This window comes from Polaribacter staleyi (assembly GCF_038024045.1).
In the GTDB taxonomy this organism is placed as follows: Bacteria; Bacteroidota; Bacteroidia; order Flavobacteriales; family Flavobacteriaceae; genus Polaribacter; species Polaribacter butkevichii.
In genome coordinates this window covers 2,768,233-2,825,903 of record NZ_CP150665.1, presented here as the reverse complement: position 1 = coordinate 2,825,903, position 57,671 = coordinate 2,768,233, and the positions used below count along the sequence as shown (strand labels likewise).

Below are 57,671 nucleotides of genomic sequence, written 5' to 3'. Positions count from 1 at the left end.
AAACCATAGCTGCATAAGTTCTTCTTTTTTTATCTTTTATATGAGAAAATAATTTAAGATCTTCTTCTTTTGCTTCTAAAGGTGTGTGTGGTGCATTGTAAGCTAAATACAAGAAAAAAGGATCTTTAGTTTTGCCAGCATCTGTAATAAAACGAACCGCTTCTCTAGAAAAAGCATCGGTTAAATATGCTGTTTCTTTTATTTGCTTTCCATTATGTTCTAATGGGTGCAAATAATCCCAAATTAATTTATTTCCATTTGCTTTTTGCTTTTTATAAGCTGCTCTATATTGCTCAGGAAAGTAGTTATGACCGCCTCCTAAAAAGCCAAAGAAATCATCGAAACCTCTAACATTTGGATGAAATTCTGGATTAGAACCTAAATGCCATTTACCAATAGCGCCTGTATTATAACCAGCATCATCTAATACTTTACTTATAAAAGTTTCTTCTAAAGAAATTCCTTTTTTTATCGTTTCACCACTATTTGGAGGCAAATTAAATTGCGCACCAATTTCATGAGGATACATCCCTGTCATTAAAGCCGCTCTACTTGGTCCACAAAATGGATGCGCAACATAAGCCGCAGTAAAAATAGTTCCGTTTTTGGCTAGCAAATCTAGATTTGGTGTAGGAATGTCTTTAGAACCATTAAAACCTACATCTGAATATCCTAAATCATCACAAAGAATTACCAAAATATTTGGTTTTGCAGGTGTTTTAATAATCTTTACTACCTTTTTTGAACCTTTATTAGCGTTCCTTTTATCTTTTGTACTTGTACAACTTGTTATAAATAAAGAAAATAAGCAAACAACAATTGTGTAAATTGCCGTTAACATTTTTGTTTTTTTCATTGTTTTGTCTTTTTGATTCTAAGAGAATATGAAACATTTTCTGAATGAAAAAAGTTGTTTTCTTTACACAAAGAAAACAACCTTAAATCCAGTTAATAAATTGTAATAAACTTATTTAACATCTTTTAATCCGTTTCTCATTTTTCCACAGCACTTTACTCATTAATTATTGTACCTTTTTCTAAAATTAAAACGATGCATTTTACGTTTTAATGATTAATTTTTTAATTTCTCTCTTTGTATTTTTAAAAACGAGCTTAGTTCTTTGTAATTTTTACCCGTTAATTTAATAAGGCTATTATGAAATTCAGAAGCTAATTTTTTAGAGATTTCTTTTCCTTCTTCTTTAGAAATTTCTCCTGATTTTCTTTTATTTTGTAAATCCGAATAAGCCAAAACCATTTTTGTTCTAAAGTCTACTAGTTTTTCTTTTTGACTATCGTCTAATTTGAATTCCTTAACAGCATCATCTACAAATTGATTGATCTTTTCTTTTTGCCATTTGTTTTGTCCAAATGAAACTATTGCTACAAAAGCAAATACTAATGTTAAAATGATTTTTTTCATAATTGTTAAATTTTAATTTGTTTTTATGTGAATCGTTTCTTTCTTTTTCTAAATTATTTTTTTTGCCAAATTCTTACGTATTCTATTTCATAATCTACAATTCCATCTTCTTTTTCTCCTTCGGGACTATTTAACTCTAAGTCTTCTTTACTATCTGGCACACCATGCCAAGGAAACGTTTCTTGATCTAACCAAATAGATATTGGTCCGTCCATAACCCATCCATTAGGATAGTTTTTAGCTTTTGCATACGCATCTACTTGTTCTTTTGTAGCGCCTGTTTTATAAATACCATCTACATATAATTTCAAGCCGTTTTCATCCCATTCAATTCCATATACATGAAAATCGTCTGCCACTCTAAAACCATAATCTAAATGCTCTGTATATACACTTTTCCCTTTCCCTTCTTTAGACCAATCGTGTATAGACCACCAAAGCTCTCTATCTTTTCCGTTAGCTTCTTTTTGTGGTTGCCTATGGTCTCCAAATTGTTCAAAAATATCTAACTCGGTACCACTACCAATTGCCCAAAAAGCACTTGTTATTTCTGCATCTGCAGCTTTACTTTTAATTTCCATATAGCCATACTTAAAAAACTTACGACCAACAAAACAAGCAGTTGTTAGGTTCTCAAATTTTGCAACTTGTCCTTCTTTTTTACCCCAAGGTTTTTGTTTATCATCAGAAAAAGGAAAATCTGGCTCCCAACGTGTTTCTAATATTAGTTTACCATCTTCTAAACGGTAATTTCTACCAGAAAACTGAGACGGTGCACGTCCTTTCCAAACCTTTTTGTTTGGTAAATCTGGATGTTTGTAAAATGGTTTTCCGTCTTTAAACTTTCCAACAATGTACCATTTGTCTTCATCAATTTTATCAGCATCAAACTCATCACTAACATCTGTTCTTAATTTCCAATTCCCTGTATTTTCTTTATCTGAAAAAGGGTAAACAGCTGTATTATCTTTAGCTGACACCGCATTTGAAGTGTTTTTTTGATTACCACAAGACAGTAACAACAAAACAGTTAATGATAATAATAATGCTTTAAAATTTTTGAATAATGTAATATTCATACAAATACTTATTTAAAATTAATTAACTTGTTTAAACCTTAGTAACAAATCTAATTACAAAGTGAGGTTATTAGATTCATAAAACTTACCCTCTTATAATTGTAATTTACCCTTAAACTAACCGTTCTTTTAATTATTTATCTAAAAAATTATAAAAGGATTCTCTAAAGTTAAATTAGGTACATAAAAAATCCCTCTAGAAGAGGGACTTTTTAATAGTAGAAACGATATTTATACATATGATTTTTACACCTCTATAATTTTAATTAAATCTAAAGGATGTTCTAAAATGTGTTTTGCACCAGCACTAATAAGGCTTTCTTTATCTCTAAAACCCCAAGAAACACCAACAGGAAGCATATTGGCATTTTTAGCTACCAATATATCTACATCAGTATCTCCAACAAAAATGGTTTCTTCTGGATTTACTTTTATATGCTCACATATTTCTAAAGCTACTTTCGGGTTCGGTTTCTTATCTACTTCTTCCTTTAATCCTAAAATAGGATTAATGTGGTTTGGAAATAAAAATGACACTATTTTTTTTGTTAAAGTATCTTCTTTATTAGAAAGTACACTTACCTTAATATCTTTTGCTTTTAATTGTGCTAATAAATCAAAAACACCTTCGTAAGCTTTTGTTTTATGTGTGCAACATTCAGAATAAACCTGCATCATATCTTTAAGACACACCGCAACTTCTTCTTTGCTTGGATTCGCATCAGGAAGCGCTTTAACAACCAAACTTTTAACACCGCTACCTACAAATGTTTTATAGGTTTCATAATCGTATGTAGGATATTTGCGTTTTTCGAGTACAATATTCATTGCATCTGCAATATCTTTTATAGAATTTACGAGCGTACCATCTAAATCAAAAATAACAGCTTTATACTTCATTTTTTTTTGATAAAATTACTAATAATAGCTGATTCTGAATTAGAAATTCATAAAAAATTATTCATTTTTGAATATAAAAAAACCCCTCAAAAAGAGGTCTTTAAAATAGTAATAGCTATAATTCTAACGATTCATGTTCAGTTTAGAAAACTTAAATTTTAAGCTGTTCTTTTCTAAAATCATTAGGTGTTTTACCCGTAATTTTTTTAAAAGTTCTAATAAAATAAGACATGTTTTCCATACCTACCTTTTCTGCAACATCTTTTAACGGATCAACAGTTGTTAAAAGCAATAATTGTGCTCTTTGTACACGTTTAGACTGGATATATTTTATAGGTCTCATGCCAAAATTCTGATAAAAACTTCTAGAAAAATGGTCCTTATTAAGGTTACAATATGCCGCTAAATCTTCTACGGTTAACTTTTCATGTAAATTTTCAGATATATAAATAATTGCTTTTTCAATATTACTTTTTGTAAAAATTTTATCTTTATTGATAGAGTTTTTAATAAATTTAGAGAATAAAACAGACAAAATACCTTGAGTTTCTAAATACCTACTTGTTGTTAATACCTCATTTTTATTTTTAAATTTAAAAAGAGTTGGCTTATTGTCATAAATTTTAGGATCGTTATTTACAAGTGTTCTACCAGGATTTATTTCTAACAATCTTTTAAAATATGTGAGTTCTTTATCTGTAGCTTTTATTTCATATATAAATTTTTTAAAACTATAAATAGATAACCCATTGGCAACCTCTTCTAAAAAACTTATATAATATTGCTCATGATAAAAATTGCATTGATACCTACTGTATGTATGACTCGGTATTAAATACATGTGATTCGGTTTTAAATAAAACACTTTATTGTTATGATACACTTTAGCATCACCAGAGGTAATGTAATACATTCTAGAAAACGGACTAATAACATTGTCAAAATCCCATTTATGATCTAATTGATCAAACCCAACATTTAATAAGCTTAGTTTTAGAAATTGTAGATAGTCTTGCATGATGTGAAAATTAAAAAATAATTAAACGTTTTAAATGCTTAAATGCTCTTTTCTATACTTACTTGGCGATTCATTTGTATGTACTTTAAAAGTTTTAGAAAAGTGAGAAACATCTTTAAAACCAACTTCATTTGCTATTTTTTTTAAAGAATAATAAGTCGTTAAAAGAAGTAATTGAGCTCTCTCTATCCTTTTTTGTTGAATATATTTATGAGGTCTAATTTCAAATTTTTCCTTAAATGCTCTAGAAAAGTAATCTGTGTTTAAAGAACAATAAGAAGCTAATTTTTCTACACTAATATTTGCATGCAAATTTTGAGCTATATAAATAATAACCTTATTTAAATCCCCTTCAATAGATTTCTGTTTATGAGGATGATTGCTATTTTTTATAAATCTAGAAAGTAAAATAGAAATAATACCCTTTGTTTCTATATAATAATTAGTTATTAAATTTTTATCTTTTCCATGTATCCTCTTCATATAAGAACGGTTTACAAATGTTTTTGGATTGTTATCCTTAATAACCATATTCGGATTAATTTCTACCAAACGCTTAAAATAATCCAAATCAAATTCATTTGCCTCTACCTCGTAAATAAAATTTTTAAAATTATATATAGATAAACCATACTTTATTTCATCAAAAAAGCTAACATAATATTGTTCATGATAAATTTCGCATTGATATCTATTGTAAATATAACTTGGTATTAAATACATGTGACCTGGCTTCAAATAAAATGTCTGATTTGTATGATGAATTACAGCACTTCCTTTTGTCACAAATATCATCCTACTAAAAGGACTAATTACATTTTCATAATGCCAATTATTATCTAATTTAGCATAACCCGCATGTAATAAGTTAATTTTTAAATAATTTAATACACTATTCATACTTCAATACTAATATAAAAAACATATAACTCTTTAGATAAAACTAATTATTCTTGTTCAAAAATACACAAAATGTCGGAAATAGACATTTTAAAGTCTGATTAGAATAAATATTTATTAGAACTTACGTTTAATTTTGTGACCAATTAATTATTATATTTTATGATTAAAGGCACGAGATTATACACCCTATTATTTGGGGTGCTTTTCATTTTTTCATGTGGTGGACCAGATTTACCCAAAACAGTTTATGCTGAATATCAAAAACTACCTAAAAAAGTAGATTTTAATCAGCATGTAAAACCAATTCTTTCTGATAAATGCTTTCTGTGTCATGGACCAGATAAAGGCAATATTAAAGGAGGTTTACAACTACATACTGCAGAAGTTGCATATGCAGAATTATCTGAAAGCCCAGGTAAATTTGCAATAAAACCTAAAAACCTAGACAAAAGCGAGTTTTTCCATCGTATTATAACCGATGATGAAAACTTAATCATGCCAGAACCAAGCTCTCACCTTACGTTAAGTGACTACGAAAAAGCAGTTCTTATTAAATGGATAGAGGATGGTGCAGAATACAAAGATCATTGGGCATTTTTAAAACCAGAAAAACAAGAAGTACCACAAGTTAAGCAAACCAATTTTGTCTCTAATCCTATTGACAACTTTGTTGTTAAACAACTAGAGAATTTAAACTTATCTCCTTCTAAAAAAGCTGATAAAGAAATCTTATTACGTCGTGCTTCTTTTGATTTAACTGGCTTACCGCCATCCATAGAAGAACTAGATGCTTTTGTTAAAGATACCTCTAAAAATGCGTTTGAAAAACAAATAGACCGCCTTTTGGCTTCTCCTCATTATGGAGAATATATGACTTTAGACTGGATGGATCTTGCGCGTTACGCAGACACACATGGGTATAGTAATGACAGATACAGAGACACATCTCCTTGGAGAGATTGGGTTATTAAGGCGTTTAATAATAATATGCCTTATGACAAATTTATTACTTGGCAACTAGCGGGAGACATGTTTAAAAACGCCACAAAAGAGCAAAAATTAGCAACAACATTTAACCGCCTACACCCACAAAACTTAGAGGGAGGTATTATTGATGAAGAGTTTAGATCTGAATATGTTGCCGATAGAACTGCAACTGTAAGTCAGGGTTTATTAGGATTATCGTTTGCTTGTGCAAAATGCCATGACCATAAATACGACCCTATTTCTCAAAAAAACTACTTCGAAATGTATAGTTTTTTTAACAACATAGATGAAACAGGTTTAATTCCATGGGATTTAGCAACACCAGTTCCTGCAATGATGCTTCCCACTGAAGAACAAGAAAAAGTACTTGCTTATTTAGAAACCTTAGTAAATGATTCTGAAGATAAAGTAAAAATCACCACTAATAAAGAAAATAGTAATGCAGAAAAATGGATTGCTAATAATCAATTTAAAAAAATTAAATCAAAAGACAACCCAGCAGAATTAATTGCAGCATTTAATTTTGAAAATGAAAAACTGATTAATATTGCTGGTGGTAATAAAAATAACAAAATCAGAATGCGTCAGCAATTTGTTGATAACGAAAAAGTAATCCTTAAAAAAGGCGCACACGGAAAAGGACTTTTCTTAAATGGAGATACTTGGTTAGATTTAGATAAAATTGGTGTTTTTCAAAGAAGTCAACCTTTTAGTATTGGCATACAGGTATTCATTCCTAAGGAATTAGAAACAGGTGTTATTTTTCATAAAATGAACAGCCCAGAATTACATAGTTTTAGAGGCTACCATTTAAAAATAAAAAACAATAAAATTGAAGCTTTACTAGCACATGTGTATCCTGACAATGCCATTGTTATTGAATCAACTAAAGAAATACCAAAAGAAAAATGGGTGCAATTAACTATGACTTACGATGGTTCTAGTAAAGCAAATGGGGTGTCTATTTATATGGATGGAGAAAAACTACAAACAAAAACGAAGTTTGATAATTTATATAAAGACATCGTTTTTCATGGCCTTAGGCTGTATGGCGCTAAAAGTCCACGTTTAGAACCTGGTTTAAGAATTGGAGCTGTTTGGAGAGGAAAAGGTATTAAAGATGCGACTATTGATGATTTATTAGTTTTCGAGAAAGAGTTAACAGAAATTGAAGTGATGCAAATTGCCAATTCTGATCGCTTAGAAAAACTAAAACAAAAAAATTATGCTGAGTTATCTGATTCTGAAATAGAAAAACTTAAAAAATACTACCTGGCTACAAACTCTAAAGCATACAAAACTGCTATAAAAAAATTAGAAAAAGACAGATTAGTTTTAGCAGATAGTATTGACCCTATTAAACAGATTATGGTCATGAAAGAAAGCAAACAAAATAGACAAACTTATATTTTAGGTAGAGGAAACTACGATAACCCAACAGATAGTGTTTTTCCAAATACTCCTGATAAAATATTTCCGATGACCGAAGGCACACCTAAAAACAGACTTGGACTAGCCAAATGGATAACGGATAAAAACAACCCTTTAACAGCAAGAGTTGCTGTAAATAGGTATTGGCAAAATATTTTTGGTCGCGGATTGGTAAAAACATCTGAAGACTTTGGTAATCAAGGCGAATTGCCTAGTCATCCTGCATTACTAGATTGGTTAGCTATTCAGTTTATTGAATCTGGTTGGGATGTGAAAGCTTTACACAAAACCATCATGATGTCTAGTATTTATCAACAAACCTCTGTAATTAGCGAAGAGCTATTATCTGTAGATGGCGAAAACAAGTGGTTAGCAAGAGGGCCTTCTAATAGATTATCAGGAGAAATGTTAAGAGACAATGTTTTAGCCGCTTCTGGTTTATTAAATGAAACAATTGGTGGAGAAAGTGTAAAACCTTATCAACCAAAAGGATTATGGAAAGTAAATGGAGATACTTATGTTCAGGATGGAGAAGAAGGGTTATACAGAAGAAGTATGTATACTATTTGGAAACGTACAGTACCCAACCCAACAATTTCAATTTTTGATGCGCCTACAAGAGATTTATGTACCACACGTAGACAAAAAACAAATACTCCGCTTCAAGCTTTGGTTATTTTAAACGATCCAACTTATATTGAAGCTTCTAGAGTTTTAGGAAAACAAATTACAGAGGCTAAAGATGTAAAAACAGGAATTTCTAATACGTTTAAAAAATTAACTGGACGTAAAATTACTGATCAAGAATTAGAATTATTGATTGCATTACAAAAAGAAGAATTTAAAAAGTTTGAAAGCAATCCTAATAAGGCTAAAGGATGGCTTCAAACAGGTGCTTTTAAACTCTCTAAAACAGATAATAAAGCCCTAATTGCTGCAAATGCCGTAGTAGCTAGTACTATTATGAATGCAGATGCAAGTATTACTAAAAGATAAATAAAGTAACTCTAAATAAAGAAAAGACATTATGTGTAACGATCATCACAATAAATTAACATCTAACAATAGAGATTTACAAAAACTTGAAAGACAAATTGACCGAAGACATTTTTTAAAAAAAACGTCTTTAGGTTTAGGAGCTATCGCTTTAGGTAGTTTATTAGGTGCAGAAAAAATGTTTGGAGGTATCGGTCAAAAAAGTACCGAAGATTTAATTCTAGACAGTTATAATAAAAATAGGCTTGGTTTACCACACCATTTACCAAAAGCAAAACGTATTATTTACTTATTTCAAAGTGGAGGACCATCTCAAATGGACTTGTTTGATCACAAACCGAAATTAGTAGACATGTTTGGTAAAGAATTGCCAGAATCTATTATTGGCGGACAACGTTTAACAGGAATGAGTGGAAGTCAAAGTACTTTACCAATAGCTCCATCTACATTTAATTTTAAACAATACGGTGAGTCTAAAGCCTGGGTAAGTGATGCTATGCCTTATTTATCTGAAGTTGTTGATGATTTATGTTTTATGAAAGGGATGCAAACCGATCAAATTAATCATACGCCAGCTATTACGTTTATGCAAACAGGAAATCAATTACCTGGTAGACCATCAATTGGCTCTTGGTTAAGCTATGGTTTAGGATCTGATAATGAAAACCTACCTACTTTTATTACGCTAGTTTCTAAAAACGGAAAAGGGCAACCTCTTAAATCTAGTTTATGGGGAAATGGGTTTTTACCTACAGAACATCAAGGTGTACAATTTAGATCGGGTAAAGACCCGGTATTGTATTTAAGTGATCCTGAAAATTATGATGGAAAAGATAGAAGACACATGTTAGATTATCTTGGTGGTTTAAATGATATTCAAAAAGATGCGTACGGAGACCCAGAAATTCAAGCAAGAATGTCTCAATACGAAATGGCGTTTAAAATGCAAACTTCTGTACCAGAAGTAGCAGATTTATCTGATGAGCCAGAACATATTTTCGATTTGTATGGTAAAGATAGTAAAGACCCAGGTACTTATGCAGCCAACTGTTTAATGGCTAGAAAGCTATTAGAAAAAGGTGTAAAATTTGTACAATTATATCACCAAGGTTGGGACCAACATAATAATTGTCCTGGCGGATTAAAAAATCAATGTAAAAAAACAGATCAAGCAACCGCAGCTTTAATAAAAGATTTAAAACAACGTGGTATGCTAGATGACACACTTGTTATTTGGGGTGGAGAATTTGGAAGAACAGTATACTCACAGGGTCAATTAACAAAGAAAAATCACGGTAGAGATCATCACCCAAAAGCATTTACAATGTGGATGGCCGGAGCAGGTGTTAAACCAGGTTTTTCTTATGGAGAAACAGACGATTTTAGTTACAATGTAATTAAAGACCCAGTACATGTACATGATTTTCATGCTACATTAATGCATTTAGTTGGTGTAGATCACGAGCGTTTAACCTTTAAACACCAAGGTCGTCGCTATAGACTAACAGATGTTCATGGTCATGTTGTAAAAGACCTTTTAACTTAAAAACACTTAGCATGTCTACAAGAAGAAATTTTATAAAAAAAGCAGGGGTAGCTGGTGCTGCCTTAGCAACTATGCCTTCATTTGGTTTTCATATCATGAAAAAATCAAAAGAAAAAGATGTAATTCTAGGGCATGGAGATTATCAATATAAATTAATTAGAGATTGGGCTAAAATGAGCTCTATTGAAACCCCTTTATTAAACTGTCATGAAATGCAAATGGACAGTAAGGGTAGATTAGTGATGATTGGAGATCACCCAAAAAACAATGTCATCATTTTTGATAAATCTGGTAACGTGATAGATTCTTGGGGAACGGCATATCCTGGTGGTCACGGTTTAACCATATCAGACGAAGGCGGAGAGGAATTTTTGTTTTTGGCAGATTCTGGCTGGTTTTTAAACAAACAAGGTGGTTGGACAAAACACAACGGTCGTATTACCAAAACAACAATGGATGGTCGTGTTGTTTTTGACATAGGACACCCAATTACTATAGGTATTTATAAGCCTGGAGAATCATTTTGTCCTACAGAAACAGCAGTTGGTCCTAATGGAGATATTTATGTAGCTGATGGATACGGAATGAGTAGAATTATTCAATATGATTATAACGGACGCTATATAAGACATTGGGGAGGAAGTGATAATCCTGATAAAAACTATCAAATAATGAGTGCTCATGGAGTTGCTATCGATTACCGAGAAAAAGGCAACCCAATGGTGGTAGTTACCTCTAGAAACCAAGCTTCTTTTAAATGGTTTACGCTTGATGGTAAATATATAAAAACATTGCACTTGCCAAATATGCAAGTTTGTAGACCTGTGTTTGACGACACTAATTTGTATGCTGGTGTTTGTTGGTCTCAACCAGAAGTAGGCAAAACAGATTGGACACAACCTACAGGTTTTGTGACCATTTTAGAAGGCGATAAAGTGGTTTCTAATCCTGGAGCAACTGCACCTATTTATATGAATGGAGAGCTTCAGAAATCGTATCAATTACCAGACAGACCTATTTCTCATGGTCATGATGTTTGTGTTGATAATGATAAAAATTTATACATCTGTCAATGGAGAGCAGACAAAACTCCTCCATTAAAATTAGAACGCGTTTAAAAAAAAAAGAGTAAAAATATATGGAAAACAGTGTTCCAGATTTTGTGTTGTTTATTGGTAGGTTTCACCCATTATTGGTGCATTTACCTATTGGTTTTTTAGTTTTTGCTTTTCTTTTAGAGCTATACAGTCGTTGGCAAAAAGATACTTCTTTAACCAAAGCAATACCGCTTGCTTTATTAGTAAGTGGTGTAAGTGCATTATTTGCATCGATACTGGGATATATGCTTTCTCTAAGTGGAGATTATGAAGAAAGTATGGTAGACAGCCATTTATGGTTTGGAGTAGCTACTACTGTTTTTACTTTTTTAGCATGGTTAATTCGTATTGAAAAAATTAAAGTCCCAAAACTTCCTAAAGTTAAAACAAACATTGCTGCATTAACGCTATTGGTTGTTTTAATAAGTATTACAGGACATTATGGAGGAAACTTAACTCATGGTAGCGACTATTTAGTAAAATATATTCCTTTTGGAGAGAAAGAAAAACAAAAAGAATTAGCTAAAGTTACAAAAATTGAAGATGCTTTGGTTTTTGATCATTTGGTGAATCCTATACTAGAAAATAAGTGTGCTAGCTGTCATAATGAAAGTAAGAAAAAAGGTGGATTATCTTTACAAGATTCTTTATCTATTATGAAAGGTGGTAAAAACGGAACTATTTTAACCATTGGAGATGCCTCTGCATCAGAAATGATAAAAAGAGTTTTATTAAATCCTGATCATGATGATTTTATGCCTCCAAAAGGTAAAACTCCTTTAACAGAAGAAGAAACAGCCATCTTAACGTATTGGATTAATAATGCAGATGCTAATTTTAAATCGACAATAGGAGCCATAGAAACACCTGAAAACATTTTAGGGTTTGCTTCTAGTTATTTAGGATTATCTGGTCACGGAAGCTCCTCTAAAGTAACTTTACCCGTTGCTACTAAAATTGATGATGCCATTTTGCAAGATTTAATTAATGAAGGTTTTAGAATTTCTGAATTGGTATTTGATTCAAATATCTACGAAGTAGGATTACCAGCAAAAACAGTGACAAAAAACAATGCAAAAGATATCAATACTAAACTTGAAAAATTATTAAAAATAAAAGATAATGTGCTTTGGCTTTATTTAGAGGACAATCAAATTACCGATATCCATTTAAAACATCTTGTTCCGTTTAAAAACTTACAAAAGTTAAAACTAAATAATAACCCAATTACAGATAATGGCATCTCTAAAATTGTAAGTCTTAAGAATATTGAAAGTATCAATCTTTACAATACCAACATTACAAAAGCAAGTTTAGCTTCTTTTGATAAAATGAAAAGTCTTAAAAACGTGTACGTTTGGAAAACAGATATCGCCCCAGAAGACAAAGATTCATTAACTAAAGAATCTAAAAATAAACTGAATTTTGTTTTTGGACTTTAAATATTTTGCTAAATATTAACCGACATAAAATAATTGCCCTTTTTATAATTACGCTTTTTTGTTTAAGTTGTAATCATAAAAAAAAAGGAAATGTAATAGATAGTAATGCTTACATTCCACTACCAAAAACTGTTTTATCTCCAAAAGAGAACCCAACATCACCAGAAAAAACAGCTCTAGGTAAATTACTTTTTTACGATCCCATTTTATCAGGAAATAGAGATGTAGCATGCGCTAGTTGTCATCATCCAGAATTTGGTTATGCAGAATTTGTAGATATTTCTATTGGTGTAAACGGAGAAGGACTTGGTAATAATAGAAGGTTTAAAAAACCGAACGACATTCCTTTTGTTAAAAGAAATGCACATACTATTTTAAATACTGCTTTTAACGGAATAAATGCAGCAGGAAACTATTCCCCAGAAAAAGCACCAATGTTTTGGGATCTAAGAGTACAAAGTTTAGAAGACCAAGCCTTGGCTCCCATAAAGTCTTTTGAGGAAATGAGAGGGCATTCTATTGCAGAAAAGGACATATTAGACTCCGTTGTTAACCGACTACAAAACATACCCGAATATGTTGCTTATTTTAAAAAAGCATTCGGAACATCAAATGCTATTTCTAGCACGAACCTAGCAAAAGCAATTGCCGCTTTTGAAAGAACTTTAGTAACCAATAATTCTAGGTTTGATCAATACATAGCTGGTGATTCTACTGCCTTATCCTTATCTGAAAAAGAAGGTTTTAAACTTTTTAAAAAGGCAAAATGTACTAGTTGTCACTTAGGACCAATGTTTTCTGATTTTAAAGTGCATACTTTAGGAGTTCCTGATAATGAAAAACTACCAGTTTCTGATGATGGCTTTGAAAAAAAGTATGGTTTTAGAACACCAACCTTACGAAATTTAAGATACACTGCACCTTATATGCATACCGGTAAGTTTAAAAATTTGCAAGAGGTTTTAGAATTTTACGAAGATATTTCTTCAGGAGTTGCTAAAAACCAACATGTTTCTTACCAACAAATAGACCCACTTATTAAAAAAGTAAACATTAAAGTAATAGATATGAAACCTATTATCTACTTTTTTAATAGTCTAAATGATGAACATTTTGATAAAACAGTTCCTGAAAAAGTACCTAGCAAACTACCCGTTGGTGGCAATATTTATAGTCATTAAAATACCTCCATTTTAAAATGGAGATATCTTAAACGCAAAAGCATGCTTTCCTATTTTTTTACTTGGAAGTTGAATGGTTAATCCTTTTTCATTTCTTACAAAACTCAGATCTTTATTATCGCCTAATAACTGTATCGATTTTATCTTTTTAGGAAATAATCCATTATCTTTTACCAAAGAATTAATCGTAAATTCTTTTCCTGCTGGCCAATCTAAAGCAATAGCATATAAAATATCTCCTTTAGTTGTAAATCGAATATCATCCGCTGTATTGTCTGCATTTTTTTGTTCGCTCAAGTGCCCTTCAACCACTTTTGCTTTTCCTTCGCCATAAATATCAAAAGTTCTAGTACCGTAAATAGCTTCTCCGTTTGTTTGCAACCAAGCTCCCATTTCTAGCAAACGCTCTTTAACAGGCTCTGGAATTTCTCCATTTGCTTTAGGAGTAATATTTAAAAGTACAGCTCCATTTTTACTAACCACATCAACTAAAAAATCTATTAATCTATTGGTCGATTTGTAATTAGGATTTTTAATGTGTGACCAAGAATTCCAGTCTATAGAATCATCCGTTAACCAAGGAAATTCTTTCTTTTCACTCATTCTAGCTCTTTCTAAATCTAATACTGCAGAACCTTTGGCAAAATCTTCAAATTTATAAGTAGATACTACTTCCTGATTTTTCTTATCTGCATGATTATAATAATATTCTAAAAACTCTTCCCTGTGCTTTTCAGAAATAATATCCATTTTATTATCAAACCAAACTAAATCCGGATCGTATTTATCGATGATTTCTTTTAACCTATTTAACCATTCATCATTAAATTCTTTTCCTGCCATTGGGTAATGAAATTTTTCTCCGTTTGCAGTTGCATTCTTTTTTTTGTGTGGAAATTGAAAATCTCCTTTGTTTACTTTAGGTCCATACAAATCTGCAAATTCTGGATTACCCGCATCAGTAGTTTTATCCCAAGTAGGAAACCATGCATACAACCATTGTCTATGAAAAGTTGCAATAAATTTCATGTCTCGTTTTCTAATTTCTTTAGAAAGCTCTCCCATAATATCTCTTTTTGGCCCCATATTTTTAGAGTTCCAACGAGTTAAATCACTATCCCACATTGCAAAACCATCTGCGTGTTCAGATACAGGTCCTGCAAATTTCGCTCCTGCTTTTTGAAACAAATCTGCCCACTCTGCAGCATCAAACTTTTCGGCAGTAAACATGGGAATAAAATCTTTGTATCCAAATTTATCTAACTCACCATACGTTTCTACATGATGTTTGTAATAATGACTTGCTTCTCCTTTTTTAGCTTCCGGATTGTCTTTATTTACATACATCCAATGTGAATACCATTCGTTTTTATATTCGGGCACAGAATAAGGTCCCCAATGACAATAAATTCCAAATTTAGCATCTAAAAACCATTCTGGAGTCTTATGTTGCTTTAACGATTCCCAATTAGCTTGATACTTCTTTTTCTCTACCTTTTGTTGACAGGAAGCTGTAAAAAAGACAAACACCAAAACAGCTAGTAGCTTTATATATTTTTCCATTTTTAAATAATTTAATCTTTGTTCATTTTTTTGATTTAATAAACAATTAAAAACCTCTAGATTTTACAGTATCTCGTTTCGTTTCATACTCTTTTCCATTTTCACCTGATAATTTATCAAAAAATTTATAATAATTTCCATAGGTATAGGTTTGATTTCTTTCTCTTATTTCTGCCCCCATTGCCTTAAACTTTTTAGAAGCTTCTTTTTGATCCCCAATCAACAACATGTATTCGTTACTTGAAATTACTTTTCCTTTGGCATCTTTTAACTCTAACGTAACATAAAAATTCTTTTTTACTTTTTTAAGCACCTTGTCTTCTATGCTTAAAACCTTTATTGAACTATTCTCTCCTATTGTATTTACATCAAAAGATTGCTTTTTAAGCACATTGCCTAAATCATCTTTAATAATATAAGTTCCTTTTGTATTTTTATATTGTTCATAAAAATCATTCACTACCCATATCTCCCCTTTAAAACTTTCTGAATTAGACCATCTTCTTTTAGGAAATTTTAAATTAATCAAAATAGGTTGATATGCTCTTTTTACATAATAATAAGAACGTTTGGGTTGGGTATAATTGTCTACAATTCCCCATTTCATATCTGGCCAATAGGTAATAAAATGACACAATGAAATTCCGCTTGTTCTTGGTTTTCTTCTTCTAAAATGCTCAATAGATAATTGAAAAATAATTCCTTGAGCATCTTGGGTAGCATCTACAAATTCTTGTAAAGACCCCGTTTTTTCATCACCAAAAGCATCAAAATTCTGAATTCTTAATCGATCTAAATCTGCCCAATGATGTCCCCAACTTACACCTGGAGTCCATAATTCATCTTTTGGAATAAACTTCTTTAAACTTTCTACATTAGGCACCGATGTAATAGCCAACTCTGGCACAATAGGATAATCTAAACTAGAAAACCAATCTTCCATTAACCATCTTCCCATTCCGTAAAAATACCCCAATGCATGCACTGCTTCTTTTGGTTTGTAACCTGCAGATTGTGCTGTTTCACATGTTAAAGGAGAATCTGGCACATAAGGTAAATCTACTTTTGCTTGTAATCTTTTCCCTAAAGTTTCTAAGAAATTACGTGTAAACATAGCGTCTCCAGATCTTAAAAACATTTCTTCTCCTCCTTCCATCATAATTAAAGATGGATGGTTTCTTCTTTCTGTAATTACACTTTCTCCTTCTTTAAATATCTTTTCTAAAAACACAGGGTCTTTAGATAAATTTCCAGTCCCTAAAGGTATAATATCTTGCCAAACTGTAATTCCTGCCTCATCACAAAGTTTGTAAAAAATTGGAATTTCAGGAGGATGCCAACCAAAAATTCTGATGTTATTCATATTCGCTTCTTTAGCCAATTGAATCAACCTCTTGTATTTATCTTCGGTAGTTCTACCTACAAAAATATCTGGTGGACCTCCCCAACAAGCAGATCTTATAAAAATAGGTTTCCCATTAATTACTGTGGTTCTTGGAAAACTAACTTCGTCTTTTGTAAACCCAGGATTCCATTGCATACTCACTTCTCTAATTCCAAAAGTAGTCTCTGCAAAATCTTGATTTATTTTATTCTCCGTTATCGAAACTTTAGCCACGTACAAATTAGGTTTCCCTAAATCCCATGGCCACCACAACTGGGCATCTTTAACTTTAACTTGTTTTTTTACAACGTGCTTACCTGGTTGTACCAAAGACGTAAACTCTGTATTGATTTGTTTACTTTTAAAGTTACTACCTTCTATAGAACTTGTAAACGTAATATTTTTAGGTTTTGAAGAAGTATTTTCTACTTCAACTTCTAAATGTACCGTTGCTGATTTATCTTTATTAATTTGAGAATGTACATACAAATCTTGAATTCTAGACTTTCCAGTATACACCATTTTAATAGGTCTAGAAATACCAAAAGGAATTAAATCTCTCCAATAATCACCAAACCAAGGTGTTTTTCTACCTGCCACTTTAGAGTTTACCTGCGGTGGTGGAGCCAAACGAATCATTAATATATTAGAACTTTTTAAGTTTTTTTTAGACGTCCTTATCGCTTCATTAATATTAAAAGAAAAAGAAGAAAAAGCGCCTTCATGACTTCCTAAAAAGACTCCGTTTAACCAAACATCACAAGCGTAATCAATTCCATCAAAATCTAAACGGACTAAATTATCACCAACATCTTCCGTAACATTAAATTGATAAGAATACCACCATTCATATTGCATTACCCATTGTGCCTTTACACTATTTCTACCAAAATAAGGATCTTCTATTGCACCCGCTTTCCATAAATCTGTATATACATCTCCTGGAACATGTGCAGGGTTCCATACTAAGGTTTCAATGTCTTCTGGTGGTAATTTGTGTAAACCTTGCTTGACACCTTCTCCTGGTAACATCATCTTCATTTTCCAACGATAACCACTAAGGTCTCTCACCAATTGACTATTATCTTCATGTGAATTTATACTTCCGGGTTGAGCAAATGCAATGGAAGCAACCATAAAAAAGTATAAAAGCAGTACGTTTTTTTTAGTTATTTTTTTCATTTTATTTATGTGTATTTCTTTAAAATCAATGATATTTAGAATTAAATTAATTTACAGACAAATCCGACTACCTTAAATTAACTTAGTATAAAAATAAGCATATTTTACACACATATTTAAACACAAATCCGACTATTTATAAAACAAAAAAGACCACTTTAAGTGGTCTTTTTTTGTTTTATAATGATTGCTTATTTGTCTTTAGCCTCTTTATCTGAATTGGCTGTATGTTTTCTCATAACTCTTGTTTTAAATCCACGAATATATTGATAATTGTAGTTCATATATTCATGTGTTAACCCCCAACGTAAAATTTCTGTTGGTTCTTTCTCGTTATCAGCAGTTCTGTTTAATCCTATAGCATGAGGAGCTCCTTTTACAGCTCCCATAATTTCAAAATTAATACCATCTGGAGACCATTGTACTGTATTTCTTTCTGGACCATCTGTGGTAATTAAAGATGCAATACCCCCATTATATGGCCAAACACAAATTTCGTGTCCACTGTTAGAAATTGGGTTGTATTCCGATTTTACATAAGGACCTTTAGGATTGTCTGCAATAGCAACTCCATGTCTAATTTGACGACCTCCAAAAGTAATCCCCTCACCCATTTGCTCTCCTTTATAATATAGATAGAACTTTCCTTTATAAGGAATAATACAAGGATCATGTACTTTATGGCTATCAAAATCTCCTTTTTTCTCTACAGAAAAACGATCTTGTAAATCATCTCCTTTCCAAATTCCATTATCAGCAGGACTTAAAATAGGTTCTTCACTTTTTGTCCAAGGTCCGTTTGGAGATTTAGACCAAGCTAAACCAACTTGATTTTTAACCCTTTTATTATATGGATTTTTTACTGTTTGGTAACATAAATAATACATTCCTTCGTTTTCCATAATTTCTACAGTAAACACAGAACGATCATCATAAGAACCTGCTTTACCTCTAGCAACAGCCATTCCTTCTTCTTTCCAAGTAATTCCGTCTTCTGAAGTTGCGTACCAAATATCACATCTATCCCAAGGGAATACCTTTTCATTTTCTACATCACCACCAAATCCTTGAGATTCTCCTGTACTTCTACTATACCAAGTATAATATTTGCCATTGTACTTAATCATAGCACTTGGATCTCTTCTTACAACACCTTCTTCATATGCAAAATCTCCTTTTAAATCGTACACTTGATACTCAAAATACCAATCGTTGTTGTGCAACAATTCATCTTTCCATTCTAAAGCTCTTTTAGATGCCGTACTTAATTTATTTTTATTTGTAATTCCTAAAAAGTCTTGCTTTTGATCACTAAGAACTATTTCTTTACTACAATCAGTCTCTTTTTCTGCTTTTTGTTGGCAAGAAAACAGCCCTAAAGCTAAAACTATTGGGATTATATATTTTAATTTTTTCATTTTTAATCTAATTTATAATTATGCTAATGTGTTTGAATAAGCAATAATGATGATTCCGATAACCATACAAGAAAGACCTAAATACAATGAGTTTTTAGCTTTAGTTGATGCTTTTACCCATTCTTTTGTAATTAACCCACTAACAATTGCTGTTACTACACAGGCTGTATTAAATATTGCATACCCAACACTACCTCCTAATTCTTTTCCTAATTTAAAAGCTGCATAAGCAAATACTACAGAAGCTGCAAAGTTAAAAACTCCCATTATTGTTGTTAACATAATATTTTTACCCAAATGTGGCGTTTTAAATTTTCCCCATAATTTTTTAGCCGTTAATTGCTGAATAAAATAAACAGCAATAGCAACACCACCAGCCATGTATATTACATACATAACAGCAACGGCACTTTTCCAAGATGCATTTCCTTGCGCCTGAGATGCTTGATCTATAATTTCTGCTCCATAAGAATTAGCAAAACTGAAACCGGTAGCTAACAACCCACCAACAATTGCTATTGCAATACCCGTTAATATAGAACCGCCCTTTTTATCTCCTGTACTAGCTCCTTCTTCATCTTTTTGACGTAAAATACCCGCTCTACCATTAGCCATTACACCAATAAGAACCACAACTAATCCTCCTAAAATAGTTAAGAAAACGTTGGTTGACGGAATACCTCCAACAAAGAATGGAATTAAAGAACCTACCAGAATAATAGTACCAATAAAAATTGAAAAACCTAAAGACAGGCCTATATAATTGATTGCTTTCCCCCACATCATAGCTCCAATTCCCCATAAGACACTAGAAACAATCATTCCAATTAAAACATTACTTGGAATAGCAGCTAATACTTCTGAAAAACCATCAATAAGTACAAAAGCAGCTATATTTGGCACTACAAAAGTATTGATTGCAAAAAACATACTCCATGTATTTTCAAATTCAAAATCTTTTGTAAATTTTTCTGGAAGAGCATATAACCCTAATAACAATCCTGCAAGAATTGCAAATAAAACACCTGTAATCATAAAATAGTAAATTAAGTTAGTTAATTGTATTTTTTTTATCAATCCTTAGAAGATTGAAATCTTTAATTACCAAGAAAACTGAAAGATTGTTGTACTTTTAAATTCTTCTCCTGCTTTGGTAATCGATTTAGGAGAATTTTTGATATTTGGTCCATTCTGATATCTATGTGTTTCGCAACAAAAACCACGAAACCTACCATACTGCTCTCCATTTTCTCTTTTTATTGCATCTGATGTATATTTACCTGTATACAATAACATACATGGTTCTGTTGATGATACTGTTAAGGTTCTACCAGACGTTTCTGATTTAATTTTAGCTACTTCTTTTAAATCAAAATTAGCATTATCAAACACATAAAAATGTTCAAAACCATCCTCCATAGCTTCGTGTACATCTCCTATTCTTTTTCCCGCTCGTAAATCATCTGCTTCATTTTCTACACTTAAAACTTCTCCAGTTCCCGCTCCGGTTCCATCCATTGCTTGTCTTTTAGAAGTATGCACTTGTGCAATATGATTTTCGACAGTTTCAGAAAAAGCATCTAAATTAAAATATGTATGATTTGTTAAGGATAATGGTGTATCTTGATCTGGAATAGCGCTATAATCAATTATTAATTCGTTGTCTTCTGTGAGTGTAAAAAGCACTGAAACCTCTACATTTCCTGGATATCCTTCTTCTAAATCAAGACTAATTAAAGACATTTTTAAAGAAGAAACGCCTTCGTTATTCACAACTTTGGCATTCCAAATTCTTTTATCGAACCCTACTTTACCTCCGTGTAAATTATTGTCTCCACAATTAGCATTTAAATTGTATTCTTTTCCGTTTAAACTAAATTTAGCATCTTTAATTTGAGAGCAATAACGCCCAACGGTACTTCCAAAATATGGAGAATTCTCAACATAATCTTTTCCAAAATAACCATCTAAAGTATCAAACCCACAAGCAATATTTTCTAATTCACCTTTATCATTAGGAACAATAATAGAAGTTATTGTTGCTCCATAATTAGAGATTTTTACCTCAATTCCATTATTATTACTTAAGGTATATATGTCAATATTTTTGTCGTTATAAACTCCAAAATTGGCTTTATTTGTCTTCATAAGATGATGTTTTTAGTTCGTTATTTTTTATTTTTCCTCGAAAGGACTTAATTTTTCCCAATCAAAGATTACACCTACACCAGGATAATCAGGTGCTACTGCTCTATAATTTTCTACCACTAAAGGTCTCGTTGTATATTCATCAATAGGAAAACTATGTACTTCTAACCAACCTGAATTGGGTTGAGAAGACACTAAACTAACATGTAACTCTTGCATACCGTGAGAACATGCTGGTATACCATGTTTGTCTGCTAATCTTGCTGCTGCTAACCAACCTGTTACTCCTCCACAATTAGAAGCGTCTGGCTGCACAAAAGATAGTTTTGCTTGGTCCATTGCATACTCAAATTCGTGAATAGTATGTAAGTTTTCTCCCATTGCTAATGGAAATCCTGTAGCATCAGCAATTTCTCCAAATCCTTTGTAGTTATCTGGAATAATTGGCTCTTCAAACCAAGTAATATTGTGTTCTTTAAACCCTTCTATTGCTTTAATAGCCTTTTCTACAGTCATAGAATAATTGGCATCTACCATAAACGTTACATCAGGACCAATATATTCTCTAACCGCTTTGATACGATCTAAATCTTCTTGTAAGTTTTCTCGACCTATTTTAATCTTTACAGCATTGAATCCTCTTTCTAAATAACCTTTCATATTATTTAAAAGTTTATCAATAGGAAACATTAAATCAATTCCACCGCAGTAAGCTTTACAAGTATTTCCTGCTCCACCGGCCATTTTCCATAAAGGTTGACCTGCTTTTTTACATTTGATATCCCAAAGCGCAATATCTACTGTTGAAATAGCAAAAGAAGCGATTCCTCCTCTACCAACATAATGTACGTGCCATTCTAAGAAATCATAAATACCTGCTATATCTGTTCCATCTTTGCCTACTAATACATTTGCAAAATCGTGTTCAATCATCGATTTAATAGCAAAACCTCCTTTTCCTCCTGTGTAAGTATACCCTGTTCCTTCACTTCCATCTTCTAGAGTAATTGTAGTGGTTATTAACTCAAAATGATAATGGTCTCCATGTTTAGCATCTGACATTACCTCTGGTAAAGGCACTGTAAATAATCGAACAGCTACTTTTGATATTTTTGTACTCATATGTGTATTTATTATAAAAAAATAGACTGATAAATTCTACTTTTTCAAATAGAACTCATCAGTCTTTAAATTAAATTAAGCCTTATGTCTAATGTAAAAAGTTTTCTTTTCCATGTATTGTTCAAACCCATACTTTCCATCTTCTCCTCCAGATCCAGACAACTTATATCCGTTATGGAATCCTTGATGTTGCTCTCCATGACCTCTGTTTACATAGATTTCACCATATTCTAGTTCGTCATTACATTTCATAATTGTGTTCATGTCATTTGTAAACACCATAGCAGCTAACCCATATTCACAATCGTTTGCAAAACCAATAACTTCTTCAAAAGTTTTGAATTTTAATACCGGTAAAATAGGTCCGAATGATTCTTCATGAACAATAGTCATATCTTGAGTTACATTGGTTAAAACCGTTGGCTCAAACCAATATCCTTTTTCAAACTGAGCACCTGTTGGTCTTTTTCCTCCTGTTGCAATTGTAGCTCCTTCTTTAACACTAATGGCAACTAATTCTTCCATGTGTTTTAATTCAGCTGCATTTACTTTAGGCCCCATGTCTGTTTCTTCTAACATCGGGTCTCCAACTTTTAATGCTTTTGTAGCTTTAATAAATTTTTCCATAAATACATCATAAATCCCTTCATGAATATACATACGCTCATTACAAGTACAAACCTGCCCACAGTTATCAAAACGAGAATGTAATGCTGCTGCTACTGCTGCATCAATATCTGCATCTTCAAAAACTATAAATGGCGCTTTTCCTCCTAACTCTAATTGTACGTGAGTTAGATTTGTTGCTGCGTTACGAGCAATTTGCTGTCCAACAGGTGTAGAACCTGTCATAGTAACCATTTTACAAATTGGGCTTTCTACCAATGCATTACCCATTGCTCTACCAGGACCAGTTAAAATATTGATAACTCCCGCAGGGATACCAACTTTATTTGCCAAGTTTCCTAACTCTAAAGTTGCCAATGGAGTTTCTGATGTAGGCTTAATTACAATAGTATTACCTGCTACCAAGGCTGGCCCTAATTTACGACCTGCTAATGCTAATGGAAAATTCCATGCTGTAATAGCAACAACTACTCCACGAGGTACTTTCTGAATCCAAATTTGTTCGTTTGCGTTGTCTGAAGGAATAATATCTCCTTCAATTCTTCTTGCACCTTCACAAGCGTATCTAATAAAGGAAGCGGTTACTGCTACCTCAAAACGTGCAACTTTTAATAGTTTACCTTGCTCTTTAGTTAACAACTGAGCTAAGTACTCTGTATTGGCATCAATTTCATCTGCCAATTTATATAACAAATCAGCTCTTGTACGTGCTGGTAATTTTTTCCACTCTTTTTGAGCTTTATCAGCAAATGCTAACGTTTCTAAAGCTTCTTCAGCAGTTCCGTTTTGAACACGTGCTACTACTTCTCCTGTTGAGGGACTTAAAATATCAATAGTTTCGCCCGAAGTTGAAGTTCTCCATTCTCCGTTTATAAATAATTGGTAATCCTTAATTTCTGACATTCTTTAATTTTTATTGATTAAACCTGATACTATCTTCCCATCCAGCCACCGTCAACAAGAACAATTGATCCATGCATATATGCTGCTGCTTCTGATGCTAAAAACACTGTTGGCCCTGCAAAATCTACTGCATTACCCCAACGTCCGGCAGGAATACGAGACAAAATAGAAGCTGATCTTTCTGGATCGTTTCTTAAGGCTTCTGTATTATCTGTAGAAATATAACCTGGAGCAATTGCATTTACATTTACTCCTTTACCTGCCCACTCGTTTGCAAAAGCCATTGTCATTTGACCGATGGCTCCTTTACTTGCAGCATAACCTGGTACTGTAATTCCTCCTTGAAATGTTAATAAAGATGCTGTAAAAATTACTTTACCAGAACCTCTTTCTATCATATCTCTACCAAACTCTCTTGTTAAAATAAACTGAGCATTTTGATTTACTTCAATCACTTTATCCCACATTTCATCTGGATGTTCTGCTGCTGGAGCACGTAAAATAGTACCTGCATTATTTACCAAAATATCAATTTGTGGATGCTCTTTTTTTACTTCAGCAATAAAAGCATACAACGATTTTCTATCTGAAAAATCACATTGATACCCACTAAAGTTTTTTCCTACTGCTTGTACCGCTTTTTCTACTTCACTTCCATTTTTTTCTAAAGAAGCAGATACTCCAATAATGTTTGCGCCTGCTTCTGCTAAACCAATAGCCATTGCTTTACCAATACCTCTTTTACAACCTGTTACTAAAGCTGTTTTTCCTTCTAAACTAAATTTATCTAAAATGCTCATTATTTTGTTTTTTTACTTTTCGTTTTTTTTTTACAATTGACAATCCATTAAAACTTTCATTCCATCAGGATTTTTATCTATGTTTTCAAAAACTTGTTGAATTTTTGTTAAAGGTTGTACGTCTGTAATCATTTGTTCAAATGGCAATTCATTTGCTGTGATTAATTGGATTGATTTTTCGTAATCTTCTTTCTCATAAACACGAGCTCCAATTAAGCTTAATTCTTTCCAGAAAAACTTAAATAAATCAACTGGTTTTTTCTCTCCATGAATAGCTACCATTAAAATTCTTCCACGAATACCAGCAACTTCACACATTATATCTAAAGTAGGTTGTACTCCAGCAACTTCAAAAACAACATCTGCTCTACGGTTTTCTGTTTTACCTTTTACATACTCTACTAAATCTACATCCATTGGGTTTACTGCATCAAAACCTAACTCTTTTGCTTTAGCAACACGCTTTGGGTTTACTTCTGAAACAATTACTTGCGCACCTACCTCTTTGGCAACCATTGCAACTAATAACCCAATAGGACCACCTCCTAAAACAACAGCAGTTTCTCCTTTTACCAAACCACTTCTACGAACATCGTGTGTTGCTACCGATAAAGGCTCTATTAATGCTGCTAATTTTAAATCTGTTTCTGCTTTTAACTTATGTAAAATAAAATCAGGAACATTCCAATATTGTTGCATAGCACCTTCACTATCAATACCAACAAATTTTAACTCTTCACAGATGTGATTAAATCCTTTATCTGATGGTTTCACTAAACGATCATCTAATGGACGTACTACTACTTTGTCTCCAACGGCATACTCAGAAACACCTTCTCCAACGGCATCAATTACACCAGACATTTCGTGTCCAATAGTTTCTGGCATTTTTACACGTTTATCCATCATTCCATGATAAATATGCACATCTGTACCACACACCCCTACATAGGCCACTTTAATTCTTACTTCTCCCTTTTGAGGTTGTTCTATTTCTTTTTCTATTACTTTGAAGGATTTGTTTCCTTCATATACAGTTGCTTTCATTTGAATAAATTCTTTAATTTATATTCAAATTTAGATTTATAATTTTGATACAAACAACACGTATGTTTTAAATATGAGAATAAATGATTATAATCCATATAATATTACGCTAGTGTATATATGCATATTAGCGTAATTACAATTATTAATCAACTTGACAAATACTTGACAAAAGGACTAATAACCCCTAAATTTTAATTGAAATAGATTTTAAACAGATTATCTATAATTGAAATACTTTTTCTAAAGAAATCCACTTTTCACCTTCTTTTGCCCAAGGTAATTCTTGTTGATAATCCCACATTAGATTTTCCCATTCTTGTACTTTTGGATTACTTGCATCCATTTCTGCTTTCTTTTTAGGGTCAAATGTTTCATCAACTTCCATAATCATAAACATTCTATTTCCTGTTAAATAGATTTGCATATCTATAATTCCGGCATCTTTAATACTTTTAGTTATTTCAGGCCAAGCATTACCTGCAGCGTGGTATTTTTTATATTCTGCAATTAATTTAGAATCATCTTTTAAATCACAAGCGTAGCAAAATCTTTTTGTGCTCATATTTTATGTTTTTAAGTTATTATTTACTTTCTATAAATAGAAAAAGAGCTGAAAAAATCAGCTCTTTTTTGTAGTGTATTACACTGTATTATTTACTTGTTTTCCAAGTTGCATATCCATATCTAGCAACTACTGCCAAACAGATTAATGGTAAGATGAAAGAGAAATTTACTTCAGGAATAAAACCTAATATTTTCATATCTGCAAAACCAGAACCACCCCAATCTAAAATCCAACCTTGTAAGATAGGTAATAACGCCCCACCTACAATAGCCATTACTAATCCTGCAGAACCTATTTTGGCTTCATCACCCATATTTTTTAATGCTATTCCGTATATTGTAGGAAACATTATTGACATAAATAGAGAAACAGTAACCAAAGAATACAGTCCTAAAGTTCCGTGAATTAAAATAGCTCCCGCACAAAACACAACACCTCCAATACCAAATAACATTAAAATTCTAGAAGGGTTTATTGTTTTCATTAAACCTGTCCCAATCCATCTTCCTGTTAAGAAAATAATCATAGCTGCTACATTAAACCAAGTTGCGGTTAATTGTTGATCTGCTGGTAAACCTTCATTTAAATTATCTACATATTGAAAAATATAAGTCCAACACATAATCTGTGCACCCACATAAAATGCTTGTGCAATAACTCCTTGTTTGTAATTTTTATTTGCAAAAAGCATCTTAAACGATTCTGATAAGGACATTTTATCTTCTTCAGGTGTTTTAGGTATTTTTATAAAAATAATAATTGCCATAATTATTAAAACCAATACACCTAAAGCAATGTATGGAATACTAATAATACTTAAATCGTTTTCTCTCACAGCAGATTTTGCCGTTTCTGATAATGTATCATAAATTAAAGCTCCAGACGCATCTTTATCGTCAGAACGCAATGCAGAGATAACAAATTGTTGCGCTACAACCATCCCTAATAATGAACCAATAGGATTAAAGGCTTGTGCTAAGTTTAAACGTTGTGTGGCTGTTTCTTTATCCCCTAAAGATAATATTAACGGATTTGAAGTAGTTTCTAAAAACGCCAATCCACAGGTTATAATCCAAAGTGAAATTAAAAAGTAGTTAAACTCCTCATTTGCGGCAGCTGGATAAAACAAAAATGCACCAATAGCATATAAAGATAAACCTAAAATAATTCCGGATTTATAACTGTATTTTCTAATAAATAATGCAGCAGGCAATGCCATAAAGAAGTATCCAAAATAAAATGCAAATTGCACTAAAGATGCTTGCACATTAGATAATTCTGGCATTACTTTTTTAAATGCAGAAACCATTGGGTTGGTTAAGTCATTTGCAATTCCCCATAAAGCAAATAATGATGTAATAATGATAAAAGGGAACAGTAATTCTTTTTTAACGATGGGTTTCTTTATAGCCTTGCTCATAGTTATTGTTATCTTAAAGTAGTAATTGTGTTAGTAATTTCATTAAATAAATCTTCTGGTAACTTGCCTTCTTCCCAAGCGTTTAAAACGTCTTTCAGTTGCTCTATTCTAGTAGGGCCAACTACAACACGATCTGCTTCTGCAATAGAAAAAACGTATCGCAAAGCTAATCTTGATAAAGGAATATTATTTTTTTTAGCAATTTTATCTACGGCCAAAGCTACATCAACATCGTCATTAGAAATCCATTCATTATTGGGTCTTTCATCACTATACGCACCCAATCGACTACCTAACAACCCCATATGCAAAGCAGATGCTGCATAATACGCCATGTTTTCTTTTTCTATGATTGGTAAATCTTTTTGAAATCCGGTTAAATTACAGGCATCTAATTTTAAGAAACCTGAAACAGCATCAAAATTCTCCTTAATCATATGTGGATAAAAACGATCTATAGGATTACCTCCAATACCTAAAGACTTTACCAACCCTTCTTTTTTAAAGGAGTTTAAGCAATCCATAATTTCATCCATTTTTTCTACAGGAACTAAATGAGGTTCGTGTAAAAATAATAAATCAATACTATCAACTCCTATCGTTTCTAAACTCTCATATACACTTTTACGCATTGTTTCTGGCGTATAATCTACAATAGTGTCTTCTGCTCTATCTGCCTTTAAACGACCAACTTTGGTACTCACAAACGGTTTTTTACCTGTCCATTGTTTCAACGCTTTTCCAACATATTCTTGCGATTTGTTATAAGAAGGAGAAGTGTCTAAAACACTAATTCCGTTTTCTAAGGCGTGCATTAAGATGCCAACTGCTGTTTTTTCTTCAATCGGTCTCCAAACACCTCCTAAACCAGAACACCCTAACACTAATCTACTATCATTATTAAAAAATTCGCTCTTTTTATAATCTCCTTTTATATAGGTTGGTTTTGTTTTCATTTTTATAAATTATAAAATTTTATCGCATTTTCTCCTAGAATAGCTGCTTGTGCAGATTCTGAATATTTGCTTATAAAATTGGTTACTATTTCTTTTACTTGTCCGTAATTACCTGCCACCAAACATACTGGCCAATCAGATCCAAACAGTATTCTGTTTGTCCCAAAAGCGGTAAAAACTACTTCTAAATATTTTTGCAATTCTGCCTGTGTCCAAGATTTGTAATCTGCTTCCGTAATTATACCTGAAACTTTGCAAAACACATTTTTTTGTTTGGCGATTTCTTGCATTAATACTGCCCATCCTTCATATAAACCATCTTTTATGTAGGGTTTTGCAATATGATCAATTACAAATTTCTGATTTGGAAAACGTTTTACAAATTCTAAAACAGCGCCTAATTGATGTGGAAACACTAAAATATCATAGGTAAAATCATACTTTTTTAAAGCAGCAATTCCTCTTAAAAAATCAGGTCTTAATAAAAAATTATGATCTGGTTCCCCTTGTACAACATGTCTAAAACCTTTCAGTTTTTTATATTTACTATACTTTTCTAATACTTTATCAATATTAGCTGCTCGTAAATCTACCCAACCAACAATTCCTTTTATAAAATCGTTCTTATCTGCTAAATCTAATAAAAAATCGGTTTCTTCTAAAGTTTGATCTGCTTGTACAGCAACACAACCATCAATGTTATTTTGTTGATATACTTTTTGCAAATCAGCTGGTAAAAAGTCTTTTCTGATGACTTTCATATCGTCATCTATCCAACTGTGTTTTACCGGTTCATATTTCCAAAAATGTTGATGAGAATCAATAACCATATTTCAAAAATTATTTTACAAATTCGTTTAAAGCAGTTTTCATTCCTTTATTCTGAATCTCTTCTAAATAAATAATGACAGCTGTTTTTAGGCCTTCAATTTTTGTTAAATCTGTCCCCCAGAAATCGGTGTTTGATAATGTTTTTTCTGCAACTTCACTTATATTGTTAGTGCTCCAAACATTTTTAAAGAAATCTAATACCTTGGCATCATCTTTTAAAGCGATGGCTTTTCCGTTTCTATCTCCTTTATAAAAAGTGATTAATGATGCTAATGAGAATAACAAATTCATTGGTAACGCCTCTTTTCTTTTGATAAATTCTAACACAGATGGCAATACTCTTGTTTTGTATTTTGAAATTGAATTTAACGAGATACTCATTAATTCGTGCTCTAAATAAGGGTTTCTAAAACGGTCTAAAACATCCGCAGAAAACTGGCTTAATTCTTCTTCTGGTAAATCTAACGTCGGACAAATATTATTGAATAACGTGTCTTTTAAAAATTGACCAACTACTTTATCCTCTAAAGATTCACGAACTCTATCGATACCATATAAATAACCAACAGGTACCAAACTGGTATGTGCACCATTTAAAATTCTTACTTTTCTAGTTCTATAAGGTTCTTGATTGTCTGTAAAAACAACATTTAAACCACAAACTTCTGATGGAAATTCTTCCTTTACAGATTTTGGCCCTTCAATTACCCATAAATGGAATTGCTCTCCTTCTACAACTAAATTATCTTTATACCCTAATTCTTTGGTTATTGCGTCCATTTTATCTCTTGGATATCCTGGAACAATTCTATCGACTAACGTATTACAAAAAATATTATCTTCATTAATCCACTCCACAAATTCTTTTCCTAAATCCCAATCATCTGCATATTGAAGTATAATCTTCTTTAAGTTCTCTCCGTTTTTATCAATCAATTCACAAGGAATTAAAATCAATCCTTTATCAGAAGCTCCTCCAAAAGTTTGGAAACGTTTGTACAATAATGCTGTTAATTTTCCTGGAAAACTACTTTGTGGTGCATCCTCTAATTGATCATCAGCATTGTATGCAATACCCGCTTCTGTGGTATTAGAAATCATGAATCTTAAATCTGGGTTTTCTGCAATGTCTAAATAGTCACTGTAGTTTTCATATGGGTTAATTCCTCTTTGAATACAATCTATGATTTCATGCTCACTAATTGCTTTTCCGTTTTTAATTCCATTAAGATACAACGTATACAATCCATCTTGATCATTTAACATCTTAATTAAACCTTGATTAATTGGCTGAATCGCCACAACTCCTCCATCAAAATTGGCTTTTTTATTCATTTCATGAATCATCCAGTTTGCAAAGGCTCTTAAAAAATTACCTTCTCCAAATTGTATAATTCGTTCTGTATATGTGTTTACGTTGGCCGTGGTTCTGTTTAAATTTATCATCTTTTATTCTTTTTATCCTGCAAAGTTTTTAGATCCTTGTAGGTATATATTTTTGTTATTTCTTATCAGGCTTGCAGATTAACTATTTCTATAATGAAACCCCTCTTTTCCAAGGAATAAAATCGTTATTTCCATGTAAAACTGCCTTTGATGGTGTGATTCCACTGGCAACTCTAATAATATGGTCTAAAATCTTTTCGCCCATAGATTCAATGGTGTCTTCTCCAGTAATTACGGTTCCTGCATTGATATCTATAATATCATTCATTCTTTCAAACAAATTGGTATTACTAGACATTTTTAAAACAGGGGCAACTGGATTTCCTGTTGGAGTTCCTAACCCTGTAGTAAACACCACTACATTACAACCAGAACCAACTAAACCTGTAGTAGATTCTACATCATTTCCAGGCGTACATAATAAATTTAAACCGGGTTTTGTAACTTGTTCTGTATAATCTAAAACTTCTACAACAGGTGACGTTCCTCCTTTTTTGGCAGCTCCTGCAGATTTCATTGCATCTGTAATTAAACCATCTTTGATGTTTCCTGGTGATGGATTGTTTTCAAATCCTGAACCTACTGCAACTGCTGAGGCTGAATACGCCCTCATTAAATCGTAAAACTTCTTAGAATCTTTTTCGGTATTACATCTTGTAATCATTTCTTGCTCTACACCATTTAATTCTGGGAATTCTGACAACACAGGACTTCCTCCTAAAGCAACCAATAAATCAGACGCATAACCTAATGCTGGATTTGCAGAAATTCCTGAAAACCCATCAGAACCTCCACACTCTAATCCTAAAACCAACTTGCTTAATGGTGCTGGTTTTCTGGTGATTTTATTCGCCTGCGTTAAACCAATAAAAGTATGTTTTACTGCTTCTTCTATCAAGTGTCTTTCGCTGGCACTTTGTTGTTGTTCTAGATAATGAACGGGTTTTGTATTGTTGGGTGCAATGTCTTTAATAGCTTCTTGCAACATGCTAATTTGTGCATTTTGGCATCCTAAACTAAAAATAGTGGCTCCTGCAACATTTGGATTAGAAATATATCCTGCCAATAATTTACACAAGGTTTCTGAATCTTGACGAATACCGCCACAACCACCATCGTGCTTTAAAAATTTAATTCCATCTACATTCGGAAACAATCTATTCTTAGATAATTCTTCTTTTGTAGTGATAATAGGCGTATTAAAAAGCTCTTCACTAGAAGCACCTGCTTGGTATTGTTTAATTAAAGCATCGGTATCTACAGCAAAATCTTTCTTTGTTTCATAACCTAATTTTTCTGTAAGTGCTCCTTCTAAAACATCTACGTTTCTGTTTTCACAGAAAGTTAACGGAATCACCAACCAATAATTAGCAGTTCCTACTTTTCCGTCTTCTCTATGAAATCCATCAAAAGTTCGTCCTTTAAAATTAGAAGCATCAGGTGCAGTCCAAGTAAATTTTTCTTTTGCATCGTTAAATTCTGCTGATGCATGTTTTACATTATCAATAGTAATAGCACAACCTTCTAAAATAGGTTCTGTTGCTTTCCCTATTAAAACGCCATACATGTAAATTTCATCGCCAATATTAAAATTTTGTAATGAAAATTTATGCTTTTGTTTGATATTCTCTTTTAAAACAACTTGTTTTCCTGCAACTAACGTTTTTAATCCTTTTTCTAGAGGATTAATAGCCACAATAATATTGTCTTTTGGATCTATTTGAACGTAATTTTTAGACATTTTAATTTTATTAAAAGGTTACAGTTGCTTTTATAACGCCTGTTTTTGGATCTAACCAACTATCAAAATTGGCAATCATTTCTGTATAATCTACAGAATGGGTAATAAATGAATCTGTTGGAAATTGATCTAACACATTAATTACGTGCTCAAAATCTTCTGTGGTTGCATTTCTACTACACATTAAAGTCATTTCTTTGGCATGTATTTTTGGGTGTGTGTAAGTTAATTCTCCTTTAGATAATCCTACCAGTACAAAACGACCTCCGTGAGACATATAATCAGGACAAGCTTCTAGTGCATACTTATTTCCGGATGCATCAAAAACAGCAGTACATAAATCGCCATTAGTGATTTCCGAAATTTCTTCAACAGCATTTTCTCCTGCTTTCACAATATAATCTACACCAATTTTTTCTTTGGCATATTTTAAACGGTCTTCATTCATATCAATAGCAATTACTTTTGCGCCTGCTATTTGAGCTAATTTCATAATTCCAATTCCAATTGGACCCGCACCTACAACCGCCACAATTTCTCCTTTTTTTATAGCTGCTCTTCTCACAGCATGAGCACCAATAGCTAAAGGCTCTACAATAGCCATTTCATTATCTGAAAGGTGATTTGCTTTTAATAAAATATTTGCAGGAACTGTTATTTGTTCTTGCATCCCTCCATCTCCATGAACACCTAAAACGGTAATATTTGTACAACAATTTGTTTTACCATTTCTACAAGCAATACATTTACCACAACTTACATAAGGCATCACAACAACTTTGTCACCTGCTTTAATACCATTTTCATTTTCTCCAATTTCTAAAACTTCAGATGCTAGTTCATGACCTAAAATTCTTGGATACGTAAAAAAAGCTTGATTACCTGCATAAGCATGTAAATCTGTTCCACAAATTCCCACTTTATTAATTTTTAATAAAGCTTCTCCTTCTTTTCTAATTGGAGCTTCTTTTTCTTTTAAAAGAAATTCCCCTGGTTTTTCACAAACTATATATTTCATTGTAATAGATATAAACTTGTTTAAATAATAATGTTTCCTAATTTTTTAATTTCTTTCTAAGCTCAGAAAGAAAAGGTAAAGTTCGTTTATAACCTTCTTTTTAGTAATAATATATGTTCCAAAGACTATCACGTATGGTCATTGTTTACTACGAAAAGAACCACCTAGCTATAAGTATACCTTTGTAAACAAAGCCAATACAACCACAGACTTCAACAATTCATTAAATCAAGACTGTAATGATCTTCTTTTTTAAATGTTATTTTAATACATTTGTTATATGGTGATTTATTTAAAAAACTTACGATTTCTTCAAAAAGTAATTTTAATATTATGTACACTTGGGCTATCAAATAGCTTTGGTCAAAATCTATTAAAATTTCAACACTTAACCACTGAAGATGGATTATCTCAAAGTGATGTAAATGCTATTTTTCAAGATGACAATGGATTTATGTGGTTTGGAACTCATGATGGACTAAACAGATACGATGGTTATAATTTTACCGTTTTTAAACCAAATTCAAAAATTCCAAAAAAAATTAGCAGTAATTTAATTTGGAATATTATAGGTGATCAAAAAGGTGATTTATGGATTGGAACAACTGGAGGTGGCCTAAACTATTTTAATCAAAAAACAGAAGAATTTAAAACATTTAAACACGACCCAAAAGACGAAAACAGCATAAAAAGCAACCACATAAGAGTCTCATTCATAGATAGTAGCAATAGGTTATGGGTTGGTAACTCTAAAGGAATTGATATGGCTGATTTAACAAAGCCTGTAGATTCACTAAAATTTCAACATTTTAATTTATATCAAAACAGCTCAATACCTACAAGAAATATAGATAATGTAACTACATTTTTCGAAGACAGTAAGCACCAAGTGTGGATTGGAGGAGTAATTGGGTTATCTAAAGTGTCTAAAGACAAAAATGGCGACACCTATTTTCAATACGTAAACAAACAAATAAATCTACCACAAGTAGAGGTAAGATCAATAGTAGAAGATAGTTTTGGAAACTTAATATTAGCAACAAGTTATGGTTTATATCGCTACCTCCCTAATGAAGAAAAAAATCAAACACAACTGATAAGAAAAGGAGCTTACATTACTGTTTCAATAAGCAATAATCATATATGGGCAGGAACAGATGAAGGCCTTTTAGAATTCAACAATCTTTCTAATTTTAAAAAACCTTCGCTCATCGGTATTTTTAAATACGACCCTAAACATCCTAATTATAGCCTAACTAAAACAGCCATTAAATCTTTATTTATAGACAAAACAGGCATTGTTTGGATAGGTACAAATGGTGGAGGTGTTAATAAATTTGACCCTCATAAAAAGCAATTTACTCATATTAAAAACAATTTAGATCCGGGTAGTTTAAGTAATGATAAAGTTAGAGCAATCTTAGAAGATAGTGAGCAAAATTTATGGATGGGGACTGAAGGAGGAGGCTTAAATTTTTTAAGCAAAGAAGATACTAACAAGAACTATAATAAATTTCAACATTTTACAGGTTTAAATAAAGTATTTGCCATTGAAGAAATAAAATTAAAAGACTCCAAAAAAATATATATCGGCGGCGAAGGCGCTCCGGGGTTATTTGAAATTGATTTAGCAAAAAAAAATACAATTACAAAACACCCTTTTAAAGAAATTCCTAACAGTGTCTTTTCAATTCTTCAGGATAAAGATAATAATATTTGGATTGGTACTTATAGAGGAGGTATTCATAGATGGATGATAAACGAAGATGAAACTACCTTTAAAAAAGATATCATTCGCAGAAACCCTAAACTAGAGTCTAGCCTTCCAAACAACATAATTCGTGATATTTTTCAAGACTCAAAAGGAAATATTTGGTTTGCAACCGGAAATGGTTTAAGCAAATTACCCTCGAACCAGATAAATGCTAAAAACCCAAAATTTGATAACTTTAAAAACAATCCATTAGATAAAACATCTATCAGCCACAATTACATTTTAACTGTTTTTGAAAGTAAATCTGGAGATATTTGGATTGGTACTTTTGGAGGCGGATTAAACAAACTGATTGCAGCTACTAAAGAACATAAAGTACGTTTTAAATCGTATTCTAAAAAAGACGGACTACCAAACAACGTTATAAAAGGCATTTTAGAGGACGAACAAGAAAACCTTTGGATTTCGACAAATAAAGGCCTCTCTAAATTTAATATTGCAAACAACACCTTTCAAAACTACGACGTAAATGACGGTTTACAAAGCAATGAGTTTAGCGAATTAAGTGCCTTTAAAACCAAAGAAGGAAAAATGCTTTTTGGAGGTGTAAATGGCTTTAATGCATTCTACCCCAGTAACATAATTAGCAATAAAACAAAAGCAGAAACCGTGCTTACAAAATTCTCTATTTTTAATCAACCTGTAAGAATTGGAGAAACCATAAACGGTAGAATTATCTTAAAGAACTCTATTAACACAACCAAGGAAATTGAATTAAAATATAGTGAAAATAATTTTTCTTTTGAATTTTCTGCTTTGCATTATGCTGCTTCTAAAAAAAATAAATACGCTTATAAATTAGAAGGATTTAATGATGATTGGGTATACACCACATCTTACAACAGGCATGCCACTTATACCAATTTAGAACCAGGTTCATATACTTTAAAAATAAAAGCGTCTAACAACGATAATCTTTGGGACGACACACCTGTTAAACTTAAAATAAACATCACCCCTCCTTGGTGGAAAACAAATGTTGCACAATTTATTTATCTACTTTTAACAATTGGACTTCTATTAGCTTTTAGAAAATACACCATTATTAGAACTACTAAAAAGCATAATTTAGAACTCGATCATCTAGAAAAAGAGAAAAATGAAGAAATTCAAAAATTAAAATTAGAATTTTTCACAAATATCTCTCATGAGTTTAGAACACCGTTAACACTCATAAAAGGTCCTTTAGACTACCTATTAAAAAAAGGTGATACCCTTAGTCAAAAAGAAGTAAATGACCAGTACAGTTTAATGAATAAAAATACAAAGTATCTTTTAAGGCTAGTAAACCAACTTTTAGATTTTAGAAAAATGGATCATGGAAAAATGAACCTTAATCTTAGCAAAAGTAATATTGTAGAATTTTTAAAAGAAATTGGAGAACCTTTTCAAATTTTAAGCCTCAAAAAAAATATTTTCTTTAAAACAAACACATCTAAAGACTCTATTTTAAGTTGGTTTGATGCAGATGCACTAGAAAAAATTATAAATAATCTTTTATCAAATGCATTTAAATTTACACCAGAAAACGGTACCATTTCATTAGATATTTTTGATGGAAGCGATTTTGTAAAACCACACTCTTTACAGCTAGATATAGATCAATCTAAATATGTTGTAATACAAGTAAAAGACTCTGGTCCCGGTATCCCTGCACACAGAATTCAGCATATTTTTGAAAGATTTTATACTGAAATTGGTATCACAAAAACAATTTTAAAAGAAAAAGGAACTGGTATCGGGCTTTCATTTACTAAAAATTTAGTAGAACTACACCAAGGTATTATAAAAGTAAAAAGCGACCCAGAAAACGGTACAACCTTTTTTGTTTGGTTACCTAGAGACAAAGAAACCTACAAAAATAAAAGTGAATTAAAATTTCATGAAGTATTTGAATCTGACACCTTTATAACCAGAGAAGATGCAGACTCTCATGCCATTAGTGTTATGGATGATATTGTTGATAATAATATGATAAGAACTAGATCTAAGTTACCGGTTCTATTAATTATTGATGACAATGCAGATATAAGATCATTCATAAAAAAAGGTTTAGGAGAATCTTATTATATATACGAAGCTGAAGATGGACAAAAAGGGTTTGAATTAGCAAATAAATTTATACCAAACATTGTTATTACCGATTTAATTATGCCAATTATGGATGGTATAGAATTTTGTAACAAACTTAAAAGCACCAAAGAAACAAGTCATATTCCTGTTGTAATGCTTACTGCAAAAATCTCACAAGAAAAAGAAATAGAAGGTTTAAAAACTGGGGCAGATGCTTATATTAGAAAGCCTTTTGATATGGAATTATTAGAACTAAAATTATCTAATATATTAAACCATAAAGAAGAGCTAAGAAAAAGGTTTAATAGAGAAATAACCCTACAACCTAAAGACGTAACGGTTACATCTTCTGATGAAACATTTCTACAAAATGCAATTGAGCTTGTAGAAAAACACATGATGAATTCAGAATTTAGTGTAGAAATGTTAGTTAAGGAAATGAATATGAGTCGAAGTAATTTATATTTAAAAATTAAAGACCTTACAGGATTATCTTCTAGTGAATTTATTAGAAATATTCGCTTAAAAAGAGCAGTTCAACTTTTTGATAAAAGTGATTTATCTGTAAAAGAAATTATGTACATGACTGGTTTTAATACTGCCTCATATTTTTCTAAATGCTTTAAAAAACAATTTGGAGTTATCCCTAGTAAATACGTTAAAATTAAAGAAGATAAAGACTCTTAAATAGAAACTAGGTAAAGATAAAAACATCTATTTCACAAAAAAAACCATCTGTGTTTATCAAAACACAATACTTATTGCAACTTTGCTATAGTATTTTGATTTGATTTGATTTAATTAATTAACAATACTCATTTTTAAAAGTGAGTATTGTTTTTATAGATAGCCTACAGAACATGAAAATTAAAATTTATTTATTGCTATTTTTATTTGCAATTACCAGTTGTACCAAAACAGAAAAAACTACCAAAACAAAACCTAATATTGTTTTTATTTTTACAGATGATCAAACATATTCATCTATCCACGCCCTTGGAAATAACGAAATAATTACTCCAACCATGGATCGGTTGGTACATGAAGGAACCACATTTACAAATGCGTATAATATGGGCGCATGGAGTGGTGCTGTATGCGCTGCTTCGAGAGCTATGTTAATTTCTGGAAGGTCTGTTTGGAGAGTAAATAACTTTAGAAAAAACTGGATTAAAAAAGACTCTTTAAATAAAACTTGGGGAAAGCTATTAGAGGCAAATGGTTATGAAACTTACATGACCGGTAAATGGCACGTAGATGCTCCTGCCGATAGTGTTTTTCAACACACAAAACATATTAGACCAGGAATGCCTAAAGACGCTTGGGATCATTGGAAAATGGTTGCAAAATTCGATTCTTTATCAAAAGTAAAACATCCAGATTACCAAGCAATCATGCCCAATGGATATAACAGACCGCTATCTAAAAAAGACACTTCTTGGTCTCCATACGACACTACAAAGGGTGGTTTTTGGCAAGGTGGAAAACATTGGAGTGAAGTATTAAAAGACGACGCTATTTCTTTTATAAATAAAGCAAAATCTAAAGACAATCCTTTCTTTATGTATTTAGCTTTTAATGCTCCTCACGATCCAAGGCAAGCTCCAAAAGAATATCAAGATATGTATGACATAAATAACATATCAATTCCTAAAAGTTACCTTCCTCAGTACCCATATAGCCAAGACATTGCTAGTGGAAGAAACGTAAGAGACGAAGCATTAGCTCCTTTTCCCAGAACCGAATTAGCAGTTAAAACACATACTAAAGAATATTATGCTAGTATTACGCATGTAGATGCTCAAATAGGAAAAATAATTGAAGCTCTTAAAGCTTCTGGAAAAATAGAAAACACTTATATTATTTATACTGCAGATCATGGATTAGCCATGGGAAAACATGGTTTAATTGGTAAACAAAGTTTGTTTGACCATAGTATTAGACCTCCAATGGTTATCATAGGGCCTGATATTCCAAAAAACAAAAAAACCAATATAGATGTATACTTGCAAGATGCTATGGCAACATCTTTAGATATAGCAGGTGTACAAAAACCAAAATATATTGAATTTAATACTTTTTTAGATATTGCAAAAGGTACAGCAACAAAAAGCAAATACAAAGCTATTTATGGTGCTTATAAAGATGCTCAGAGAATGATTAGAAAAGACGGATATAAACTAATGGTTTATCCTAAAATCAAAAAAGTGTTGTTGTTTGACTTAAAAAATGATCCTGAAGAAATGGAAGACCTTTCTAAAAATCCAGCTCAAAAAGAACGAGTAAAGAACTTGTTTCAAGACTTATTAAAGTTACAAAAAGAAATGGACGACACTTTAGACCTTTCTGCTTTAAACTTAAAATTATAAATATTTAATTTACACAAAAAAGTAATGCAAAAATTCAAGCTAAACTTATTACTATTTATTCTATCAATTCCTGTATTTTCGCAACAAAATGATTGGGAAAACCCAAAAGTAAATCAAATTAACAGGCTTCCTGCAACAGCTACTTTTTATAATTTTGACAATGAGTCTCAAGCTATTGCCGGAGAAAGAGAAGTATCGTCTAATTTTAAAACACTTAACGGCGATTGGAAATTTAATTGGGTGGCTACTCCTGCTGAATCTTCTAAAACTTTTCATGAAGCAGGTTTTAATGCATCAAAATGGAATACCATTGATGTACCTTCAAACTGGGAAATGAGAGGGTATGGAACTCCTATTTACACCAATGCTGTTTACCCTTTTTTTAGTGATTTTCCGTACATAAACAACTCAGACAATCCCGTAGGGCATTATATTAAAACTTTTGAAATTGATGATTCCTGGAATAAAAAAGATATCATTCTTCATTTTGGAGGAGTATCTTCTGCATTTTATGTTTGGGTAAATGGTGAGTTTGTTGGGTATAGTGAAGACACTCGTTTACCATCAGAATTTAACATCACCCAAAAAATTAAAAAAGGTAAAAATACTATTGCTGTAAAAGTATACAGATGGTGCGACGGTAGTTATTTAGAAGCCCAAGATCATTGGCGTATGAGTGGTATAGAAAGAGAAGTATATTTAAAAGCAGTACCTAAAGTACGTTTATCTAACTTTTTTGTAAGAACAGATTTTGATGATTCTTACAATAATGCTTTATTACAAATAAGACCAGAGTTTATTGCCAACATTACAAATAAGTATATTGAAAAAGTGGGTCATTTTGGAGATGCTCCTTTAAAAACAACAGTTGATAATTGGACATTAATAACCAAGTTAATCGATGCTGAAGGCAAAGCTGTAGGTCATAAAAACTCTTTAAAATTAGGGGATTATTTTGGAGAAAGATATCCACAACGTGATAATGTATATTTCGGTTTAATTGAAACTGAAGTAAAGTCGCCTAAAAAATGGTCTTCTGATGCCCCATATTTGTACACATTATTATTTGAATTACAAGATGACAAAGGAAACTCCATTCAATATTCAAGTACAAAAGTTGGTTTTAGAGAAATTGAAATTGATAAAAAAGGTAGGTTTTTAGTTAATGGAAACCCCGTAAAAATGATTGGTGTTAATAGACACGATCATAATATGAAAAATGGAAAAACGGTATCTAGAGAAGATATGGAAACTGATGTTAAATTATTAAAACAATTTAACTTTAATGCTGTGCGTACCTCTCACTACCCTAACGATCCTTATTTTTATGATTTATGCGATCAGTACGGAATTTATGTGATGGATGAAGCCAATCTAGAAACACATGGAATTCGTGGTAAATTATCAAATGAACCAAGTTGGACTCAAGCTTACCTAGAACGTGCTATTAGAATGGTTGAACGTGATAAAAATCATCCTAGTATCGTAATGTGGAGTTTAGGTAATGAATCTGGAATGGGGCCAAATCATGCTGCTATGTCTGGATGGATTAAAGATTTTGATCCAACAAGATATATTCATTATGAAGGTGCACAAGGTGTTCCAACAGCTCCAGACTACAAACAAAACTTTTTTAAGAAAAGTAAAGGTAACCCAACAGATCCATCTTGGGTAGATATGTTAAGTAGAATGTATCCTACACCACAAGACTTACAAGATTTAATAGACCATACAAGTACAATTGATAACAGACCTGTTGTAATGTGCGAATATGCCCATTCTATGGGGAATTCAACTGGTAACATGAAAAAATATTGGGATGTTATTTATAAAAACGACAGAGCTTTAGGGGGGTATATTTGGGATTGGATTGATCAAGGTATTGTAAAAACAGATGAAAACGGTGTTGAATTCTTAGCGTATGGTGGCGATTTTGGTGATAAACCAAACTCAGGAAGTTTCTGTATAAATGGCGTTATAGCTTCAGACAGAACACCCAAACCAGCCATGTACGAGTGTAAAAAAGTAAATCAACCTGTAGAAATTTATGAAGTTAATGCTCTAAAAGGTGAGTTTACAATTTTAAATAGACATCACGCAGTAGATTTATCTAAATACAATTTATTTTGGAACATTACAGAAAACGGTGTTGTGGTTAAACAAGGTACTATAGATGAATTAAATACACAACCTTTTAAAACAAGTACAATAAAAATAAACTACAAAAAACCTAAATTACATACCAATAGCGACTATTATATCAATATTGAAGGTAAACTAAAAGAGAATGAATTATGGGCCAATAAAGGTTATGTCATTTTTAATGAACAGTTTAAATTAAACTATACAGTTAAAAAATCTGCTAGTATAAAAAGCAATTCAGCATTAAATATAATTGAAAAAGGGAACACTATAACTGTTAATAACAAAGAAATTAAACTTCAAATAAATAAAGAATCTGGTTATATAACTTCCTATATTTCTAAAGGAACATCACTAATGTCTTCTCCTTTAAAATTAAACTTTTGGAGAGCCGAAACAGAAAATGATGAAGCCTATAGAAAAGCAGCTAAAAAACAAAATGAATTAAATTGGATGCATGCTGGAGACAATTTTAAACCAGAAAAAGTTACCGTAATTAAAGATAAAAAAGGAAAAGTAATTGTAAATGTACTAGGAGCTATTGCCAACCCAAAAACTAAGGTAAATTTACAATACACCATTTTAGGAAATGGACAGGTAAAAGTATCCTACACCGCTAAAATTAGCGATGGAGCTCCAAATGTGCCACGTATAGGAATGCAATTTGATATACCAAATACCTTTAAAAATGTTACTTATTTAGGTAAAGGACCTCAACCAAATTATATTGATAGAAATTATGGTGCACATGTTGGTTTGTATTCTGATGATGTAAATAAAATGAATTACCAATACGTGTATCCAGAAGAGTATGGAAACCGTACAGAAATAAGCTGGTTTAGACTTGAAAACCTAAAAGGTAAAACGTTGTTAGTTTCTGGAGAAGAAAAACTAAATTTTAGTGTATTGCCATATAGTACACAAAATTTACAAGAAGCAAAACATACCAACGAATTAATTGATAGAGATGTTTTTACTGTCAATATCGATTTAAATCAAACTGGTGTGGGAGGTGATGATACTTGGTCTCCAAATGCTATGCCTCACAAAGAATATTTAATAAAATCTGGTGAATTTAAATATCAATTTTATTTAATTCCTTCAGATTTAAAGTCTAAAACAAAAAATCCAAAATCAATTAAGTTTTAAACCTTAATCAAAGTATATCGTTTCATAAAATATTAGCATTCATTTCAATTCTGTTGATATTTTCATACAACAAAAACCAACCTTGTAAATAAAGGTTTTTAAGTAAAATGTTTGCCAATTGTTAAGGAATCAACAAAAAAGGATACTATTAAAATAAAAGCAATATATAAAAGGTTTAGAAGTAGATAATATTCTAGTAATTACTAAATAATTTTATACCTTTCATTATCGTAAACACAAACTCAAATGAAACATTTTTTTAAGCTTAAAACAATTTCAAAAGTCTTATTAGCAGCAACACTAATAACCTCTGTATTGGGATGTAAAGACGCTAAAAACAAAACAGTACAAAGTGCAGAAGTACCTCTTAAAAAAACCACAAAACCGAATATTGTATTTATTTACTTAGACGATTTAGGTTATGGAGATATCAGTGCAAATGGAGCAACAGAAATCAATACACCAAACATAGACCAATTAGCCAATGGTGGTGTTCGTTTTACAAACGGATATGCAACATCCGCAACCTGTACTCCAAGTCGTTACGGAATATTAACAGGTATTTATCCTTGGAGAAATAAAGACGCACAAATTTTACCAGGTACTGCGCCTCTAATTATAAGTACAGCACAAATGACGGTTCCTAAAATGTTAAAACAACAAGGATACCAAACTGGTATTGTGGGTAAATGGCATTTAGGATTAGGTAAAGGACATGTTAATTGGAATGAGCGTATTACACCAGGACCTAATGAAGTAGGTTTTGAAGACTCTTACATAATGGCAGCAACACAAGATCGTGTACCAACAGTATATATAAAAAACGGACATGTTGATGGTTTAGACCCTAAGGACCCTATTGAAATTGACTATGCTAAAAATTATAAAGGGCAACCTACAGGTAAAGATAACCCAGAACTTTTATCAATGAAATGGCATCATGGGCATAATAACAGTATTGTAAATGGCATTCCAAGAATTGGATTTATGAAAGGTGGAGAAGCTGCAAAATGGGTTGACACTGATATGGCAGATCATTTTTTAAACAAAGCAAAAACGTATGTAAAAGAACATAAGAATGCACCTTTCTTTTTATACTATGCATTACAACAACCACATGTACCACGTACACCAAATCCTCGTTTTGTAGGTAAATCTGGTTTAGGACCAAGAGGAGATGTAATTTTAGAAGCAGATTGGGTTATTGGAGAATTCATAAAAACCTTAGAAGAAGAAAATCTATTAGAAAATACGTTAATCGTTTTATCTAGTGATAATGGCCCTGTTTTAAATGACGGATATTATGATGATGCAGTAGAAAAACTAGGAAAACACACTCCAACAGGAGGATTAAGAGGAGGTAAATACAGCCTATTTGATGCAGGTACGCACATACCATTTATTACGTATTGGAAAGGTACTATCAAACCATCTGTATCAAACGCATTAGTTTGTCAAGTAGATTTATTAAGTTCTTTAGCTAAATTAACTGGAAGTAACGTTAAAACAGATGATAGTGAACAAATAATGGATGTCTTTTTAGGAAAATCTAAAACAGGAAGAACAGATTTAATTTTAGAAGCTGGACAAAAAACAGCCCTTCGTAGTGGAGATTGGGTACTAATTCCACCATACAAAGGACAACCAATTAACAAACAAGTAAATATAGAATTAGGGGTTTCTAGCAACTATCAATTGTATAATTTAAAAGAAGATTTTAAACAACAAAAAAACCTTGCAGAAACAAATAAAGAAAAATTAGCAGCAATGATTGTTACTTATCAAAAGTTAAGAGGAACAGAAAAAACAGAAATTAAAGAGTTAGAATTAAAATAACCATTACAAATCAATAAAAAAAGGCTTTGAATTTTCATTCAAAGCCTTTTTTTATGCCCATTTATTTTTTAGAAAATGCAATAATTAAGCGTGCTAATTCCCTTTGTGTACAACTATAATGATAATTAACCATATGTGATAGCATTCTGTACATTACTAATTTAATAAATATTAGATTATGAATATTTTTATTTTTTTTAATATTTATATCAAATGAAACACGTAAAACTCCTGTATATTTTAGCTTTTTTCTTTGTTGTGACAAAAATTTCCGCACAAAATTTAACCATTCCTCCAAAGAATTATGTAGATTCTATTCAATTAGAAAATAGAGTACACCGTTTAAATTCAAGTTTTCCTTTATCAGATCAAAATAATGAGGAACATTGGAAATTACAGAAAAAATACTCTGATGAATTTGATCATAAAAAATTGAATGAAGACAAATGGTATCCTAATAATCCCAAATGGAAAGGTAGGCCACCAACCTATTTTCATGGTTCTAATGTAAGCTTAGAAAATGGAGAATTAGTAATTAGAGTGAATAAGCATGGGAAAGAAAAATTACCCAAAGATTTTACGCATTCAACAGGTTTTATAAAAAGTAAAAATAAATTTCTATATGGCTTTTTTGAAGCTGAAGCTAAATTAATGGACGCACCGTGGGTTTCTGGTTTTTGGATGACAAATGTGGGTAAAGATTGGTGGACAGAAATTGATATTTGTGAAAACGCTCCTGGTGTAAACTATAATCGTCACGATTTAAGTTCTAATATTCATGTATTTAAATCTCCTAAAGACCAAGGGGATGTTAAAAATCATTTCTCTAGAACTAAAAAATACTATTTCCCCGAAGAATTACAAAAAGATTACCACGTTTGGGGCTTGGAATGGACCAAAGAATATATCCGATTCTATATAGATGGTATATTATTTAGAGAAGCAAAAAACACGCATTGGCATCAACCTTTAGAAATCAATTTTAATTGCGAATCAAATAAGTGGTTTGGAGCCCTACCAGACAACAACAAGTTAGACGGAGAATATCATGTAAAATATTTTAGAGTTTGGAAATAAAAAAACAGAAAATGAATAAAACATACGCAATATTAATTTTAGTATTATTGTCTTTACAAGTTAAGGCACAAACGCTTCCAAATGGTTTTGAAGCCGGAAATAGAACAAAAACAAACCTAAACCTTGGTTGGAAATTTCATTTAGGAGATCTTAAAACTAGTCCTACAAGTATTAGTTTTGATGATAGTTCTTGGAAAAACGTTTCAGTTCCTCACACACCACAATTAATTTCTTATGAATTGGATAGTATTAAAGAAACTTGGGTACAAGAAAAATACCTTCGTGATATTAGCTGGTATCGAAAAAAATTAACAGTACAAGCAGATCCTTCTCAAAAAGTATTTATAGAGTTTGAAGCCATTCATAATGCAACTGAATTATGGGTTAATGGAGAGAAGGTTGGTAATTATGCCGTAAACGGATACACTCCTTTTCATTTTGATATTACCAACTTTGTGAAATTTGGAGAAGAAAATACCATTGCCATTAAAGCAGATAACACCTATAACCAAACCATTGCTCCTGATCCACATAGAACCGATTATGTGAAATTTGGAGGACTTTACAGAGATGTATATTTAGTTACAACCAACAAAATACATGTAAATTTTAATTGGGAAGATTTTGATGCTGGTGTACACATAACAACACCAACTGTAAATAAAAATAATGGTACTGTTACTATTAAAACAACTGTAAAAAACGAAAACTCTACTGCTAAAAAGAGCAAAATAGTTACCAATGTTATCAATAAAGACGGATTAGTTCTTAAAAAATTAGTTTCAGAAATTACTATAGCTGCAAACTCAACACATACATTTAGACAATCTACAACTGTAGAAGAAGATTATCATTTATGGTCTCCAGACACACCATACTTGTATCGTGTAAACTCGGTGATTTACGATGATAAAACACCGGTTGATTATGTTGAAAATAAATTTGGCTTCAGAAAATTTTCTTTAGAAAAAGGCAAAGGATTTGTACTAAATGGAGAACCATTATTTTTAGTAGGTGCAAACCGCCATCAAAGTTATCCTAATATTGGTGATGCAATACCAAACTCTTTTCATTATAACGAAGCTTTACAATATAAAAAAGCAGGAATGAATATAATACGGTTATCTCATTACACACAAGATGATGCTTTTATTAATGCCTGTGACGAATTAGGAATTTTTATTTATGAAGAACCTTCTACATGGATAGAATGGGGAGATGATAATTGGTTTGCAAACCTAGAAAAAGCAACCAGAACTATGATTCGTAATCATAGAAATCATCCATCAATTATTGTTTGGGGAGCAGGAATTAACCATAGAGGCCCTGTACCAAGAATGCAAACCGTTGCCAAAGAAGAAGATCCTTTTAGATTAACAGCCTCTGCTTCTGCTCCTTGGGATGGACCAAAAAATGAAGGCATTACAGATGTACATGCTACTATGGATTACAGAAGAACAGAGTTCCCAGAGAGTGCCTTTACCATGGTTATGGAACACGGAAGTTCTCCAAACGGAGAAGTAAATCAATTTCATATTTCAAGATATAAAGGCAACAAAAATAATTTTGCAGCGATTACCTGGTTAGGTGCAGATTACAATCATTTACAACCCGATATTGTTGACGACCAATGGTCTAGAGATTTTATGACAACTTACGGTGTACTTTCTCCATACAGAGTGCCACGTCCAGTATATTATTGGTATCAATCTGAATTGGTAAAAAAACCAATAGTACATATTGCTGACGAAACCGCTTCTAAAGACGGTAAAGTTAGAGTTTTTAGCAACTGCCAAGAAGTAGAATTGTATTTAGACGGTAAACTTATTGCAAGACAATTACCCGATAATGATATTACCAAAAGCAACTTAAAGCATCCTTCATTTACATTCAAACATCATTGGAAAAATGGAACATTAAAAGCTATTGGTTATTCTAATGGTGAAAAAGTAACAGAATTTACAAGACAGAAAGAAGGAAAACCACATCATATAAAAGTTGAATACAATATTAAGAACCAACCTTTTTATGCAGGAGGATCTGATATAAGATTGGTATATGCTTCTATCTTAGATGAAAACGGTACTGTTATTACCAATAGTAATAATAACGTTGAGTTTTCTATATCTGGTGCTGGAGAAATAATTGATAACGGAAAAATTTATGCAAACCCTGCTAAAGTTTATAACGGTGTTGCGGCTATTTATGTAAGAGGAATTAACAAACCAGGAAAAATAACCATTACCGCAAAAGTAAAAGGGCTAAAATCTGGCAAAGCAAGCATTCATACAGTCAACTTTAATACCAATGAAGTAACTAACCACGCCAAAGCTATTTACGATTATCCAATAGAACGTGTAGATATTGGTGGAGATAAGCAATTGGTACAATTTGAATGGCAAGAATGGACAGGGAACTCTAACAACAATTTAAAATACAATTTAGAAAACACCAATGCTAAAGTAGAAATAAGTGCTACTACAAAGATTAATTGGTTAGGAGATGGTGCAAGTATGTTAGGTGATTTAAGTTTTGTAGGTACTGATGGTATTTACATAGAAAACGGTGAATTATCTTTAAAACTGCCAGACTTAAAAACAGGTAAATATGCCATAGAAACCTTCCATCATGCAAGAAAGACCAATATTAAATTAACCAATGAAATAGAGGTAACCGTAGAAGATGCAGCTGGCAGTTTTACTAGAATTTCCGATGATCATATTGTAAACTATTATTACAATGATAGTAGTGGTGAACGTCAACCAATTTCAATAAAATCAACCTTTACATCTGATGGATCTAAAACGGTTATTCTAAGGTTTAAAAACGTTAACAAAAATGGAACTTTATGGCTAAATGGTTTCATTTTAAAGCAAATAAAGTAATGAATTTAAAGAAAGTATCAATTGCTGCCGTATTATTTACATCCATAATAACTGCACAGAATTATAATGTAGAAGTTTCATATGTATCACTAAAAAACGGAGAAGCTTCTCCAATAAAAAAATACGAAACAAAAATTAATCCTAATAGTAAAGTGAATCAAAATGATTTTATTGTATTGATTCCTAAAGTTGAATTTCAAACCATTGAGGGTATTGGCGGTGCATTTAATGAAAATGGTGGTGAAGCTTTATTTAGTTTACCAAAAAACAAACAACGTGAGGTCTTAAAAAACTTATTTAACACTAATAATGCAAATCTCGTTTTTAATAGAACTCCTATAGGTGCAAGTGATTTTTCTTTAGATGCATACAGTTATAGCATGGTTCCTGAAGATTATAAAATGAACCATTTTTCTATTAAAAGAGACAAAAAATACTTATTGCCTTTTATAAAAGCGGCGTTAAAAGAAAACCGCGATATGCTACTACAAGCATCACCTTGGAGTCCACCCGCTTGGATGAAATATAGCAATGCAATAGATAAAAATAATGTTAATAAAGCAAAAAGTAGGTTAAAAGAATCTCCTGAAATTTACAAAGCCTATGCGAAGTATTTAGTAAAATACATAGAAGCTTATAAAAAGGAAGGTGTAATTATAGATCGATTTTGTGTACAAAATGAACCTGACACCTACGCTCCTTTTCCTGGGTGCAATATGACCATGGAACAATTACAGGAATTAAGCTTAGATTATATCATTCCCGCTTTTAAAAAGAAAAAATTAAACACTGGTATTTGGGCAGGTACTTTTAGAACGATTAACAGAGGCGATCATTATAAAATACTGAATGCAAAAACCATAAATAAATTTGATGGTATTGGTTTTCAATATGCTCTTGAACCTTTTATGCGAGAAGTATCATTATTAGCACCTAACATGAAAATTATGAATACCGAAACAAAGTGTTATAACGGTGATAATTCTACCCAACAAGCCAAAGAAAGAATAGCTGAAATTGCAAATTATATAAATGCAGGAAGCACCAATTATTGCTATTGGAATCTCATTTTAAATGAAACGTCTAAAAGCGCTTGGGGTTGGAAACAAAATTCTTTGCTAATTATCAATCGTAAAAATGGAGATATTAAATATACGCCAGATTACAATGCCATGTATTTAGCTAGTAACACTATCATTAAAGGTGATAAAAGAATTGCTCACATTTCTAAACACAGAATTGTAACAACTAAAAACCGTAATAATGAAATTAAAGTATTGATTCAAAATGATAAACCAACAAATAAAGTTATAAGGTTAATGATTGATGAAGAGGAAATAAACATTGAGTTACCTAAAGAAGCACTGTGTAATCTAACAATAAAAACAGATCTCTAGAAGGTGGAGCATAAACATTAAAAATCAGTTCAAGATTAGATTTTTTTTGGTCAATTAGACAAATTAGTTTTATCCACTTGGCGGCACAATACGAATGTTCAATAAAAATAAAAAACAGACACAGAGACAACAACAAAAACAATATAAAACTAACTTCTTATAAATTTCATGAAAAAACACATCACTATAATTACGTTTGTATTTACAATATTGTTTCCTAATTTTTTAGTTGCACAAGCCTTAAACTACAATAACAATAGAATTGCTTGCAGTGCAGATGGAAATGCGCAACCAGATTTAAAGTATACCGGTAAATACAACTATGCAGACCCCGATGACTGGGGAGCAACTCCTGCAGCACTTGTTATGTTGGCTAAAAAGCATTTACAAACTAAATTGGTACATTTTTCATACAATAACTTTATACCTTCTCCTCCCCATACTACTGTTAGAAATTATATGAAAGAAGGCGTTGAGGGTTCTATAAAAAGATGGAATTTTGATAAAAACATCTTCTTTGATGTTGGAACTCAACAAAAAGAAGCTATCGAACATTTAAAAAAAGAAATAGAAAAATCGACAAATGAAAACCCCTTATATTTTATAAATATGGGACCTTCTGAATTTCTTTATCAAGCTGTTCTATTGGTTTTAAAAGACGGAAAAGAAGAGGCTTTGTCGTTTGTATATATTTTATCTCATAGCAATTATAATGATAATCACTTAAGGAGGCCCAATCATCACACTATTGATCAAGTAATTGCTCTTAGTGAAAATCGAGTAAAATTTAAAAGAATTAAAGATCAAAACAAAAAGAACAACCCTAACGAAGGTTGGAGTTCTAATCACGATTGGAGCGTTTGGAATTGGTTAAAAGATCATAAAAACAAAGATATTGCTTGGATTTGGAAGTGCATGAAGAAACACAATGAAAAAAGAGCTGATATATCTGATGCTGGAATGATTTACTATCTAATAACAGGTGATGAGGATGGAAGTCCTTCTAAATTTCAAACTTTCTTAGGAGACAAAATCTAATTATATTTTTACCTCCCTTCAAACATGGTTAACTATTATAAAGCTTGCCAAATTCATCTCTTTTTCAAGAAGAAAACAAGGCTAATATAGCAGGCTAACAGCAGCGAAAGCATAAGTTAATATAGAAAGTGTTCATAAACAGGTTTACAATAAATTATAATCTAAATTCAAGGGCTCTAATGCTATAACTCTAAAATTTAAAAATATTAATAAAAAAGAAATAATTATATGAATTTTATAAAAACTAAACTCTTATTATTAGGAAGCTTCATTGTTATAAACAGTTGTAATTCAACAAAACAAACGGAACCTAAAACAGAGATAATATCAAAGCCCAATGTCATTCTCGTTATTGCAGATGATCAAGGGTATGGAGATGTTGGTGTACTTGGAAACACCATTATAAAAACACCCAATATTGATGATTTTCACAAAGAAAGTTACCATTTAACTAATTTTCATGTGGGTCCTACTTGTGCACCTACTCGATCTGGATTAATGACTGGTAGATATGCTAATAGCACTGGAGTTTGGCATACCGTTGGCGGTTGGTCTTTATTAAGAGAAAACGAAAAAACCATGGCCAATATGTTTGCGGAAGCTGGGTATAAAACAGGCGGTTTTGGTAAATGGCATTTAGGAGACAATTATCCCTTTAGACCAGAAAACAGAGGTTTTCAGGAAACCGTAATGCATGGCGGTGGTGGCGTTCAGCAAACTCCAGATTACTGGAATAACACTTATTTTAACGATACCTATTTTCATAATGGGAAACCTCAAAAATACCAAGGATATTGTACCGATGTGTTTTTTAATGAAGCCATCAATTTTATAAAAAAGAACAAAGACAAACCTTTCTTCTGCTACATTGCTACAAATGCACCTCACAGTCCTTACAATGTGCCTATAGAATATTATAATATCTATAAAGATTTAGGAGACGATATTTTGGCCGATACTCAAAAGCGTTTTTACGGAATGATTACCAATATTGATGATAATTTTGGTAAACTAAGAAACAAGTTAAAAGAATTAAAGGTTGCTGATAATACTATTTTAATTTTTATGACAGATAATGGCACCTCTGCCGGCTATTATAGTAAAAAAGGAAAAACAACCGGATTTAATGCCAATATGAGAGGTACCAAAGGAAGCGAATATGAAGGAGGTCATAGAGTTCCATTTTTTATCCATTGGAAAAACGGAAAAATAACTACCTCTAAAGACATTCATACACTTACAGCGCAATTAGATATCATGCCTACTTTGGCAGAATTGTGTGGCATTGATTTACCAAAAAACCATCAACCAATAGACGGGCAAAGTTTAGTTCCTATATTAAAAGGAAAAGACACCTTAAAAAACAGAATGCTCGTAACAGATTCTCAACGCGTTCAACATCCTAAAAAATGGAAAAACTCTGCAGTAATGCAGGGAGATTGGCGATTGGTTAATGGAAAAGAGCTCTACAACCTTACACAAGATAAAGGCCAGAAAAACAACATTTCGGCAGAATATCCTGAAAAAACAAATGAAATGAAAGCCTTTTATGAAAACTGGTGGACACAAGTTTCTAAAGACTTTGATAAGGAAGTTTATTTTAAAATAGGTTCGGAAATGGAGAATCCAATAACACTAACGGCCCATGATATGCATGCTGAATCTGGAGCTTATCCTTGGAATCAAATTTACATAAGAAAAGGCACCATTGGTACTGGTTATTGGAGTGTTGATATTCTTAAAACAGGAAAATATGAAGTATCACTAAGAAGATATCCTTTAGAATCTAATTTAGCTATAAATGCAACAACACCTGCAATTACAAAAGAACAATTACAAGGTTTAGAAAAAGATATTCCAGAAGGAAAAAATCTAAATTATGTAAAAGCTACTATAGAATTTAAGAATCAACTTAAATTAGAAAAAGACGTACATCTAAATGATCTTTCAACCACATTTACTGTTTCACTAAAAGCTGGGAAAACTAAATTTTTAGCCAATTTTTTAGACAATAAAAATGTCCCAAACTCGGTGTACTATGCCTACATCAAAAAAATATAAATAATGAAACAATTACTCGTTTTTATTTTAACTGATGACCAATCTAACGATTTATTAGACTGTAAGGGAACTCAATAGTTAAAATTGCTAATATTGATAATTTTCTGGTTTAATTTGTAGCAATAGAAAAGGAATAAGAGACTATTTGTTTTACCAAAAAATCATGGTCTACACTTTTTGGAAATCCGCGTTTCGAATCTATTCAAAATAAAAGATGGAAAATTGAAATACCCCAAGCTAGAAAAACTGTTAAAGTAGAAATTTACAGATATACTAATGATTTATACCAAAAAGGCAAACATTAACATCAAAAATAAAGCAGTACTTATTATAGTAAAAATTAAAAATACAAACCCTATACTTATTTCTATTAAAGAGACAATACCTTCTTACAAAAAATAGATTATTAGACGTTAGGAGCAAACAGAATGGAAATAAATTATAAAAGCAAACATTATGAAGCATGTAGTAGTATTAATATTTTTTATAATTGGATTTCAAGCTGAGAATTATTCACAAGCATATGAAATAAAAGATAATATTAAACGCATTGTATTTTTAGGAAATAGCATTACGTATCAAGGAGGATATATAGATTATATTGACACCTATCTATCAATTAAGTACCCTGAAAAAAATTATGAAATTATTAATGTGGGTTTACCAAGTGAAACGGTATCCGGTCTTTCCGAACCCAATCATGCTAAAGGAGCTTTTCCACGTCCAGACTTACATGAACGATTAGATAGAATATTAACCAAAACAAAGCCTGATTTGGTACTCGCTTGTTATGGTATGAATGATGGTATTTTTATGCCTTACGATGATAATCGATTTAAAAAATATAAAGATGGGGTGAACTGGTTGCATGATAAAATTAAAAAGTTTGGTGCAGAAATAATTCACATCACACCTCCTATATATGATGAACAAAAAGGTAAGGCCTATGCTAATGTTCTTGATATTTATGCTAATTGGTTAATTAGTAATCGATATACATCTAACTGGAATGTTATTGATATTCATTCTCCAATGAAAAAAAATCTTGAAAAACAACGACTTTTAGACTCTACTTTTGTTTTTGCTAAAGACGGGATTCATCCAAATAAAAAAGGTCATTTTTTAATAGCAAAACACATTCTTATATATTTAGGCCAAACGGAATTTACTAAAATAGATGATATTAAAAGTTTCCTTTCTACATATCAAAATGGAAAAAAAATATTAAGTCATGTAGAAAAGAAACAAGCAATTATGAAAGATGCATGGTTAACCTCTATAGGCCACCTGAGACCTAGAATGAAATTAGGTCTTCCAATTGATGAGGCTCGACAAAATACAATTGAAATAGAAAAACAAATACGCCTTTTATTAAAGAAAGAATGATTAATAATAACCATACGTTTCTGTTTCTTGAACATAAAATCAAAAAACAATATTAAATATGGTTCAAATTATATTGTTATCGAAGCTGAAGATACAGGTAATACTATTGATAAATGGGTGATTAGAAAACCTGGTGATCCTAAATATTTAGATAATTTTGACGGGGTTACTGGAGCACCAAGTGCAATTAACAACACATATTTAGAGTATACAGGTGCATTAGGAAACAAAGATCATGGAAATCTTACAAAATGGAAACTCAAATATTACCATTTCTAATATTAGTGGTCAAACAATATATAACAAGAATATAAGAGATACCAATAAAGATATTGATGTCTCTTCTTTTACTGCTGGATTCTATTTTATTAAAGTTACAGAAGGATATTCTGTAACCACTAAAAAGCTAATTATTAATTAATAACAAAGTCTATTAAATTAAAAAAGCCACATTGTTAAATGTGGCTTTTTTTTTTAAATTATAATACTCTCAATTACGATATCTGAAAATATCTTATTACTTAATTTCAACGGTAAGAGAATCACTATTTAATCCTTTCCCTTTAACGCTAACCTTAACACTGCTACTCTCTTTTTTAGATTGAATAATTAGCAATGCATGTCCGTTGTTGGTGGTCACATTATTAGACTTATAATCTTGAATACTCTTATTCGATCCATTATCTACACCTAAAACACGCACAGTACCTTGTACATCAAAACTTAAACTAGCTTCCGTAGAAGTTACTTTATTGCCGTTTGCATCTAACAATTGAGCAATTACATGAGCTACATCATAACCATCTGCAGAAAGTGTTTTTTTATCAACCGTTAATGCTACGCTTACTGGTGCAGAAGTTGTTTTTAATTCTTTTTCAATTTCCTGCCCTGTAAAACCTGCTCTTGCAATTAAAGTTCCTGCTTCGAAAGGTACAGCCCAACGTAAAATTCTATCCGGACTGTTACTTAATGCTCTCCATCCTAAAGAACGTCCGTTTAATACTAATTCTACTCTTGGTAAATTAGAAGGAACCTCAACCATAATCATCTCCTCTTTTTTATAGTTCCAACTTTTTTGAGCTCTACTATTTACCCAACTAGGGTTTTTAAACGGCTTTACTTCGCCACTTAATGTATCTATAATAGTAGTATCTTCTATAGCATAAGTACCCAAAGCAATGTTTGGTTCATTTACCCAAATAGTTTTAAAATGATCCCAACCTGCTTTTTTAAAGCCTCCGAAATCTAAAATATCTCCTTCCCAACCTTTTTGTGGCCATTTATTATGAGCTTCTCCTAAATAATCAATTCCTGTCCACATATACATACTATACACCATTGGGTCTTCAATTATAGAATTCCATTCTTGCCAAGTACCCGAGTTTTCGTTTCCTGTAAAATGTAAATCTGGATAGTTCTTTTTACTCCAATCATATTGATTTACTTGATAACTAAAACCAACAACATCTAATGTTTGAGCATAACCAGAAGCTAAACTAGCAACAGGTATAATTAAATTTGCAGTAACTGCACGAGTTGTATCTAAAGACTTTACCAACTTAGAAAGCCTTTTAGCTGTTTCTGCTAATTTATATTTTCTATTTGGCAACGCATTATAACGTGCTTTCATTTCATCAGCAGAAATATTAGGTACTCTGTTCCAATAAGGCTTTGCACCTTTGTCCCACAAACCACTTACATGTTTGTAATGTTCGTAAGTCCATTCTATTTCATTTCCAATACTCCATTCAAAAATAGAAGGATGATTTCTATCACGTAAAATAGATCGTTTTAAATCGCTTTCTCCCCACTCCTGAAAATGTTCTGTATAACCTCTAGAAATATAATCGTTATGTTGCTCCTGTAAATTTAAACGTTTGTCCTTTGGATTATCAAATTCATCAAAAATCTCTGCTTGCACCAAGAAACCCAATTCATCACATAAATCATAAAATTCTTGAGAAAACGGATTGTGCGAAGTACGAATTGCATTAACTCCTGCTTCTTTTAAAGATAGTAATCTTCTTCTCCAAACACCTTTTGGAACTGCCGTACCTACCAAACCTGCATCGTGATGTAAACAAACACCTTTTACAAAAGTAGATTTTCCATTTAAAAAGAATCCTTGTTCCTTGCTATGAGAAACAGTACGTACCCCAAATGAAGTTACATATTCATCAATAGTTTTACCATTTTTAGAAATTTTTGTTACTGCTTTATACAAGTTTGGAGTATCAATATCCCAAAATTTAGGATTAGAAATAGACAACGATTGTTTAAAAATTTCTTTACGGTTTCTTTTTACTT

General features: G+C 31.7%; 40 protein-coding genes (2 of these 40 only partly in view). 17 read left to right on the top strand and 23 right to left on the bottom strand.

What is annotated here, in order from left to right; translation table 11 throughout:
• The 6 genes from WHD07_RS12065 to WHD07_RS12040 form a co-directional block, all read right to left on the bottom strand.
• Window positions 1-856, bottom strand: partial view of a sulfatase-like hydrolase/transferase gene (locus tag WHD07_RS12065; protein WP_343328603.1) — the 5' portion only. The gene continues 656 nt to the left of window position 1, outside the view; only the first 856 of its 1,512 coding nucleotides appear in the window; it begins with the start codon at window positions 854-856; its stop codon lies beyond the left edge, outside the window.
• Between the two features lie 216 nt (window positions 857-1,072).
• On the bottom strand, window positions 1,073-1,423 hold the full coding sequence (locus WHD07_RS12060; RefSeq protein ID WP_343328602.1) for a hypothetical protein: 351 nt from the start codon (window positions 1,421-1,423) through the stop codon (window positions 1,073-1,075).
• A gap of 53 nt (window positions 1,424-1,476) precedes the next feature.
• On the bottom strand, window positions 1,477-2,502 hold the full coding sequence (locus tag WHD07_RS12055) for a family 16 glycosylhydrolase (protein ID WP_343328601.1): 1,026 nt from the start codon (window positions 2,500-2,502) through the stop codon (window positions 1,477-1,479).
• A gap of 246 nt (window positions 2,503-2,748) precedes the next feature.
• Window positions 2,749-3,402, bottom strand: coding sequence for an HAD family hydrolase (locus WHD07_RS12050; RefSeq protein WP_343328600.1), 654 nt, complete (start codon window positions 3,400-3,402; stop codon window positions 2,749-2,751).
• A 151-nt stretch (window positions 3,403-3,553) separates the two neighbouring features.
• On the bottom strand, window positions 3,554-4,420 hold the full coding sequence (locus WHD07_RS12045) for an AraC family transcriptional regulator (protein ID WP_343328599.1): 867 nt from the start codon (window positions 4,418-4,420) through the stop codon (window positions 3,554-3,556).
• A gap of 30 nt (window positions 4,421-4,450) precedes the next feature.
• Window positions 4,451-5,320, bottom strand: a complete 870-nt coding sequence (locus WHD07_RS12040) for an AraC family transcriptional regulator (protein ID WP_343328598.1) — start codon at window positions 5,318-5,320, stop codon at window positions 4,451-4,453.
• Between the two features lie 162 nt (window positions 5,321-5,482).
• Here WHD07_RS12040 and WHD07_RS12035 point away from each other — a divergent pair, with 162 nt between their 5' ends.
• From WHD07_RS12035 to WHD07_RS12015, 5 genes are read left to right on the top strand one after another with little or no spacing between them, the layout of a single operon-like run.
• The gene (locus WHD07_RS12035; RefSeq protein WP_343328597.1) at window positions 5,483-8,737 is read left to right on the top strand and encodes a DUF1553 domain-containing protein; all 3,255 of its coding nucleotides are present in this window, start codon (window positions 5,483-5,485) and stop codon (window positions 8,735-8,737) included.
• Between the two features lie 31 nt (window positions 8,738-8,768).
• Window positions 8,769-10,283, top strand: coding sequence for a DUF1501 domain-containing protein (locus WHD07_RS12030; RefSeq protein ID WP_343328596.1), 1,515 nt, complete (start codon window positions 8,769-8,771; stop codon window positions 10,281-10,283).
• An 11-nt stretch (window positions 10,284-10,294) separates the two neighbouring features.
• Entirely contained in the window at window positions 10,295-11,401 is a 1,107-nt protein-coding gene (locus WHD07_RS12025; RefSeq protein ID WP_343328595.1) for a twin-arginine translocation signal domain-containing protein, read from the top strand.
• Window positions 11,402-11,421: 20 nt separating this feature from the next.
• The gene (locus WHD07_RS12020; protein ID WP_343328594.1) at window positions 11,422-12,822 is read left to right on the top strand and encodes a c-type cytochrome domain-containing protein; all 1,401 of its coding nucleotides are present in this window, start codon (window positions 11,422-11,424) and stop codon (window positions 12,820-12,822) included.
• Between the two features lie 5 nt (window positions 12,823-12,827).
• Window positions 12,828-14,003, top strand: coding sequence for a cytochrome-c peroxidase (locus tag WHD07_RS12015; RefSeq protein ID WP_343328593.1), 1,176 nt, complete (start codon window positions 12,828-12,830; stop codon window positions 14,001-14,003).
• Window positions 14,004-14,015: 12 nt separating this feature from the next.
• Here WHD07_RS12015 and WHD07_RS12010 read toward each other — a convergent pair whose 3' ends face one another.
• The 16 genes from WHD07_RS12010 to WHD07_RS11935 form a co-directional block, all read right to left on the bottom strand.
• Complete coding sequence (locus WHD07_RS12010; protein ID WP_343328592.1) at window positions 14,016-15,566, bottom strand: alpha-L-fucosidase; 1,551 nt, start codon at window positions 15,564-15,566, stop codon at window positions 14,016-14,018.
• Window positions 15,567-15,612: 46 nt separating this feature from the next.
• Entirely contained in the window at window positions 15,613-18,132 is a 2,520-nt protein-coding gene (locus WHD07_RS12005) for a beta-mannosidase (RefSeq protein ID WP_343328591.1), read from the bottom strand.
• A gap of 191 nt (window positions 18,133-18,323) precedes the next feature.
• Window positions 18,324-19,550: a glycosyl hydrolase gene (locus WHD07_RS12000; protein WP_343328590.1), complete on the bottom strand. Its 1,227-nt coding sequence runs from the start codon at window positions 19,548-19,550 to the stop codon at window positions 18,324-18,326.
• An 18-nt stretch (window positions 19,551-19,568) separates the two neighbouring features.
• Window positions 19,569-20,627 carry an L-rhamnose/proton symporter RhaT gene (locus WHD07_RS11995; protein ID WP_343328589.1) on the bottom strand — a complete coding sequence of 353 codons (1,059 nt, stop codon included), beginning with the start codon at window positions 20,625-20,627 and terminating at the stop codon, window positions 19,569-19,571.
• 24 nt (window positions 20,628-20,651) lie between these two features.
• Entirely contained in the window at window positions 20,652-21,698 is a 1,047-nt protein-coding gene (locus tag WHD07_RS11990) for an aldose epimerase family protein (RefSeq protein WP_343328588.1), read from the bottom strand.
• Between the two features lie 27 nt (window positions 21,699-21,725).
• Entirely contained in the window at window positions 21,726-22,820 is a 1,095-nt protein-coding gene (locus WHD07_RS11985; protein WP_343328587.1) for a mandelate racemase/muconate lactonizing enzyme family protein, read from the bottom strand.
• A 75-nt stretch (window positions 22,821-22,895) separates the two neighbouring features.
• Window positions 22,896-24,350 (bottom strand): aldehyde dehydrogenase, encoded by a 1,455-nt coding sequence (aldA, locus tag WHD07_RS11980; protein WP_343328586.1) that lies wholly within the window; start codon window positions 24,348-24,350, stop codon window positions 22,896-22,898.
• Between the two features lie 29 nt (window positions 24,351-24,379).
• Window positions 24,380-25,144 (bottom strand): SDR family NAD(P)-dependent oxidoreductase, encoded by a 765-nt coding sequence (locus tag WHD07_RS11975; RefSeq protein WP_343331009.1) that lies wholly within the window; start codon window positions 25,142-25,144, stop codon window positions 24,380-24,382.
• Window positions 25,145-25,180: 36 nt separating this feature from the next.
• Entirely contained in the window at window positions 25,181-26,197 is a 1,017-nt protein-coding gene (locus tag WHD07_RS11970; RefSeq protein WP_343328585.1) for a zinc-dependent alcohol dehydrogenase, read from the bottom strand.
• Window positions 26,198-26,420: 223 nt separating this feature from the next.
• Complete coding sequence (locus tag WHD07_RS11965) at window positions 26,421-26,762, bottom strand: L-rhamnose mutarotase (RefSeq protein ID WP_343328584.1); 342 nt, start codon at window positions 26,760-26,762, stop codon at window positions 26,421-26,423.
• A gap of 88 nt (window positions 26,763-26,850) precedes the next feature.
• The gene (gene fucP, locus WHD07_RS11960; RefSeq protein ID WP_343328583.1) at window positions 26,851-28,185 is read right to left on the bottom strand and encodes an L-fucose:H+ symporter permease; all 1,335 of its coding nucleotides are present in this window, start codon (window positions 28,183-28,185) and stop codon (window positions 26,851-26,853) included.
• Window positions 28,186-28,193: 8 nt separating this feature from the next.
• Window positions 28,194-29,141, bottom strand: coding sequence for an aldo/keto reductase (locus WHD07_RS11955; RefSeq protein ID WP_343328582.1), 948 nt, complete (start codon window positions 29,139-29,141; stop codon window positions 28,194-28,196).
• A 2-nt stretch (window positions 29,142-29,143) separates the two neighbouring features.
• A complete protein-coding gene (locus WHD07_RS11950) occupies window positions 29,144-29,971 on the bottom strand; it encodes an amidohydrolase family protein (RefSeq protein WP_343328581.1) in 828 nt (275 codons plus the stop codon).
• Window positions 29,972-29,981: 10 nt separating this feature from the next.
• Window positions 29,982-31,418: a tagaturonate reductase gene (locus tag WHD07_RS11945; RefSeq protein WP_343328580.1), complete on the bottom strand. Its 1,437-nt coding sequence runs from the start codon at window positions 31,416-31,418 to the stop codon at window positions 29,982-29,984.
• Window positions 31,419-31,506: 88 nt separating this feature from the next.
• Complete coding sequence (locus tag WHD07_RS11940) at window positions 31,507-33,159, bottom strand: altronate dehydratase family protein (RefSeq protein WP_343328579.1); 1,653 nt, start codon at window positions 33,157-33,159, stop codon at window positions 31,507-31,509.
• A 10-nt stretch (window positions 33,160-33,169) separates the two neighbouring features.
• Entirely contained in the window at window positions 33,170-34,177 is a 1,008-nt protein-coding gene (locus WHD07_RS11935; protein WP_343328578.1) for a zinc-binding alcohol dehydrogenase family protein, read from the bottom strand.
• A gap of 280 nt (window positions 34,178-34,457) precedes the next feature.
• On the opposite strand from WHD07_RS11935, the gene WHD07_RS11930 reads away from it, so the two are divergent.
• The 12 genes from WHD07_RS11930 to WHD07_RS11875 all read left to right on the top strand — a co-directional run bounded on the left by WHD07_RS11930 (window position 34,458) and on the right by WHD07_RS11875 (window position 55,785).
• The gene (locus WHD07_RS11930) at window positions 34,458-38,711 is read left to right on the top strand and encodes a hybrid sensor histidine kinase/response regulator transcription factor (protein WP_343328577.1); all 4,254 of its coding nucleotides are present in this window, start codon (window positions 34,458-34,460) and stop codon (window positions 38,709-38,711) included.
• Window positions 38,712-38,884: 173 nt separating this feature from the next.
• Window positions 38,885-40,393: a sulfatase-like hydrolase/transferase gene (locus WHD07_RS11925; protein ID WP_343328576.1), complete on the top strand. Its 1,509-nt coding sequence runs from the start codon at window positions 38,885-38,887 to the stop codon at window positions 40,391-40,393.
• 24 nt (window positions 40,394-40,417) lie between these two features.
• On the top strand, window positions 40,418-43,684 hold the full coding sequence (locus WHD07_RS11920) for a glycoside hydrolase family 2 TIM barrel-domain containing protein (RefSeq protein ID WP_343328575.1): 3,267 nt from the start codon (window positions 40,418-40,420) through the stop codon (window positions 43,682-43,684).
• A 246-nt stretch (window positions 43,685-43,930) separates the two neighbouring features.
• The gene (locus WHD07_RS11915) at window positions 43,931-45,520 is read left to right on the top strand and encodes an arylsulfatase (protein WP_343328574.1); all 1,590 of its coding nucleotides are present in this window, start codon (window positions 43,931-43,933) and stop codon (window positions 45,518-45,520) included.
• Between the two features lie 213 nt (window positions 45,521-45,733).
• Window positions 45,734-46,597, top strand: coding sequence for a family 16 glycosylhydrolase (locus tag WHD07_RS11910; RefSeq protein ID WP_343328573.1), 864 nt, complete (start codon window positions 45,734-45,736; stop codon window positions 46,595-46,597).
• A gap of 11 nt (window positions 46,598-46,608) precedes the next feature.
• Entirely contained in the window at window positions 46,609-49,482 is a 2,874-nt protein-coding gene (locus WHD07_RS11905) for a glycoside hydrolase family 2 protein (protein ID WP_343328572.1), read from the top strand.
• Complete coding sequence (locus WHD07_RS11900; protein ID WP_343328571.1) at window positions 49,446-50,879, top strand: hypothetical protein; 1,434 nt, start codon at window positions 49,446-49,448, stop codon at window positions 50,877-50,879. The genes WHD07_RS11905 and WHD07_RS11900 overlap by 37 nt, the downstream gene beginning before the upstream one ends.
• Before the next feature lie 168 nt (window positions 50,880-51,047).
• Window positions 51,048-51,917 (top strand): hypothetical protein, encoded by an 870-nt coding sequence (locus WHD07_RS11895; RefSeq protein ID WP_343328570.1) that lies wholly within the window; start codon window positions 51,048-51,050, stop codon window positions 51,915-51,917.
• A gap of 228 nt (window positions 51,918-52,145) precedes the next feature.
• A complete protein-coding gene (locus WHD07_RS11890; protein ID WP_343328569.1) occupies window positions 52,146-53,978 on the top strand; it encodes an arylsulfatase in 1,833 nt (610 codons plus the stop codon).
• A 456-nt stretch (window positions 53,979-54,434) separates the two neighbouring features.
• Entirely contained in the window at window positions 54,435-55,364 is a 930-nt protein-coding gene (locus WHD07_RS11885) for an SGNH/GDSL hydrolase family protein (RefSeq protein WP_343328568.1), read from the top strand.
• A gap of 27 nt (window positions 55,365-55,391) precedes the next feature.
• On the top strand, window positions 55,392-55,643 hold the full coding sequence (locus WHD07_RS11880) for a hypothetical protein (RefSeq protein ID WP_343328567.1): 252 nt from the start codon (window positions 55,392-55,394) through the stop codon (window positions 55,641-55,643).
• Window positions 55,600-55,785, top strand: a complete 186-nt coding sequence (locus WHD07_RS11875; RefSeq protein WP_343328566.1) for a T9SS type A sorting domain-containing protein — start codon at window positions 55,600-55,602, stop codon at window positions 55,783-55,785. Before WHD07_RS11880 ends, WHD07_RS11875 begins: the two co-directional genes overlap by 44 nt.
• 96 nt (window positions 55,786-55,881) lie before the next feature.
• Here WHD07_RS11875 and WHD07_RS11870 read toward each other — a convergent pair whose 3' ends face one another.
• On the bottom strand, window positions 55,882-57,671 hold the 3' portion of the coding sequence (locus tag WHD07_RS11870; protein WP_343328565.1) for a glycoside hydrolase family 2 TIM barrel-domain containing protein. Its footprint extends 712 nt past the window's final position; only the last 1,790 of its 2,502 coding nucleotides appear in the window; its start codon lies beyond the right edge, outside the window; the stop codon is at window positions 55,882-55,884.

Bases quoted from the DNA above. Each gene is read 5' to 3' on its own strand.
- WHD07_RS12020 (WP_343328594.1), top strand. From the start codon at position 11,422: ATGGAAAACAGTGTTCCAGATTTTGTGTTGTTTATTGGTAGGTTTCAC.
- WHD07_RS11920 (WP_343328575.1), top strand. From the start codon at position 40,418: ATGCAAAAATTCAAGCTAAACTTATTACTATTTATTCTATCAATTCCT.
- WHD07_RS11990 (WP_343328588.1), bottom strand. From the start codon at position 21,698: ATGAAGACAAATAAAGCCAATTTTGGAGTTTATAACGACAAAAATATT.
- WHD07_RS12010 (WP_343328592.1), bottom strand. From the start codon at position 15,566: ATGGAAAAATATATAAAGCTACTAGCTGTTTTGGTGTTTGTCTTTTTT.
- aldA (WP_343328586.1), bottom strand. From the start codon at position 24,350: ATGTCAGAAATTAAGGATTACCAATTATTTATAAACGGAGAATGGAGA.
- fucP (WP_343328583.1), bottom strand. From the start codon at position 28,185: ATGAGCAAGGCTATAAAGAAACCCATCGTTAAAAAAGAATTACTGTTC.
- WHD07_RS11885 (WP_343328568.1), top strand. From the start codon at position 54,435: ATGAAGCATGTAGTAGTATTAATATTTTTTATAATTGGATTTCAAGCT.
- WHD07_RS12025 (WP_343328595.1), top strand. From the start codon at position 10,295: ATGTCTACAAGAAGAAATTTTATAAAAAAAGCAGGGGTAGCTGGTGCT.
- WHD07_RS11890 (WP_343328569.1), top strand. From the start codon at position 52,146: ATGAATTTTATAAAAACTAAACTCTTATTATTAGGAAGCTTCATTGTT.
- WHD07_RS12035 (WP_343328597.1), top strand. From the start codon at position 5,483: ATGATTAAAGGCACGAGATTATACACCCTATTATTTGGGGTGCTTTTC.
- WHD07_RS11910 (WP_343328573.1), top strand. From the start codon at position 45,734: ATGAAACACGTAAAACTCCTGTATATTTTAGCTTTTTTCTTTGTTGTG.
- WHD07_RS11875 (WP_343328566.1), top strand. From the start codon at position 55,600: ATGGAAATCTTACAAAATGGAAACTCAAATATTACCATTTCTAATATT.
- WHD07_RS11930 (WP_343328577.1), top strand. From the start codon at position 34,458: ATGGTGATTTATTTAAAAAACTTACGATTTCTTCAAAAAGTAATTTTA.
- WHD07_RS12040 (WP_343328598.1), bottom strand. From the start codon at position 5,320: ATGAATAGTGTATTAAATTATTTAAAAATTAACTTATTACATGCGGGT.
- WHD07_RS11985 (WP_343328587.1), bottom strand. From the start codon at position 22,820: ATGAGTACAAAAATATCAAAAGTAGCTGTTCGATTATTTACAGTGCCT.
- WHD07_RS11900 (WP_343328571.1), top strand. From the start codon at position 49,446: ATGGCTAAATGGTTTCATTTTAAAGCAAATAAAGTAATGAATTTAAAG.
- WHD07_RS12055 (WP_343328601.1), bottom strand. From the start codon at position 2,502: ATGAATATTACATTATTCAAAAATTTTAAAGCATTATTATTATCATTA.
- WHD07_RS11905 (WP_343328572.1), top strand. From the start codon at position 46,609: ATGAATAAAACATACGCAATATTAATTTTAGTATTATTGTCTTTACAA.
- WHD07_RS11950 (WP_343328581.1), bottom strand. From the start codon at position 29,971: ATGGTTATTGATTCTCATCAACATTTTTGGAAATATGAACCGGTAAAA.
- WHD07_RS11970 (WP_343328585.1), bottom strand. From the start codon at position 26,197: ATGAAAGCAACTGTATATGAAGGAAACAAATCCTTCAAAGTAATAGAA.
- WHD07_RS11965 (WP_343328584.1), bottom strand. From the start codon at position 26,762: ATGAGCACAAAAAGATTTTGCTACGCTTGTGATTTAAAAGATGATTCT.
- WHD07_RS11925 (WP_343328576.1), top strand. From the start codon at position 38,885: ATGAAAATTAAAATTTATTTATTGCTATTTTTATTTGCAATTACCAGT.
- WHD07_RS11955 (WP_343328582.1), bottom strand. From the start codon at position 29,141: ATGAAAACAAAACCAACCTATATAAAAGGAGATTATAAAAAGAGCGAA.
- WHD07_RS12030 (WP_343328596.1), top strand. From the start codon at position 8,769: ATGTGTAACGATCATCACAATAAATTAACATCTAACAATAGAGATTTA.
- WHD07_RS11915 (WP_343328574.1), top strand. From the start codon at position 43,931: ATGAAACATTTTTTTAAGCTTAAAACAATTTCAAAAGTCTTATTAGCA.
- WHD07_RS11945 (WP_343328580.1), bottom strand. From the start codon at position 31,418: ATGATAAATTTAAACAGAACCACGGCCAACGTAAACACATATACAGAA.
- WHD07_RS11935 (WP_343328578.1), bottom strand. From the start codon at position 34,177: ATGAAATATATAGTTTGTGAAAAACCAGGGGAATTTCTTTTAAAAGAA.
- WHD07_RS12060 (WP_343328602.1), bottom strand. From the start codon at position 1,423: ATGAAAAAAATCATTTTAACATTAGTATTTGCTTTTGTAGCAATAGTT.
- WHD07_RS12050 (WP_343328600.1), bottom strand. From the start codon at position 3,402: ATGAAGTATAAAGCTGTTATTTTTGATTTAGATGGTACGCTCGTAAAT.
- WHD07_RS11940 (WP_343328579.1), bottom strand. From the start codon at position 33,159: ATGTCTAAAAATTACGTTCAAATAGATCCAAAAGACAATATTATTGTG.
- WHD07_RS12045 (WP_343328599.1), bottom strand. From the start codon at position 4,420: ATGCAAGACTATCTACAATTTCTAAAACTAAGCTTATTAAATGTTGGG.
- WHD07_RS11895 (WP_343328570.1), top strand. From the start codon at position 51,048: ATGAAAAAACACATCACTATAATTACGTTTGTATTTACAATATTGTTT.
- WHD07_RS12000 (WP_343328590.1), bottom strand. From the start codon at position 19,550: ATGAAAAAATTAAAATATATAATCCCAATAGTTTTAGCTTTAGGGCTG.
- WHD07_RS12005 (WP_343328591.1), bottom strand. From the start codon at position 18,132: ATGAAAAAAATAACTAAAAAAAACGTACTGCTTTTATACTTTTTTATG.